General features: G+C 43.4%; 40 protein-coding genes and 3 pseudogenes (2 of these 43 cut by a window edge). 14 read left to right on the plus strand and 29 right to left on the minus strand.

The annotated features are described in order from the left end of the window. Window positions 1-395 carry the start of a phosphoglucosamine mutase gene (gene glmM, locus AO382_RS04040; protein ID WP_064618403.1) on the minus strand. 961 nt of this gene lie to the left of the window's left edge, so the window shows 395 of its 1,356 coding nt (coding positions 1-395); its start codon is at window positions 393-395; its stop codon lies beyond the left edge, outside the window. A gap of 259 nt (window positions 396-654) precedes the next feature. Between glmM and AO382_RS04045 the strand changes: the two genes are divergently transcribed. After that, window positions 655-1,545, plus strand: coding sequence for an alpha/beta fold hydrolase (locus tag AO382_RS04045; protein ID WP_064618405.1), 891 nt, complete (start codon window positions 655-657; stop codon window positions 1,543-1,545). Window positions 1,546-1,548: 3 nt separating this feature from the next. After that, on the plus strand, window positions 1,549-2,316 hold the full coding sequence (locus AO382_RS04050; RefSeq protein WP_064618407.1) for a CPBP family intramembrane glutamic endopeptidase: 768 nt from the start codon (window positions 1,549-1,551) through the stop codon (window positions 2,314-2,316). A gap of 39 nt (window positions 2,317-2,355) precedes the next feature. Here AO382_RS04050 and dusA read toward each other — a convergent pair whose 3' ends face one another. The 5 genes and pseudogenes from dusA to AO382_RS04075 form a co-directional block, all read right to left on the minus strand. Further along, window positions 2,356-3,318, minus strand: coding sequence for a tRNA dihydrouridine(20/20a) synthase DusA (dusA, locus tag AO382_RS04055; RefSeq protein WP_064618409.1), 963 nt, complete (start codon window positions 3,316-3,318; stop codon window positions 2,356-2,358). After that, window positions 3,315-4,127, minus strand: a complete 813-nt coding sequence (locus tag AO382_RS04060; protein WP_064618411.1) for a TatD family hydrolase — start codon at window positions 4,125-4,127, stop codon at window positions 3,315-3,317. Before AO382_RS04060 ends, dusA begins: the two co-directional genes overlap by 4 nt. Window positions 4,128-4,196: 69 nt before the next feature. Beyond that, complete coding sequence (locus AO382_RS04065; protein ID WP_064618481.1) at window positions 4,197-5,846, minus strand: mechanosensitive ion channel family protein; 1,650 nt, start codon at window positions 5,844-5,846, stop codon at window positions 4,197-4,199. A gap of 327 nt (window positions 5,847-6,173) precedes the next feature. After that, a pseudogene (locus tag AO382_RS04070) lies at window positions 6,174-8,353 on the minus strand (transferrin-binding protein-like solute binding protein). Window positions 8,354-8,615: 262 nt separating this feature from the next. Beyond that, complete coding sequence (locus AO382_RS04075; RefSeq protein WP_064618413.1) at window positions 8,616-10,127, minus strand: surface lipoprotein assembly modifier; 1,512 nt, start codon at window positions 10,125-10,127, stop codon at window positions 8,616-8,618. Between the two features lie 530 nt (window positions 10,128-10,657). On the opposite strand from AO382_RS04075, the gene AO382_RS04080 reads away from it, so the two are divergent. Further along, on the plus strand, window positions 10,658-10,975 hold the full coding sequence (locus AO382_RS04080; protein WP_064618416.1) for a PepSY domain-containing protein: 318 nt from the start codon (window positions 10,658-10,660) through the stop codon (window positions 10,973-10,975). Between the two features lie 148 nt (window positions 10,976-11,123). Here AO382_RS04080 and AO382_RS04085 read toward each other — a convergent pair whose 3' ends face one another. Beyond that, the gene (locus AO382_RS04085) at window positions 11,124-14,339 is read right to left on the minus strand and encodes a lactoferrin/transferrin family TonB-dependent receptor (RefSeq protein ID WP_064618483.1); all 3,216 of its coding nucleotides are present in this window, start codon (window positions 14,337-14,339) and stop codon (window positions 11,124-11,126) included. 586 nt (window positions 14,340-14,925) lie between these two features. On the opposite strand from AO382_RS04085, the gene ahcY reads away from it, so the two are divergent. From ahcY to AO382_RS04100, 3 genes are all read left to right on the plus strand, one after another. Beyond that, window positions 14,926-16,317, plus strand: coding sequence for an adenosylhomocysteinase (ahcY, locus tag AO382_RS04090; protein WP_064618418.1), 1,392 nt, complete (start codon window positions 14,926-14,928; stop codon window positions 16,315-16,317). Between the two features lie 218 nt (window positions 16,318-16,535). Beyond that, window positions 16,536-18,212 (plus strand): bifunctional peptide-methionine (S)-S-oxide reductase MsrA/peptide-methionine (R)-S-oxide reductase MsrB, encoded by a 1,677-nt coding sequence (gene msrAB, locus AO382_RS04095; RefSeq protein ID WP_064618485.1) that lies wholly within the window; start codon window positions 16,536-16,538, stop codon window positions 18,210-18,212. A gap of 315 nt (window positions 18,213-18,527) precedes the next feature. Continuing rightward, entirely contained in the window at window positions 18,528-19,268 is a 741-nt protein-coding gene (locus AO382_RS04100) for a 16S rRNA (uracil(1498)-N(3))-methyltransferase (RefSeq protein WP_064618419.1), read from the plus strand. On the opposite strand, the gene folP is transcribed toward AO382_RS04100, so the two are convergent. Next, complete coding sequence (gene folP / locus AO382_RS04105) at window positions 19,269-20,159, minus strand: dihydropteroate synthase (protein ID WP_064618421.1); 891 nt, start codon at window positions 20,157-20,159, stop codon at window positions 19,269-19,271. It lies immediately after the preceding gene. Window positions 20,160-20,262: 103 nt separating this feature from the next. Between folP and hflX the strand changes: the two genes are divergently transcribed. Then, window positions 20,263-21,672, plus strand: coding sequence for a ribosome rescue GTPase HflX (hflX, locus tag AO382_RS04110; RefSeq protein ID WP_064618423.1), 1,410 nt, complete (start codon window positions 20,263-20,265; stop codon window positions 21,670-21,672). A 59-nt stretch (window positions 21,673-21,731) separates the two neighbouring features. Here hflX and htpX read toward each other — a convergent pair whose 3' ends face one another. The 4 genes from htpX to AO382_RS04130 form a co-directional block, all read right to left on the minus strand. Then, window positions 21,732-22,637, minus strand: coding sequence for a protease HtpX (gene htpX, locus AO382_RS04115; RefSeq protein WP_064618424.1), 906 nt, complete (start codon window positions 22,635-22,637; stop codon window positions 21,732-21,734). A gap of 181 nt (window positions 22,638-22,818) precedes the next feature. Continuing rightward, window positions 22,819-23,727 (minus strand): lytic transglycosylase domain-containing protein, encoded by a 909-nt coding sequence (locus AO382_RS04120; RefSeq protein ID WP_064618426.1) that lies wholly within the window; start codon window positions 23,725-23,727, stop codon window positions 22,819-22,821. 228 nt (window positions 23,728-23,955) lie between these two features. Continuing rightward, window positions 23,956-24,648: an LrgB family protein gene (locus tag AO382_RS04125; protein WP_064618487.1), complete on the minus strand. Its 693-nt coding sequence runs from the start codon at window positions 24,646-24,648 to the stop codon at window positions 23,956-23,958. Continuing rightward, window positions 24,648-25,061: a hypothetical protein gene (locus AO382_RS04130; protein ID WP_064618428.1), complete on the minus strand. Its 414-nt coding sequence runs from the start codon at window positions 25,059-25,061 to the stop codon at window positions 24,648-24,650. The genes AO382_RS04125 and AO382_RS04130 overlap by 1 nt, the downstream gene beginning before the upstream one ends. A gap of 411 nt (window positions 25,062-25,472) precedes the next feature. Here AO382_RS04130 and rpoD point away from each other — a divergent pair, with 411 nt between their 5' ends. Beyond that, window positions 25,473-27,362 carry an RNA polymerase sigma factor RpoD gene (rpoD, locus tag AO382_RS04140; RefSeq protein ID WP_064618432.1) on the plus strand — a complete coding sequence of 630 codons (1,890 nt, stop codon included), beginning with the start codon at window positions 25,473-25,475 and terminating at the stop codon, window positions 27,360-27,362. Window positions 27,363-27,553: 191 nt separating this feature from the next. Here the strand turns inward: rpoD and AO382_RS04145 are convergent, their stop codons facing one another. From AO382_RS04145 to AO382_RS04185, 9 genes are all read right to left on the minus strand, one after another. Next, window positions 27,554-29,866 (minus strand): site-specific recombinase, encoded by a 2,313-nt coding sequence (locus AO382_RS04145; protein WP_400260277.1) that lies wholly within the window; start codon window positions 29,864-29,866, stop codon window positions 27,554-27,556. A 371-nt stretch (window positions 29,867-30,237) separates the two neighbouring features. Then, a complete protein-coding gene (locus AO382_RS04150) occupies window positions 30,238-32,007 on the minus strand; it encodes an acyl-CoA dehydrogenase C-terminal domain-containing protein (protein ID WP_064618436.1) in 1,770 nt (589 codons plus the stop codon). Window positions 32,008-32,157: 150 nt separating this feature from the next. Further along, window positions 32,158-33,987 carry an acyl-CoA dehydrogenase C-terminal domain-containing protein gene (locus AO382_RS04155; RefSeq protein WP_201030215.1) on the minus strand — a complete coding sequence of 610 codons (1,830 nt, stop codon included), beginning with the start codon at window positions 33,985-33,987 and terminating at the stop codon, window positions 32,158-32,160. Window positions 33,988-34,305: 318 nt separating this feature from the next. Beyond that, entirely contained in the window at window positions 34,306-35,832 is a 1,527-nt protein-coding gene (locus tag AO382_RS04160) for an acetyl-CoA hydrolase/transferase family protein (RefSeq protein WP_064618440.1), read from the minus strand. Window positions 35,833-36,067: 235 nt separating this feature from the next. Then, window positions 36,068-37,163 (minus strand): peptide chain release factor 2 gene (gene prfB, locus AO382_RS04165; RefSeq protein ID WP_115346494.1). Its coding sequence is split into 2 segments (ribosomal slippage): window positions 36,068-37,090 and window positions 37,092-37,163, totalling 1,095 coding nucleotides; the frame shifts between segments, so codons are not numbered across the junction. 150 nt (window positions 37,164-37,313) lie between these two features. After that, entirely contained in the window at window positions 37,314-37,988 is a 675-nt protein-coding gene (locus AO382_RS04170) for an HAD family hydrolase (protein WP_064618443.1), read from the minus strand. A 147-nt stretch (window positions 37,989-38,135) separates the two neighbouring features. Continuing rightward, complete coding sequence (locus AO382_RS04175) at window positions 38,136-38,840, minus strand: YidB family protein (protein ID WP_064618445.1); 705 nt, start codon at window positions 38,838-38,840, stop codon at window positions 38,136-38,138. Window positions 38,841-39,017: 177 nt separating this feature from the next. Continuing rightward, entirely contained in the window at window positions 39,018-39,509 is a 492-nt protein-coding gene (locus AO382_RS04180; protein WP_227513621.1) for a hypothetical protein, read from the minus strand. Between the two features lie 24 nt (window positions 39,510-39,533). After that, complete coding sequence (locus tag AO382_RS04185) at window positions 39,534-39,800, minus strand: succinate dehydrogenase assembly factor 2 (protein ID WP_064618447.1); 267 nt, start codon at window positions 39,798-39,800, stop codon at window positions 39,534-39,536. Between the two features lie 222 nt (window positions 39,801-40,022). Between AO382_RS04185 and gltB the strand changes: the two genes are divergently transcribed. Next, window positions 40,023-44,486 carry a glutamate synthase large subunit gene (gene gltB, locus AO382_RS04190; protein WP_064618448.1) on the plus strand — a complete coding sequence of 1,488 codons (4,464 nt, stop codon included), beginning with the start codon at window positions 40,023-40,025 and terminating at the stop codon, window positions 44,484-44,486. Window positions 44,487-44,545: 59 nt separating this feature from the next. Next, window positions 44,546-45,967, plus strand: coding sequence for an FAD-dependent oxidoreductase (locus AO382_RS04195; protein WP_064618450.1), 1,422 nt, complete (start codon window positions 44,546-44,548; stop codon window positions 45,965-45,967). 52 nt (window positions 45,968-46,019) lie between these two features. On the opposite strand, the gene AO382_RS04200 is transcribed toward AO382_RS04195, so the two are convergent. From AO382_RS04200 to AO382_RS04215, 4 genes are all read right to left on the minus strand, one after another. Next, a complete protein-coding gene (locus tag AO382_RS04200; protein WP_064618451.1) occupies window positions 46,020-46,817 on the minus strand; it encodes an enoyl-CoA hydratase-related protein in 798 nt (265 codons plus the stop codon). A 236-nt stretch (window positions 46,818-47,053) separates the two neighbouring features. Continuing rightward, window positions 47,054-48,145, minus strand: coding sequence for a type I glyceraldehyde-3-phosphate dehydrogenase (locus AO382_RS04205; protein ID WP_064618453.1), 1,092 nt, complete (start codon window positions 48,143-48,145; stop codon window positions 47,054-47,056). Continuing rightward, window positions 48,132-50,006: a helix-turn-helix domain-containing protein gene (locus tag AO382_RS04210; protein ID WP_258865269.1), complete on the minus strand. Its 1,875-nt coding sequence runs from the start codon at window positions 50,004-50,006 to the stop codon at window positions 48,132-48,134. Before AO382_RS04210 ends, AO382_RS04205 begins: the two co-directional genes overlap by 14 nt. Window positions 50,007-50,117: 111 nt before the next feature. Then, window positions 50,118-51,875, minus strand: a complete 1,758-nt coding sequence (locus AO382_RS04215) for a glutamine--tRNA ligase/YqeY domain fusion protein (protein WP_064618457.1) — start codon at window positions 51,873-51,875, stop codon at window positions 50,118-50,120. A gap of 202 nt (window positions 51,876-52,077) precedes the next feature. On the opposite strand from AO382_RS04215, the gene AO382_RS04220 reads away from it, so the two are divergent. Continuing rightward, window positions 52,078-52,587, plus strand: coding sequence for a peptidylprolyl isomerase (locus tag AO382_RS04220; protein WP_064618459.1), 510 nt, complete (start codon window positions 52,078-52,080; stop codon window positions 52,585-52,587). 1 nt (window position 52,588) lies between these two features. After that, window positions 52,589-53,386: a UDP-2,3-diacylglucosamine diphosphatase gene (locus AO382_RS04225; RefSeq protein WP_064618461.1), complete on the plus strand. Its 798-nt coding sequence runs from the start codon at window positions 52,589-52,591 to the stop codon at window positions 53,384-53,386. An 82-nt stretch (window positions 53,387-53,468) separates the two neighbouring features. Here the strand turns inward: AO382_RS04225 and AO382_RS04230 are convergent, their stop codons facing one another. Continuing rightward, window positions 53,469-54,047, minus strand: a complete 579-nt coding sequence (locus AO382_RS04230) for a YceI family protein (protein ID WP_064618463.1) — start codon at window positions 54,045-54,047, stop codon at window positions 53,469-53,471. A 229-nt stretch (window positions 54,048-54,276) separates the two neighbouring features. Next, window positions 54,277-55,080 carry a transporter substrate-binding domain-containing protein gene (locus AO382_RS04235; RefSeq protein WP_064618465.1) on the minus strand — a complete coding sequence of 268 codons (804 nt, stop codon included), beginning with the start codon at window positions 55,078-55,080 and terminating at the stop codon, window positions 54,277-54,279. Window positions 55,081-55,246: 166 nt separating this feature from the next. Here AO382_RS04235 and AO382_RS04240 point away from each other — a divergent pair. Then, window positions 55,247-55,926 (plus strand): annotated as a pseudogene (locus AO382_RS04240) (IS1595 family transposase). Window positions 55,927-55,996: 70 nt separating this feature from the next. Here AO382_RS04240 and orn read toward each other — a convergent pair. Then, window positions 55,997-56,584, minus strand: coding sequence for an oligoribonuclease (gene orn / locus AO382_RS04245; protein WP_064618467.1), 588 nt, complete (start codon window positions 56,582-56,584; stop codon window positions 55,997-55,999). Window positions 56,585-56,736: 152 nt separating this feature from the next. Here orn and AO382_RS04250 point away from each other — a divergent pair, with 152 nt between their 5' ends. After that, entirely contained in the window at window positions 56,737-57,414 is a 678-nt protein-coding gene (locus AO382_RS04250) for a DUF2062 domain-containing protein (protein WP_064618469.1), read from the plus strand. A gap of 154 nt (window positions 57,415-57,568) precedes the next feature. On the opposite strand, the pseudogene tnpA reads toward AO382_RS04250, so the two are convergent. Then, a pseudogene (tnpA, locus tag AO382_RS11435) lies at window positions 57,569-57,671 on the minus strand (IS200/IS605 family transposase); its annotated part runs 140 nt beyond the window's last position; the annotation flags it as partial.

The raw sequence follows: 57,671 nt of genomic DNA on the forward strand, positions 1-57,671 counted from the left end.
TCGACATTGATGGCATTTTGCATATCGTCAGAGATTTTTTTGCCTTCATGGCTGAAGAATTTCACACCATTATCTTGGTACGGATTATGCGACGCTGAGATCACCACGCCCATGTCGGCATGGAAACTTTTGACCAAATGCGCAATCGCAGGCGTGGGCAACGGTCCAAGCATATAAACATCAACGCCCGCCGCATTAAAGCCCGCCTGCAGCGCCGCTTCGATGACATAGCCTGACAGACGCGTATCCTTTCCGATCAATACGCTTGGGCGCTTATTTGGTGATTTTTCAACTAAAACTCGCCCCGCACCAAAACCCAAGCGCAGCAAAAAATCTGGGGTAATTGGAAAAACTCCAAACTCTCCTCGAATACCATCTGTACCAAAATAGCTCATCATCAATCCTTATCACAATGTATTATATGCTTACCTAACGCAGTCTTAGCGCCGCTTGTCTTTATGATGAATTATACAGCCATCATCCATAAAATTATAGCACATTCAAAAAGAAAATGAATTATGACAACTGGGTGAATTTATCGTCTATTTGACAAATAAGATCACAAAACAAGCGCTAGCAAATTGACCCAAAGTCATGTATGCTTTATACATTGAATACTGAGTCATTTTTTGATAACTGTTTTAGGATAATGATATGACAATCGCCAATATTAATCAGCTAGATCAATTGCCCAAATCTATAAAAACTGGCAAACCTGTACTACATTTTGTGCATGCCAACGGTGTCCCTACGCCGACTTATCAGCCGATGCTTGATAAACTTGCCGAACACTTTACCATCGTGTCAATCGATAAATTAGGCACACATCCTAGCTATCCAGTCGATAATCACTGGCAAAGTCTGACGCGCCAAGTGGGCGATAGCATCGATGATGCCTGCCGCGAGCATGGCGTGCCAACATTGGTGGCAGTTGGGCACTCGGTGGGTGCGATGACGACCATGCAGACGTTACTTGCCAATCCCAAGCCGATCAGTCAAGCGATTTTATTAGATCCATCTTTGATCACCACGCGTAATGCGCTGTCTTATCATCTTGCCAAATTGATTGATCGGCAAATTGGGCGCATCCCCAAATTTCGCTATCGGCTGATTGACAGATTATCGCCTGCCCATAAATCCAAACGCCGTAAAGATACCTATGACAGCCGAGAAGATGCGTATCAATCTTTACGACAAAAAGCACTGTTTGCCCCTTTTGATGAGCGCAGTTTTAATAATTACATTCAATACGGCTTTGAGCCGACCGCTGATGGTAAATATACGCTAAGCATTCCAAAGTCTGTGGAAGTGTCGATTTTTCGCACCATTCCTTCATTGTATTGGTTAAAATCGATCTCAGCGACCAAGCCGATGACTTTGATTGCAGGTCAAGACAGCCATTTCACCAAAATCGGCTCATACCAAGATGCTTATAAAAAGTTTGACATTCCTGTGTGCTATGTGGCAGGCTCGCACATGTTTCCACTTGAGCACCCTGAGCAGACCGCCGAAGATATCCTAAACACCATCATCGAACAGCTGTAAATCATGCCCAGCTCTCAGCCGCTGCTAAGATACACGCCAATCACAGCCATATTTTTGATCGTTGCTGTGGTTGGCAGTATTTTTGTTTTTCAAAATGGGTGGTATTTTTTACTCAAAATGATTGCCGATTCGTCGGTGGCGTCTTTTACCGCTGACAATACCTTGACCATCATGTCACTGGTGCTGACGGCGGTGTCGTTGGCATGGCTGATTTTGATTTGGCAATACTTGCGCATCAGGCAATTGACCAATGACCAAACTCAAGCTGTCAAACTTTGGTGGCATTATTTTGGCTTTGAGCCGATGCGTCTCAGGTCATTTTTGGGGGCACTTGCAGTACTCATGGCAAGCATCGCATTATCAAGCTGGGTGGTCGCACAGCTGAGCGATTGGCTCAAGCCTGCTCCATCAATGGACGCAGCGCAGCTGGTGGATCAAAGCACGCCGATGTGGCTATTTGCGCTGCTTGTGCTCATCTGCGCACCTGTCTATGAAGAGCTCATTTGCCGCGGTCTATTTTGGCGCTTGGGCGAAGATATTTTTAGCCCCTTATTCACGCATCCGCAATCCATTCAAATCGCCATCAGTCTATTATCCAGTGGTATTTTTTCGATATTACATTTTCAATATAACTATATCGATCTGATCATGATGGTGGCAATTTCGCTGGCTTTATGCTACGCGCGCATCCGCACTCAGTCAGTTTTTGCCCCCATGTTACTGCACAGCGTCAATAACAGCTTGGTGCTGCTATTGATGATTTTTACTTAGCGGATTTTTGATAGTTTAAATTATGGATTGATACTATTATTAATCATTTTGGGACAAAACTCGCTCACCTGCCTGATAAATCTCATCAAGCGTGAGCGAAGATTTACCGCTTAAGTCCTGACGCCAGCGCCGCGCGCCGCTCAATCCTTGAAACAACCCCAAATAATGACGCGTCAACGTCGCAAGATTTGCACCTTCATCAGCGCGCTGCTTGAGATATGCCATAAGATTTTCGAAAACCTGACGGCGACTTGGCGGCTGACTGCCCCACAGGTGATGACATTCTGCCATCAGATACGGATTATGATAAAACGCGCGCCCCACCATCACGCCATCAACCTGCGTCAAATGCTCGCGAATGGCAGCCAAATGATCAATACCGCCATTAATCTCAATGATCAGCTCAGGAAAATCTTGCTTGAGCCGATATACGTCTTCGTATCTCAGGGGTGGGATTTCGCGGTTTTGTTTGGGAGAAAGCCCTTGTAGCCAAGCGATGCGCGCATGAGCAATAAAATGAGTGCAGCCTGCTTCAGCCACGGTCTCTACAAAATCGCACATAAACTCATAACTGTCAAAATGATCGATACCGATACGATGTTTGACAGTGACAGGCTTATCCGTGTGATTTTTCATGGCGCGCACCATGTCAGCCACCGTCTTCGGTTCTGCCATCAGGCAGGCGCCAATTTTATTATGCTGAACCCTATCCGAAGGGCAGCCGACATTGATATTATATTCATCATAAGCGCCGATTTGCTCAGCGACAGCCACCGCTTTTGCCATCTCGTCAGGATTTGAGCCGCCCAGCTGCAAGACCACAGGGTTTTCACTGCCATGGCATCTAAGCACATGAGCGGCATCACCTTTTAAGATCGCGCTTGTACTGATCATTTCGGTGTACAGATGTATATAAGGATTAAAAAGCCTGGCAAATGCCCGAAAATCCATGGTGGTATAATCAATCATTGGGGCAAGGCTGATGCGTTTATTGGTCATCATAAGCTAAATGATTGGATAATGGTTTTGTATTGATTGACCAAATTCACAAAATTAGCGCTTGTAATTCGACCAATCTCTTCGGCAGGTTTTTGATAAACTTTGGATAAGGCTTCAGCCACATAAGGCACAAAAGTCGGCTCATTATCTCGTCCGCGCTTCGGTACAGGTGCCAAATATGGGCTATCCGTCTCAATCAGCACCCTATCTAAAGGCAGCTTAGCGGCGACATCTCTGAGCGCTTGTGATTTATTAAAACTGACAATCCCAGACAGCGAAATATACAGCCCCATGTCCAAGGCGCGCTTAGCAAAGGCATAATCTTCGGTAAAGCAGTGGATAATCCCATGCTCGCAGCGCTCAGCTGTCAGTACATCAAGTGTATCATCATAGGCACTGCGCGTGTGCACGATGATGGGTTTTTTGGCGATTTTACCAGCGTGGATATGCGCAGCAAAACTGTGTTTTTGGGCAGATTGTTTATCGCTATCCCAATAGTAATCAAGCCCCGTCTCACCAAATGCCCAAACTTTTTCATCATCAAGCGACAGCAGCGCATCAGCAGTGATGCCAGCCAGCATACCTTCATCTTGACAAGGATGAATCCCCACACTCATGCCAATATCAGGCATCATCTGAGCCGATGAGCGATCCACCCAAGCGTGAATATCATCATATTCAGACAACTGGCACATGATTGCCATGGTACGCCTCACGCCTGCTTGGTACATGGCTTTGAGCAGATTTTCAGGTCTGTTATCATAATGGTCAAGCTTTAGATAAGTCAAATGTGCATGACTGTCTGTATACATGATTTGCCCTTGATAAGTATTGGTTAATCACTTTGGTAACCTAAGTGATGTAAATTGGGGCGTATTTTATCATGTCTCGGGATTTTTTTCATGCTTTGGGGTTTTTTGGTCATGATTTTGATGTACCGTAATGGATTGTGATGGTAAAGCATGTTCAATATGATAACTTTCTAAAAATTTTAATATCTCCAAAATCAGTACCGATTGTTTGGCATAAAAATCTTGAGCACCATCAGCATCAATATAAGCACGCATCTCAATCACATAACACTCTTGACGCAACTGCTTAATCCAAACTTGATTCCATTCATGGTTGGTCAGCCGATGCGTTGCCAAAAATTCTTGTAAATTGGTTATCATTCGCTCAATTTCTGCTAAATCAGCGGTACGCTTGATGAATAAATCATGCAAAAAATAAAACATATCCCTTGCAGTAAAGTTTTCAATCTGTAGCGATGAAAATTCACCATTTGGCACAGTCACAACTGTTCGGTTTAGGGTGCGGATACGAGTTGAGCGAATACCAATATCAATCACCGTACCTTCATAAGTACCAAATTTACAATAATCCCCCACATACACAGGGCGGTCGGCAACCACCACAACCGAACCGATGAGATTTTCAAGCGTTTTTTGAGCACCAAAAGCCAGTGCCAGACCGCCGACACCTAGGGCTGCAATCCCTGTGGTCAAATCAAATCCAAGATTGCCAAAAATTAAAATCACTGCCAAAATAATCATCAAGGCTTTGGCAATTTTTCTGAGTAGGTTTAAAATAGAAACCTGTTCAGGTCGACCTCGTTTTAATGAATTTGCCTCAGCACGGCGAAATACGCTGTCAAGCAGACGAAGCATCAGCCAAGCAGTCGCACCCCAAGCGACAATATCCTTAATCCGACCAAATGAACTTCGCAATGTCAAAGGCACGCCAACACTAATCATAATTATCGGTAAGATTAACGATAAAACCACCAAAGACAACGGCATAATCACACTGGGCATAATGCGAAAAGGTTTTTTGGTGAGTGTGGTGTACAGCCACTTACTCACCCAATACAGCACCCACACCACCAAATTGATCGCCAAATATAGCCCAATCACCAAGATGCCAAGAGACACCAATTCAAGCCAATGCTTGGTTTGGCTATGCGTGCCTGGCTGCGATAATTTGAGCCGCTCTGACAGGGTTTGGGCGTGGATGGTCTTTTCGGGTAATGCCGCCAAAGTCTGCGATGACACTTGCCAAAACACCATGCCATCCTCGCTTACACGCCGATTGAGCAAAATATCGATATTGTCGTTCATCAGCCGAAGCTCGCCGACTTTATCAATATCGCTTGGCAGGTTATCAGACAGATCGCCCTCGCTGACGCCACTAATTTGCAGGTCTTGATACAGCTTACCGCCTGCATCCAGTGCGATCACCAAATGCTCAACAACTTCATAGTTGGGCGTTTTGGTGCTTGCCAAATATCGTCCGTCCAAATAGTTGGCGGCAAGCTCGTAGTCTTCTGACGCGATCGCTCGCAAAAGCCCCTGCACCGCCCCTCGTGGCGTTTCACGCCCGAAGCTGTCCACGGGAATCTCGGCGGATTTTTCTTGAGTGTTTGATAATAGCTTGGCAGTCGTGGCATGGCTTGGCGTTGGTATTATTACCATTAACAGAACCATCACCATGCCTGACAGCACCATACCGATTTTTTTAGCCATCTTTTGCACAATCACTCACCATAGCTTCATTGACAGACTTAGATTTTTACTAATCATAAAGCATTATAATTTAAATAGTCATGAAAAACCATGACCAAAAATAAACCTAATTTTCATTAAATATCATTTAATCATTTATTATTTTAATTTTAATAATTAATATTACAATACTACCAAATGGCAAGCAATAACTAAGCAATAATAATGGCAGATAATGAAAACTCATCATCTGCCATCGTTGCTATCAATCATTGGCATGGCTTGGGCGTATCATCTTAATCATTCATATTTGATTAAGTATCCACCCCATCAGCCAAACCAAACATTGTGTTTAAATTACTGCTTAACTTCTTGTTTTCTTGCACCAAAAACCACAGATGCACTACTGTCTTTGTCTTGACTTCCAACATCATTGCTCTTATAGGTAAATGAGCCACCAAGTTCATTAGCCTGTGGACCATAAAATCCACCTGTAACTACAGCATCTTTAACAATTACCCGACCGCTTTCACTGTTCTTACTGTCAAGCTTTAACCCACCTGTTTTAATATCTGGTGTATTGGCTTTACCACTAAAACCATTGCCATTAATCGTAGCGGTAATATCAAAAGCGGATTTGCCATCACTGCTTGTATTTGGAATAAGCTTACCAGTCAGGCTTTTTTTAGCAAAGTCTACATCAAACTCGGCACGGTTGGCATTATCAGCAAATTGTTGGGCTTCATAGCCTTTGCTGGTATTGCTAGAGCCCGTAACATAGCCTGCCCATGTACCACGATATTTAGCATTTCCTTCAACTGGCATGGCTTTATCACCTTTGGTAGCGGTGCGTTCGCCTTGTAAAAAGACGCTATTACTATCACCAATACTCAGTGAGCCAAATTTGAGATGCTCAAGATTGCTACAACAAAATTGTACCTGAACCTTATCATTCACCATCAAAGTCTCGCCTGCTTGATTGGTGGTGGTGGCTGGCTTTTCTTTATCAATGGTTTTTACAAAATCATTACCTTGAGTAAGGTCTATCACAGTAGAACCCAAGACCAATTTATTAATATTGCCAAAGTTATCCAGTTCTTTTTTACTATTGGCGGTAAAGGCGGGGTTGGTCGTACCAGATTTATTAAATGTTCCAAGTGCGTAGGCATCTAAGATGGCTTCGGTTGGTTTGGCTTCGCCCTCTTGTTTAGCACCAAAGACACCAAAGAGTTTGTTGTCATTGGTTAAGAATTTACCTGCCAGCTCCTCGCCTTTTGGTCCATAAAAACCACCTTCTAGCCTATCATTGGCACACTGGTAAAGGGGTGTTTGCTTGTGTCATCTTTATTGCTTGCGGTGGCACTGCCACGGAAACGGTTGCCGTGGATATCAGCCTTAATATCGTAGCGTTTGGTTTTCGTAACCTTGCTCTTATGGCTGTCTTGTAGGTTACTAAACAGCTCACCTGTTAGGCTCTTTTTACTAAAATCTACCGTAAATTCACTGCTATGACCATATTCACCGCTATGACCATCAGGGGCAGAGTCTTCTTTAGTTAATAAGCGGTTGTATTCATCTTTTGAAGATGCTCCATACCACCAGCCTGCTTGATAAGTTTCTTTCACTTCGCTAAATCGGTTTCTTTGTTTGGCAACATCGGTCATAAAGTCCCAATGTCCTTTATATTTAACCGCATCTTGTGTGGGCAGCTCTTTGGCGGTCGTTGTGCCATTATAAAACACACCGCCCACAGGACCTGAATTCCAAAGTTTTGGTTCATCTGTTTTTTTGACGGTTAGATAATTGGCATCATTCACCAAGTAGTAACCATAATCAACATATTTTAAATCTCGTGTGGTTGCTTTGGTTGTTTCGTCATTTGAATGGAAAGTTTTTGCTTTCATCGATGATAATACTTGCTGAAATTCAGGGCTTTTACGCACATCTTCTTTGATTTGTTTGGCAAGTTCTTCATTGGAGATTTCTTTATTATCTCTCTTAATTCTGTCACCGATGGCATTTTTATCCGCTCCATCCATTTTTGCCATATAGCCATCAAGCAATTTATTTTCTACATCTAACGAAAATGGCAATGGCGATTTTTTACCTTCTGCAACTTGTTTTTTACCGTCTAAGGTAATGATATTATTTTCATTCAATGGCGTGTTTTGTGGGTCGTATAGATTAATTTTACTCAAAGCCATGCCATAACCCATGGCAGGTTCTTGAATGCCTAAAACTTCAGCTTTTTCATTTTTATCAGTTGGCACATCTTGATATTTTGGTTCTGGTGTGCTGGCACTGCCTGCACCAGAGCTTGCACCGCCTGTATTGCCTGCATTGGCTGTATTATCAGTGCTGCTTGCACCGCCAGTACCGCTACCAGCATTACCTGCACCGCCAGCATTACCTGCATTGCCTGCATTTGGGATGGGCGTAGGGGCAGGTGGATTTGAACCACCACTGCTGCTACCACAAGCGGTTAATAAGACGGCAGAGATTGCCACACACAGTGTGGTTAAAGGAATGTGCTTCATAAAATAATCCTCTGATGGGTTGATGGTATTATCTAAAAAAGTCTGTTAATGCCTATTTTGGCATGCTGACAATGTGCATTTGGCGTATTTGTTTGGGCATTTATGATAAATGCGTTTGTGATGGACAAAATACGGCAAATTTACATTGATAAATAATAGCATAAACAATAACAATTATCATTAAATTTGTAATTTTTTTTCTTGATATTGTCTATGATGGCACATTTTTTTACAAAAACAAAAGCAGGGCGTGCTTATCCCATCAAAAAATGCGACTAAACTCAACAAACATTTGATTTTTATGGTAATTTGCCTTAATGTCATTGCTTTTATTGATGTTTGTGCTGATGGTCAGCCGTGGCGTGATGCCCCATTTGTGAATGTCTCTGTGCCAAAATGATAAAGACGCTTGCATTTGTTTATCATGGCGAATTTGTCCGCCGCTGGTTAAGTTTGCCCCTTGGTAATGGCGTTTATTGATGCTGATTTGGGCACGGCTTGAAAGACCGCCCGCCCATTCTTGCCCCCACGCTGTGCGTATGCCACGGCGTTGATAGCTGTCAGATGGGTCTTGTGGCACTTTTTCATCATAAAAGTCTGCCCCCAAAAGATAATAGCGTGTGGCACTTGGGTAATAAATCAATGATGTGCTGTATAAAGTGTTGTTACTGTCAGCCCTAGGTGTCCGATGGTTGGTTAGGCGTGATATGTCTATGGCGTTTAGGCTTTGAAATTTTGGATTGATTCTATAATCAGCTGACATGCGTATGCCTATGGTGTCGGTATAACGCTCATGCCCATAAAATCTTTTTTCACCATAGACCTCAATGCCAAGGTCTTTTTTGGCATCAGCAAAGCCCAAATTTGCCCCCAGTCTGCCCCAATGGTCGTTGTATTTTTTGTGATTTTGATGGTGTTTGCCATAGATTTGGGCGTTCGCTCCCACATATGCCCCTTTGGGCAAAGACCACTTTTTATCCGCCCCTAATTGATAGCTTAGGGTGATGGCATCAATGGGTTTGTCAAAAGTCCATTGACCTTGCGTGGTGTTTTTGGGCACCTGATTGATGTTGTCTTCTTTGGCCAGATTCATGCCTGCTTGCCATGTCCATGAATCTCGTTGTTTTAACGCTTGTCTGTACTGCCCAACAACCTGTCGCACATCATCTGGTAAGTTGTCAGCATGTAATTTATTAAACTGGTCAAGGGCGGCTTCGTTTTGTTTGTCCATAAATAACGCCCTTGCCAGATGAAAACGCACCACATTATATTCAGGCACGATGGCGATGATGCGACGCAGCTCATCAATGGCTGCTTTGGCGTTGCCTTTGTCCAAGGCAGCCAGTGCATTGGCATACCCAAGTAAAATGCCATTTTGATGGTCTTTGGGCAGTTTTTGATAAATGGGCAATAATGCGTGAACGCCTGCCATATGATTGGTCATGACAGCAGAATTTAGGGCGTGATTGAGCAAATCGGGGTTATCAAGCAGTAACGCTTCATCGGCGATGAGCGTGTCTTCGGCAGGATTTGGTGTTTGTGCCAGTGTTGGTTCTGTTGTTGGTGTTAATGTACCATGGGGCAATAGTTCAGGCTGAGCATGGTTAATGATGGGTTCAAGGGCGGTTATTTCTTGATTGATTGGCTCTTGATTGTCGGTGCGACCATCATCGGCATGGCTGATATGAGCGATTAGAAAAGTCAAGCCAACCATAAAAATTTTTATGGGTGTTTTGGTGGGGGTGAATGTGGTATAAACAGGCGTGATTGTCATGACAGCTCCTATCAAAAAAGCGAGCATATTTTACCATTTTTTATGGTATTTAAAAATACAAATATGAATGATTATTAATTAATTTACAAAATTAGTCGCTTAATTGGCGTCTGATTAACACAACCTGATGATAAATAAGATACCATTGATGGTTTTTTATTCATTATTTGATACAGTATAACGCTTTATTCATATTATCATTAGCCATAAGGTTACAAATTAGCCATCAGTTTACAATTGATAATAATGACCGACAATTATTTTACAAATCATCTATGAAATACTACAGACATCTGGAGAAATATCCGTAAAATACGAAATCTGTTTACCGCTATGATAAAGATGACTTATGATGCTCAAATCAAACAAGCATTGAGATTAACAAAGTCATCATCATAGAACAAACAGAGCATTGTGCCTATTTGCCATTGGGCAAAAGGCATTTAACCCACTTGTGATTGATGGTTATCACGACACAGTTATTTATAACGATAAACATGAATTACAATGATAATAATTAGGAAACTACTATGAAAAATTTAACTAATAAACTATTGGCTGGCGTGTTAAGTGCTGCTGTTTTGTTGCCTGCCGTTGGCTTCTCTACCACCGCAGTTGCTAATGACCGTATTAAAGCACAAGCTTATGGCGATGTCAATTTTAACCAAAATCGTCAAAAAGCCATTCAAATGCTTGCTGCTCGTGGCTATCAAGTTTCTGATATAGATGTTGATGACTTTTTAGGCAAGCCTGTTTTTGAAATTGAAGCCTATAAAAACGGTCTTGAGTATGACATCGTACTTGAATACCCATCACTTAAAATCATCAAAGAGCAGCGTGATTACTAATAAATTAATGACTAATCATGAATGATGACCGCTAAGAGCATCACTTAGCGATGATAAAATAAAGCCCTCATGGTAAATGGGGGCTTTATTCATTGGTTGATTGGGGTGTATGCCACAATCAACCAAAACCACTGATTAAAAGTGCAGGTTAAAACTTCATTTCAAGTGCCAATTGATAATTGCGTCCAGGAGCGGCATAGCGACCATAATGCTTATCTTGGCTAAGTCCTGTATGCTGATTGACCGCCCCTTCTGCTGTTTGGCGTAAAGCCTCCCAAGTGGTGTAATAGGTATCAAATACATTATACACGCCAGCACGCAAGGTAAAGTTATCTTTTATGTTCACATAACCTGACAAATCAAGTGTTCGCCACGGCGTGGATTTTGCTTTGGTGGCTTGTTTTGTTTGAATGTTGCCATTACCTAAGTTCTTATCTGCCACAATCTCGCTTGGATTTTTGGCATCAGAATGGGTAAACATGGCGTTTGCTCCCCATTTTTGGCTTGGGGCATCATAGCCAAGCCCCACCACATAACGAGATGGCTGAATGGCATCAAACAGCATGTTTGTTCCTGCCAAAGTTGGGTTTAAGGTTTTGCCTTTAACATCAACTTTGTTATAAGCCAGTGTTGAGTATAGTCCATAGGGAATGCGACTATTGACAGCGTTTAGGTCAAGTCTGCCAAGAATGTTAATGCCTGTCAAATCAGCATCTTGTCCATTATGAAAGCCCAAATCACCTTTACCACGCTGTTTGCCTGCATCAGCACCTTTGGTCAAGGTTCTAATCTCTTCACTTTTACCAACAATCAAATCGGTATAGCGATTTTTAAAATAACTAATCTCAAGGCTGCCTAAGTGGTTATATAAAGTCGCTCCGATTTCTTGGTTAAAGGATTTTTCAGGTTTTAGCTTAGTTTGATGGACAGTCTGTTCACAGGTGTACCAAAGACCCTTACAGCCATGTTGCGTGCCTTTACCGATGGTTACGCCAAAGCGTTCGCCATACATTTCAGAAAAACTTGGCATGCGAAAGCCTTGCGAGCTTCTATAAGCGATGTCCAGCCAGTTGGTGGGCTTGACCACCACGCCAAAATTCCAAGACAGCTGGTTGCTGGCACTGTTGTCCACCAAAGGCACATCAGATTTGTGTTTGATTCTGTCATAGCGAGCACCCAACCCCAAATCAATATATTTATTGATGGTCATGTTGTCTTTTAAAGCAATGAAATAATTATCACCGCTGATGTGGCGAGTGGTTGAGCAATCAGCATAGCTGTTGGTCTCGCTATATTTGCATTTATCATCTTTGACCACAGTCGCTTGATTTGGCTGATAGATATTATCCGTGCCTTTATTGGCGTTTTGTCGGCTGTTTTTATTGGTCCAATCCGCCCATTGTTTGCGTAGCTCTACATAAGCATCAAAGCCCAGTCTGTCTATCTTGTCGTATGTTTCTTTATCCAAACTTTGTTTGATTTTCTCAAAGGGTTTTAGGGTGCTGTTGGGGTTTTTCTTATCATATTGGTCAATGATGGCTTGATAATTAATCTTATCGGTATTGGTTTGGTTGTATTGCTCTATGCCTTGCTTGATGGCAAAGTTTTGATAAGTGCTGTTTTTGGCGTTACAAGCCTGTGGATGGTCATGACCTTGATGATCAAGGCAAATGACTTGATTGCCTGAACCTAAAATGGGCTTAAACTTATCTGGCAAAGGGTTACTTGGTGGGGTGTAATCAAGTTTTTGATAAGATTGATGGGTTGCCAAACGATAATCTTCACGGCTAAGGCTTGAATTGAATTTATCATAGCCAACTTGCAGATTGATGTGATGATGCGTACTGCCCAACGCCAGTTTTTTGTTAAAGACGGCTTTGATTAAATTGTGCTGTTCTTTGTAAGCGTTGTTATCCACCTCTTTTACCGAAAAAGGTTTATTGACATCAGGCGTACAATTTTTGTCAATGTGCGGATAGGTTGAACAGTGCGTGTTGGTCAGCTGGCTGCGTAGCGTAATGTCTTGCTTGTCATAAGACACACGCACATCATCAAACCATTGATTTTCACCTTTGCTGTCATAAACATATTCAAGCCCTAGGCGGTCTTTTTGGTGTTTTTCGTCATAAAATACGCCATGAGCATAGTTGATGCCATAACCTGAATTTGCCCCAATGGCATCACGAATGCGTTCACCAAGGTTATTGCCTTGATAATAGCCATTTCTTTGGGCAAGGTTGGTGATGCTTGATTTTTCAATGTCATGAACCGTCAGATAAGCAGGCACGGTTTTATCTTGCATGGCATAGTTTTGTTTGGTGATTTCATACACACCACCGACATAGTGCTTATCGTTTAGCTGATAACCTGGGCGAAGTAGCAAGGATTTGCTGTCTTGGGTGAGCGGGTTTGGGATAAGGCGGTTAGGGCCTGTATAATCTTTGACATTTACCTTATCACGCACATTGGTTGGCTTGGCTTGAAGTTTGGTTTGACCGCCAGAGGCACACGCTTCATAATTACCATTGGCACATTCATTTGCTATTAAAAATGTTCGGTTATTTGGGTCAGTGGTTGCCACCGCTCTATCAAAACTTTGGCTGCCCTGATAGGCATCATCATGTGCCTTGTATTCTTGACCACGGCGGTCGGTGTAGATGACAAGACCGCTAAAAGAACCCGCCTTGCCTGCTGCTGCCACAGAATTAACCCATGCGTTATTTTTACTGGCATAGGCGGTTTTGGTCTGCACGCCCCAATCTTTACCATCTTTGATGATGTCATCGGCGGTTTTGGTAACAAATGCCACAGAGCCAGATAATGCCCCAGAGCCATGTTCACTTGAATTTGCACCTTTACTAATCTCAATGGAGCGGACATTTTCGTATTCTATTTCGTTGATTGCCCCACCTGCGGCATAATTTTTGCCTGCCACAGGACCTTGTAGGGCATAGTGCTGGGCTTGATTGATGCCATCAACCAATACCGCCACACGATTTTTATCCATACCACGAATAGAATAGCCCGAGCTTGCCCCACGACCTTGCTCAACCACAGCAATGCCAGGGTCATAGCGTGTTAAGTCTCGAATATTTAGTACTTGTTCTTTATTGATGGTCTCAGCAGTTTTGACCACCTTGCCAAGCCCTGTAACTTCGTTGGCTTTACGAGCGTTTTTCTTCGCTGTTACGACAGTTTCATCCAAGACAACAACAAGGTTTGTCTTATCTGTTGCCTCCGCCTTATCGGTCGTTGCGTTTGCCAGTGCCACCTGCGTGATGTTAAGCAGACCCAAAGACAAGGCACTAAGTTTTAATACTTGTTTGGATTTTTTGGATTTGTTGTTTTGTTTTGATTGATTCATCAATGACCACCTGTTGGCTTTTGCACTTTGACACACCGATACACCCCAATCAATCACAAGGCAGGCATCAAGTTTAAGATGCCAAAAATGTGTATGAAGTGTATCGTCTTTGAAAACTTATTTTTTACCAAAATAACCATTTGCTTGCTAAAACCACCCAACCAGAGTGATTGAATTTTTGATTTTGGTTATTTTGGTGTACAGTTTGTAAAAATAAGTAAAATTATAATACAAATGCAAGTGATAATACAAACCATTTGTTTCAATTTATTTACCGCAGTGAGATAAAAACCCAAATCCAACCATTTTTTACTCTATTTTTAACAATAAAGTAAAAGTATTATTAAAAAATTCTCATTCACCAAGGATAGCCATCAAACTTACCCAACGATCCATGTAACTTTCTACCCAAATTTATCATAATAACTGTTATAATAAGCCATCAAGACGCATTTACTCTTTATGTTTGAAATGTCTTTTCTTGATTGTTAGCGATGGTTTGGTCATTCAACCTTTTAACATCAATTATCTCAAACCCATCAAAATTATTGTTAAAAATACTTTAAAATAGCTTAGGAATAAAGATATGCCTACATCATTTAATCCAAGTATCACCCAAAACTTCACCGATTATAAAGTTGCTGATATCAGCTTGGCTGATTTTGGTCGCAAAGAGATTCGCCTTGCCGAAACAGAAATGCCTGCATTAATGGGCATTCGCAAACGCTATGCCGATGAGCAGCCACTGGCAGGAGCAAAAATCGTCGGCTGTATCCACATGACGGTACAGACAGCAGTTTTGATTGAAACTTTGGTGGCGTTAGGTGCAGAAGTTCGCTGGACATCGTGCAACATTTTTAGCACCCAAGACCACGCTGCTGCTGCCATTGCCGCCGCTGGCATTCCTGTGTTTGCTTGGAAAGGCGAAACCGAAGCAGAATATGAATGGTGCTTAGAGCAGCAAATCCACAAAGACGGCAAGCTATGGGATGCCAACCTAATCCTAGATGACGGTGGCGATTTGACCGCCCTGATTCATGACAAATACCCACAGATGTTAGACAGCATTCATGGCATTAGCGAAGAAACCACGACAGGCGTTCATCGTCTGATTGATATGCTGGGCAAAGGCACACTCAAAGTCCCTGCCATCAATGTCAATGATGCAGTCACCAAATCCAAAAACGACAACAAATACGGCTGCCGCCACAGTCTCAATGACGCCATCAAGCGTGGCACTGATATGCTCTTGTCAGGTCGCCGTGCCTTGGTTATCGGCTATGGAGATGTGGGCAAAGGCTCTGCCCAAAGCTTACGCCAAGAAGGCATGATTGTGCGTGTGTCTGAGATTGACCCCATTTGTGCGATGCAAGCGTGTATGGACGGCTATGAACTGGTTTCACCGTTTGTGGGTGGCGACCAAAGCCAAGGCGTGAACACGACGCTCCTACATGACACCGATTTGATTGTGACCACCACAGGCAACTATCATGTGTGTAATAGCGAAATATTAAAAGCCCTAAAAGCCACCGCCGTGGTGTGTAACATCGGGCATTTTGACACCGAGATTGACACCGATTTTATGCGTAAGCACTGGAAATGGGAAGAAGTCAAACCCCAAGTTCACCAAGTCTATCGCTCTGATAATGACGGCGATTATCTGATTGTGTTATCCGAAGGTCGCCTTGTCAACTTAGGCAACGCCACAGGACACCCATCACGCATCATGGACGGCTCATTTGCCAACCAAGTACTGGCACAAATCCATCTGTATCAAGAAAAATTTGCCGACTTGCCAGCCGACAAAAAAGCAGACAGTCTGTATGTCAAAGTCCTACCTAAAAAGCTTGATGAGGAAGTCGCTGCCGCCATGGTGGCAGGGTTTAATGGGGTCATCACCAAGCTCACCCAAACCCAAGCGGACTACATCGGTGTGCCGATAGATGGCCCGTTTAAAGCGGAAGATTATAAGTATTAATCAGGATATGTTTACTCATGATTACCTTGACAGATTCAGACCAAATCACCCACATCTCACCAAAAGCCCCAACAATCTATGATATGATTGGCATAGTCGCATCATTTAAGTAATGACAGCCAAATCACAAGATGATAAAATCAGCTTTGATGGCTGATTTTAAGGTTCATCACATCAAAAGCGTCTTATCAATATCAACGATCCAACAAGGAGCTTTTATGACAAAGCCACGCTTACGATCGCATATCTGTGCCATCAGTTTTGGTATCTTTGCCAGTCTTAGTATGCTATCTGCTTGCGGTAAACCCAACGACATCCAAACCCAATCCATAACGCACCAAAATATGTTACCTAGCAACACCTTGGCACAATTATCCGCCCTACCTCAGCTTACCAAAGGCTTGGGCGATACAGGCAAAAGCGTCATTGACCCAAATAAGCCAACTTTGGTGAAGTTTTGGGCAAGCTGGTGTCCTTTGTGTTTAGCCACCTTACAAGAAACGCATGACTGGCGTGATGACCCTAATTTGGCAGGCTTTAACATCATTACCGTTGCCAGCCCCACTCACTTAAATGAAAAAAATACCCAAGATTTTACCGACTGGTATCAAGTACTACAAGCCGATTATCCAAATCTGCCTGTATTGATTGACAGTAGCGGCCAGCTCATTAAAGAACTTGGTGTACAGGTCTATCCCAGCTGGGCAATCTTGGACAAAAATGGGCAACTTGTGTATCTTAATAAAGGCAATCTTAGCTTTGAGCAAGTGTCTTATTTGGCAAAAAATCCACAAGAGCTAGACCAGCTTAAAGCCCACGGTGGTCAGACCGCCATGCCCACCAAAAATAAAGAGGGTGTATATTATAACGATCAAGGCAAGCCTTTAAATACCAAAACTATCCATCTGGCGGGCGGCTGTTTTTGGGGGGTGGAAGCTTACTTTGAGCGTATTGATGGCGTGGTAGATGCTGTCAGTGGTTATGCCAATGGCAATGAAACAATCACCAATCCAAGCTATGAACAAGTCATTGCAGGCTCAGGACACGCCGAGACAGTCAAAGTAGTTTATGATGCTGATAAGGTGGATTTGGACACTCTATTACATTATTATTTTAGGATTGTTGACCCAACCAGCGTCAATAAACAAGGTCATGACCGTGGCATACAGTATCGCACAGGCGTTTATTATACCGATCCAAGCGACAAAGCGATTATTGAGAATGCCTTAAATGAATTACAACAAAAATATAAAGCACCCATCGTCGTAGAAAATCTGCCCCTAAAGCACTTTTCCCTTGCTGAAGCGTATCACCAAGATTATCTCACCAAAAACCCAAATGGCTACTGTCATGTGGATCTAAGTCTTGCCAATGATAAAATCACGAGTAAAGCTCCCACCCTACCAAAGGCAAGCACTATCCAAGAGGCTCTTGACCCAAGACGCTATCAAGCTTTTACTAAAGATAATTTAAAACAAAGCTTAACCAAAGCTCAATATGATATCACCCAGAACGCAGGCACAGAGCGGGCATTTAGCCATGCTTATGACCATCTGTTTGATGATGGGCTGTATGTAGACATTGTCAGCGGTGAGCCACTATTCTTATCTACCGATAAATACAACTCAGGCTGTGGCTGGCCAAGTTTTACCAAGCCGATTGATCCACAAGTCATCAGCAAACATACCGACACCAGCTATAATATGATACGCACCGAGGTACGCTCACGCATTGCCAATTCACATCTAGGGCATGTGTTCCCTGATGGTCCAAAGGCACGGGGCGGACTGCGTTACTGCATCAATGGCGATGCGTTAAAATTCATCCCCAAAGCGGACATGGAAAAACAAGGCTATGGGGTATTGTTACCACTGATTAAGCCTGCCCAACCTTAATTATTAATTATTAATTAATATAAAAAATGGCACAGTTTAGATTTGTGCCATTTTTTTACTTAAAATGGCACCAAATCATTCAAAAAGCTTCAATAATTTTATTCAAATTGATTAAATCTTGTTATAATAGCAAGCTTTAGCCATCTTTAAGAATACCGCATAGCACAGTTTTTTATCATTCTGATCGCTAGGCGTATTCACTGATTGCTTGGCAAAAAGCATGCCTGCCTTATATTAATCATATCACTCACACCAAGCCCAATACGACATTGGTCGCTGATTTGGGTTTAATTTAAGTCATTTAACTGGTCAAATATGCCAAGATTTTTTGTTGATACACCGCTCACCACTAACCTGATTGGACAAATCATCACCCTACCTGACCATGTCACACATCATTGGTGCAAGGTGCTGCGTGCTTCGGTTGGTGATTGTGCCTTTTTGTTTGATGGGATGGGTGGTGAGTACACAGTAACGCTTACGCATATTGATAAAAAATCTGCCAGCGTCAAGATTGACGCCTATCACCCTATCAACCGTACGCCACCGTTTCGTGCCAGTATCGGCTTGGTGATGAGCCGTGGTGATCGCATGGATTATGCCATACAAAAAGCCACCGAAATGGGCGTTCATTGTATTCATTTATTGACCAGTGACCGTTGCCAAGCCCATCTCAAATACGACAGAGATTTTAAGAAAATCACACATTGGCAAAGTGTTGCCGTCGCTGCTTGTGAGCAGTGCGGTATGAATATCGTTCCAAATATTATCGCACCCATCTTGCTTGATGAATGGGTGGTCAACTGTCAAGATGAACTAAAACTGGTGCTTGCACTTAGCGAAAATAACCCTGCTTTTGACAAAATTTTACCAAAAAATATCAGCCTGTTGATCGGTGCCGAAGGCGGCTTAAGCCCAAGAGAGATTGATTTGGCGATTCATCATGGTTTTGTACCATGGCGGATTGGCGAGCGTGTGCTTCGTACAGAAACTGCACCCGTGGTCGCCTTGAGTGCATTGACACTGTTGGCTGACCTCAACCAATCACCACTTTAATTAGCCGTATAATGCCTGCCACAGTTGCACGGCTTGTGCCATCGGCTTAACATCATGCACACGCACAATATGCACGCCTTGCTGTAGTGCGATAAAATGTGCAAGTGTCCCCAAATTATCTCGCTCAATCGGTTGATGATTTTTAAGATATTCAAGTCCGCTATTGGTTAAAACCTCACCCAAAAATCGCTTGCGGGATACACCAAATAACATAGGCATCTTAAAATGCTGAATGATTTGCTGTAAATTTTGCATAATTTGAATGTGATGTTCATAATTTTTTGAAAATCCCATACCAATATCAATGATAATTTTTTCTTGCCCAATGCCTGCAGCCATTGCCTTATCAATCCTTATTTGAAGCTCAGTGATGACATCAGCAAGCACATCGTTATAACTTGTCAACTCATTCATCGTCTGAGTCATGGTATCAGGCGTGCCACGGCTATGCATGATGACCACAGGACACCCAAGATTAGCCACCATATCACAAGCACCCTCTCGGCTTAGACCACGCACATCATTGACAATGTCAGCACCTGCACCCATTGCCTGAAGCATTACCACAGGATCACTGGTATCCACAGACAACCACAAATCTTCACCAAAATTTTCACGAATAGCGGTGATGATAGGTATCACACGCTCAAGCTCTTCATCGGTACTAACCTTTGGGGCATAGGGGCGTGTGGACTCTCCACCAATATCAATGATATCAACGCCATGGGCGATCATCTGCTCGGCGTGAACCAAAGCAGCATCCAAATGGTTAAAACACCCCCCATCTGAAAATGAATCTGGCGTCATATTAAGTACGCCCATCACCTTTGGCACATCAAAAGTCATGACTTTATTACGGTGGCGAATGGATTTGGTCATAGAATAAGGCATAAAATACACTCAAGATTTCAAATACCTTATCATACCACAACTTGATTTTTTGGGTAGGTAATCCCCATTAAAGCATTTTACATATTAATTTTAAGGATTTGTATTGCAATATTTTGACAGACACGAAGGCGGAGAAAACGCCATTTTGGTTCACTTGGACATTCACCAAATCACCGATCCTGATGACCTAGAAGAATTTCGCTTGTTAGTACATTCAGCAGGTGCAAACGAAATAGAAATCATCACAGGCAGTCGCAGTAAGCCACATGCCAAATACTTTGTTGGTACAGGCAAAGCCGAAGAAATCGCTGAAGCAGTCAAGCGTTTTCGTGATACCAATGACGATAATACAGATGATGTTATTGTGATTTTTAATCACACACTCACTCCAAGTCAGGAGCGAAACTTAGAATCATTGATCAAATGCCGTGTGCTTGACCGCACGGGGCTTATCTTAGATATTTTTGCGCAGCGTGCACGCACTTATGAAGGTAAATTACAAGTTGAGCTTGCACAGCTTAATCACCTTGCCACGCGTCTTGTGCGCGGCTGGACGCATCTTGAACGCCAAAAAGGCGGTATCGGACTGCGTGGTCCTGGTGAAACTCAGTTAGAAACGGATCGCCGATTGCTCCAAATTCGGGTGACACAGCTCAAAGCCAAACTTGATAAAGTCAAACAAACCCGCAAACAAGGTCGTGCAAAACGCCAAAAATCAGACATACCAACCGTGTCATTGGTCGGCTATACCAACGCAGGGAAATCAACGCTATTTAACCGCTTAACTGACGATAATATCTATGCTGCCGATCAGCTTTTTGCTACGCTTGATCCGACGCTGCGCCGTGTCAAATGGCCAGGTGTCGGTAATGTGGTATTGGCAGACACAGTGGGATTTGTACGCCATTTGCCGCACGAACTGGTAGAAAGCTTTCATGCGACACTAGAAGAGACGCTTGAGGCGGATTTATTGCTACATGTGATCGATGCCGCCAGTGAGGATATGCATGCCCAAATCGAGGCGGTGAATGATGTGCTTGAACAAATACAGGCGGATGCGCCGATTTTATTGGTATTTAATAAGATTGATAAAAACGGCGAGCCTGCCAAAGTACATTATCAAGACCAAGGCGTGCCGCATCGGGTTTATGTGTCTGCCAAAGACAATCTAGGCATAAACCAGCTGATGTTAGCAGTCCAAGAACTTTTATCAGGGCATTTAAATCATTACACACTGACTTTGCCCCACCATGCAGGCGCCCTAAAAAACACCCTGCACGAGCTTGGCGTGATTGAGTCAGAAAGCTTTGATGAGCTGGGTCATCAAGTACTGGGTGTGCGCCTGTCACCCGCTAAGCTGACTCAGCTACTTGGGCAATACGCACTCAATCCCAACCAAGTCCTGCCCTCGGATCAAGCCAAAAGCTTAGAGCCTGTGCTTGAACCATTTGAAGAAGTGCTTAAGCAACATGATGATAAGTCAGACGATCAGCTGAATCCCTTTTGTTTATAATCAAAAAAAAGACTGCCTAATAAAGCAGTCTTTTTTGATGATAAAATAGCTAGTAAAGACTAACCATTGAATTTTTGTAGCGAAGCGATACGATCATCTAAAGTGGGATGAGAGCGAAATAAGCTGGCAATGCTAAAGCCTTGAGATTGACCACTTGCGATGGCAAATGCTTTCATTGATTCAGGCATCTGATCTGGAAGCGCTTCGGCAGGACGCAGGGCATTGAGTGCGCTGATCATCTTATCACGACCAGCCAGGCGTGCGCCCATCTCATCAGCACGGTATTCACGCAGGCGCGAGAACCACATGACGATCGCTGATGCCAAAATACCCAACAAAATATCCATCACGATACTGGTCACAAAATAGGCGATGCCTGGCGAATCACTTTCATTCTTAAAGATCGCACGATCCACAAAATTACCAATAATACGCGCAAAGAACATCACAAAGGCATTGACCACGCCTTGAATCAGCGCCAAAGTCACCATATCACCGTTGGCGACATGACCGATTTCGTGCGCAAGCACCGCTTCGACTTCATCAGGTGTCATCGTATGGATAAGACCTGACGATACAGCAACCAAAGCTTTATTTTTATTCCAGCCGGTAGCAAATGCGTTAGGCTGAGCATTATCAAAAATACCCACTTCAGGCATGCCAATGCCAACTTCACGCGCTTGGCGAGCGACGGTGTCGACCAGCCACTGCTCTGTGCCATTTCTTGGGGTATCAATCACGATGGTGCCGGTTGATTTTTTTGCCATCCACTTGGACAAAAACAACGAAATGACTGAGCCAATCATACCGTATAACAAACACATCACCGCCAAGCTGACATAGTTTAGCCCGCCTGAACCATGGACATTACCCAAGCCAAAGACCTGCGAGAGCACCATGAAAACGATGCTAAAGACGATCAATACGGCTAAGTTGGTTAATAAGAATAAACCAATTCGCATCATCTGTGAATTTCCTTTTATAAATCAAAAATATAACTGACAAAAGTCTTACTATTATAATGATAAATACGCAAAATAAAAGGCAAAAACTTCGACTCATCAAAGTTTTTGCCTGTATAGACACAAAAAGCTAACAACTTTTTGGGTTTAAGCAATTTTAATCTATCCTAAACGGAAGATCTGATTACTCATTGTTTGAAAAATAAATACGCGCAGAGGCTTCACGGCTAATCACAGGATTGCTTGGCGTCGCTTGTGTGACTGGCTGAACATAAGAAGTCGTCGTATTCATCTGTGCTGCTGGCGTGCTGTTCATCGCAAGCATAGTGCGATTGGTATCATAGCCTTGATACAGCGCTGCATCCATACGATAGATGTTGTTATAGCGATCATTAACCTTGACCACATAGTTTCTGGTCTCACGAAACGGAGGAATGCCGCCATGCTTTCTGACATTACCAGGACCTGCATTATAAGCTGCGATCACGTGGTTTGGATTGCTAAATTGGCTCTGCAGATACGCCAAATACTTGGTGCCGCCTTCGATATTTTGGGCAGGATCCCACGCATTATACACACCCATATCACGAGCTGTGCCTGGCATCAGCTGCATCAGACCCATGGCGCCCACGCGTGAGCGCGCATTGGGATTAAAGCTTGATTCGGTATGAATGACCGCCTTAATCAATGCAGGATCTACGCCATGTCTTGCCGCAGATTCTCGGATCAGATGATCGTAGGCGCTACGCTCAGAATAACCACCTGAGTAGCTTGAATAATTACTTGCTGCAAAATTGGCAGAAAAGTTGGTCGCAGACTCACCATTGGTATACAAACGGCTAACCACTTGAGGCTCACTGCTTAATCTGGTGAATTTTTGGGAATTGCTGGTACTGGTTTGCAAATTGGTCAATAGGCTAGACTCTACAGCGTTTTGACTGTTTGCTAAAGTATAGGCTGTTGCCACAGTCGCGTTGGCAGAACCTTGAGGCGCAATATAAACCGAGACAGGGTTTTGGGCAAATGCACTACCGCTAAGCATGCCAAATGTCACTAAAGTCAGGGCATTTACATGGATTTTTGAAGTTTGCATATCGTCTGTTCGTCTTTTCTTCGGTAAAAAATTTGGCACATTATATCACAAAATTAATAAATAACATGATGAAACGCTGATAACTACAAAATGCTACACTTTAGAAATACATAAACCCAACCATTTTTCTAAACTTTCAACAGTTTTGCTTGTTATTTGAAGCATATCAAGATGTTTTATTCATGAGATTGTGTTATAAATAAAACACCCATTCACAGAGATTTGATATTAAGACAGCCACCAAAGCACCGCCACAGGCAGCCACATGGCAGTCACCAAGCCATTGATCGCCAAGCCAAACGCTGCATAGCGCCCTGCTGTCGGACTGATCGTCCATGCTTCTACTGTACCGATGGCGTGCGCCACCAATCCCAATGCCAAGCCTTGAGCGCGTTCATCGTGAATGTTTTTGAATAAAATTCGGCACATGCCTGCACCCAAAATACCAGAAACGATGATGATCAAATTTGCCATCACCAAAGGCGCCCCAATGATTTGTGCAACCGACAACCCCACAGGCGTCGTGACAGAACGCGTCGCAAATGCCAAGATGGTATCCATATTTAGCGCAAACAGATAACTTAAAGACATCGGCAATATCGCCCCAACGATACTTGCCAATATCACCACCACGCCCAGTTTTTTGACTGGCAAACCTTTAAAATCCATTCCCGCTAATGGCACCGCTAACAGTACTGTACTATAACCAAGCAAGCGATCAAAAATAGGTCTGGCATGTGCGTAATAAGTATGATAATCAAGCCCAATGACGAATAATAAAATCAGCGTCAATATGATAGCAACGATGATCATAGGCACGCCTTTGATAAACTTATTTAAATAGCGAAGGACATATTTGGCGCCGACATGCGCAATCAAAGTGATGATAAAGGCGATCAAAATGGTGGTTGTATCAAGCATCATAACGCACCTCTGTCATTTTTGGCGTCCCGACCGGCAAGCCATAGTGCAGATAATTTGGCAAATGCCCAAAGCGGAATGAGAGTGCTGATAATGATAACCGCAGAGACCGGCAACAAATCCTCGCCCAGCCCAAATAGCAAAATCCCTGCACCTGCTGAAACCGGCAAAAAAGCAAAACCGCTATCAACCAGCAAGGTGCTTGCTGAACTTGATAACCATGTCGGCAGCCCTACCGTCATACGCACACCCACCAACACAATAAATAAGCTTACCAAACCGACAATATTTGCCGCCGTTGGTATCCCAAGCCAAGTACATACTACCAATGCCAATTCACGAAAACCCACCACGATGGCGGCCGTTGCTATCATGGCAAGCCAAAATCTTTTATTGCCTAACTTAAGCGTCATATTTATTCCTTTAATATAAGCATCAAATGCCAGTGGGTATTTTGCGATATTACATTGAAACACCGACTTGGTTCAAGGTCAAGCAACTGACCGATATGTTCACTATTTTTATCAATGATACTAAAAATGATACTAAATTTGTTAAATCTGCGATAATGATCGGTTTTGTTTGGCATTATTTTTTATATCACTCTTTTAAAATCAGCTTCAAACCCCAATATAGGCATAAGCTTTTAGACTTTCAAAGAAAAGTTAACGAATAAAAATAAGGTTTTATCATTAGAATATTTTTATAAATTCATAAATTTATATTTTTAATAAAATCCTTACCGAGACTTTCACCAAGTTGAAAGATACCCAAAAAGCCAGTATAATGAAATGTTTTGATGCCCACCAAGAGACAAAATACACATGCGTGAACATAATCATATCAACGAAGATCACGACGCTTCTTCATCTTCATCACAGTTAGGCGCACTGATTCGCCTAGGCAAGGAGCAAGGCTATCTCACCTATGCTGAAGTGAATGACCAACTGCCAGAGTCTGTCACCGAAAGCGATCAAATTGAAGACATCATTCAGATGTTGACCGATGTGGGCATTCAAGTATTTGAGGTAGCACCAGACGACGACGATATTTTATTATCAGACACTGGTAGCGATGATGACATTGCAACCGATGAAGCAGCAGCAGTACTAGCCTCTGTTGAAACTGAGCCTGGACGCACTACCGACCCTGTGCGTATGTATATGCGTGAGATGGGGACGGTGGATCTGCTGACCCGTGAAGGCGAAATTGGCATTGCCAAACGCATCGAGGAAGGCACTCGTGAAGTTCAATATATCATGGCGTATTGGCCAGGCACAGTAAAATTTGTGCTTGATGAGTATCAGCAAGTGCTTGCTGGCGAGAAAAAAATCTCCGACATTGTCTCTGGGTTTTTAAATGGCGATGATGGCGATTTTATTTTAAATGAAGAAGAAACTGAGTTGGATCTTGGCTCACCCAAAACCACCGATAAAGATGACGCTGAAGAAGATGATACTGAGTCTGATAGTGCTGAACTTGATGATACCGATGATTCAAGCCTAGACCCTGAAGAGGTGCGTATCCGTTTTGAGGAGATGCAGCGTTTGTATGATGTAGCCCAAGAAGCCTTGGCTAAGCATGGGCGTGGTAGTGAAGAGGTTAAAGCCGCTTATGATGAGCTGGCCAATCATTTCATGCTCATTAAGCTCAATAATCGCTTGTCGGATCAAGTCATGAGTTTGATGCGTGAAGTTTATGAAGATGTGCGAACTAATGAACGCCGCATCATGAAACTTGTGATTCGCCGCGGCAAAATGCCTATGGAGGAGTTTAAAAAGACCTTCCCGAGCAACGAAACTAATGTCGAATGGCTGTCTCATCGCATCGAAGGTGGTCCTGCTTTTGCCGACACTTTGGCCAAGATTGAGCCTGAAGTAGTTGCCTTGCAGCAAAAATTGTTGGCGCACGAACAAGCCCTTCAAATGGACATCCGTGATATGAAAGCGGTCGCCCGCCAGATGGCAATCGGCGAGACCAAGGCTCGTCGCGCCAAAAAAGACATGGTGGAAGCTAACTTACGCTTGGTGATTTCTATTGCCAAAAAATACACCAACCGTGGCTTACAATTCCTTGATTTGATTCAAGAAGGTAACATTGGTCTGATGAAAGCGGTGGACAAATTTGAATATCGCCGTGGTTATAAATTCTCAACCTACGCAACGTGGTGGATTCGCCAAGCCATCACGCGCTCTATTGCTGACCAAGCACGCACAATCCGCATTCCTGTGCATATGATTGAAACGATTAACAAAATCAACCGTGTATCTCGCCAGCTACTCCAAGAAATGGGGCGTGAGCCGACGCCAGAGGAGTTGGGTGAGCGTTTGGATATGGATGAAGCTAAAGTGCGTAAAGTCCTAAAAATTGCCAAAGAACCCATCTCTATGGAAACACCAATCGGTGATGATGAAGATAGCCACTTGGGTGATTTTATTGAGGATAATACCATCTCAAGCCCAATTGAAAACGCAACGGCAGAAGGCTTGCGTGAAGCGACTCGTGAGGTGCTTGATAATTTGACCGAACGAGAAGCTAAGGTCTTAAAAATGCGATTTGGTATTGATATGCCGAGCGACCATACGCTTGAAGAAGTTGGCAAGCAATTTGATGTTACCCGTGAGCGTATCCGCCAAATCGAAGCCAAAGCCCTGAGAAAACTTCGCCACCCTTCTCGCTCTGAGCATTTACGCTCATTTTTGGAAAATGATTAATTTAACAATGATTAATTTAAATTGCAAACCAAACCTGCTGGTATCATCAGCAGGTTTTTTATTTATCCGCCCCTTTGGGTCAGCGAGTAAGACTCACCACCCTCCAAAACAAAAACTTTGCCAGAAGCAAAGTTTTTTAAGATCAAGATAAAATCCAAAGGCAGTGATAGTTGAAATCAAGGCTTTGATGATCAGCCTGGTAAATTGGGCGGCGTTGAAGGCTTTGGCAAAGAATTAATGCCATCATCGTCATCATGATCATCAGATGATTTATTCACCAGATTACCTGATTCGTCAAGTTCATCATTATGATAAGCCTCGATCGCTTCTCGGATGTCATCAGCTGCTTGGGCTTTTAACTCTTCTTTGGGTTTATTGCGCCCTAAGCGGCGGACAATCGAATCAGCAAAAATGCGATTGGCTTTTTCGTCTGCGGTTTCCTCAAAAATGATCTCACCCAAGCTATTAATCTTGGCGTATTTGACCGTTTGTTTACGCGGCCAAAAAAAGTCTAGGGGGCGCGTGATAAAATGATTTGTAACCATCTCATAAAGCTGCTTCCATTCTGTGAATTTCACCTCTTTTGAGCGTAATGCCACCATCAACGCAAGCGAAAAGCTGACCAAAAGGTTCATCATACCAATCAGCAACATGCCCACAAAAGACAATATTGCCACCTGCCAAGTCAAATGCTCAGGCGATAGATAATATAGCCCATGCACAAAGTTGGCAGAAGCAAAAGCAATATGACGGATATCCAAAGGTAACCCAAGCATATAGCCAACCGTTGCTGTACTACCCAAAAAACAGCCAAAAATAAAGTTACCCATGATCGCACCAAGGTTGGCTTCTACAAAACTACTCATCTTATCTAGCCACCGCTTTGGCATCACACGCATCAAGATCCAATGCTTGCGTATGCGTTCACCGATTTTATTATACGCCGCCAAATTATCATAATAGCCTGCAATCAATCCTGAGACAAATAAAAACACGCCAGCGATAGCCGCATGTGGTAATGCCAAAGAGCGGATTGGGTCTAGGTCATGCAATAAATGGGCAGCTTGAGCTCCATCAATCATCGGTGTATCATAAAAATACCCCCATGCCAGTGCAATCAATAAAGCCACTGGCATTGCCACTGAAATATTACCCAAAATGGCGATAAACTGTGTGCGTAAAATATCAACGACCAGTTCTGACAGCTTGGCCAGTTGCTGAGTTTTTTTGCCTGATGAGCCAGAAATGGTTGATGCGATCGCTGCCGCCGTCATTGCTGGCTGCTTGGTTGCAACTGTACCCCTAGCAATATGGATAAAAACAAAGCCCAAGCCATAAATCATGCTATTCACAAAAGCGCGTCCAATGGGCGCCAATGCCAAATGATAAGACAAAGTCTTTAGGGTCGCCATAAAACCGATAAATAAGCCGCCTATGGCTGCTTTTTTATACATTTTACGGTAGCCGGTTCTATCAGTACTGATATAGTGCTCGCCAACGCGTCCTGCGTTTTCGGTAACTTTACGCGATAATAGACGCGTATTTGATTCAATCAGTGAGCTAAAACTATAACGCGTCTTGGCAGTTTGCACCACCTCAACCGTCAGATCAACGATCGCTTGATCACGCTTATGCTCTGCATCACTCACCAATTCAACCAAAGTCCGCATACGCTGCAAACTTTGCTCAAGGCGTGCCAACATATTGGTCAGACGAATTGAAATACCTGTTTTATATACTCGCTTTCTGAGTGTATCGACAATATCTTCACATTGCTCCACCATTACCATCAACGGGGCAGGATCAATGTCCTGATCAGGCATCACATCCGTCATCAAATCCAGTTCATGAGCTTGGCGATATTGATTGACAAATAGCACCGCTTCTTGATTTTGTGCTACAAATGCCGCTGAATAATTGAGCAGTTCAGGATAAAAATTCATCAGCTCAGGATGCAGACCAATGCCACTGATGCGATAAGATAGGACAACGATGGCGTTTAAGATACTGTTTTTGGCTTGAGCTACCAAACTTAAGTCTTTTTCGGCTGGGCGAATCAACGGCACCAAAGCATCCCATCGTTCATCTGAGATGGATTCTACCCACTTCCAATCATTGTTCCTATCAAACAGATAATTAGCAAGCTCAACCACCGAATCCTCTTCGGGCAGTAATGGCAAAAAACGGTGGCTAATCAAGCGCGAAACACTACTTGAAAAACTTTGATCGGATGCAATGCCTGTATCTGTATATAAGGTAATTTGACGATATTTATTAATTAGTCTTAAGATAAAAGCTGCTAAGCCTGACCCGTATTCAGGGTTATCACATAATAAATCAATCAGCTCATCGAATTTGGCGTCTACAATTTCATTATCTTCATCTTCGTCAGTCACGCGCAAGGCGTCGATCAAGCGCTTTAAGGCTTCAGGCTCTGGCAGCTCTTGTAGCACGACGATGCGCTGTAATATTTGTTCAAGATTTGATGTGTCGTTTTCTAACACAATTAAACTCCACTGGCAAAAATAACGCTCACAAAGTAATGGGATGCTGACCGTTTTAGCGGCGGCTCATTTATTTTTAGTTTTTCAAGGGTTGATGATAGATATGGGTGAGAAATGAGTCTGCAAAATAAAAATAATTGTTAATGTATCACATTTAAATCCATTTACCAAATTTCATCTTTTAAATTTTTGATATAAATTGTATCAAAATCTTGTGATTTTCAAATAGTTGCTATTCTTCATAGCCATAATGTCATCGCCTAAATATCAATAAAAAGCTGATATGAATCAAATCACTGACATATGATTAAAAATACAGTTTAAAAAAGGACAGGTAATCATGCCCATCCTTTGATATTTTCATTGATAATTTACGCAAAGAACTCATTATCAAATGCCATAATCGCACTTGATCCTGCTTGCGCCATGTCAGCATGAGCGTATAGCTTAGGCAGAACACGGGCAGCGAAGTAGTCTGCAAGCTTTTGACGCTCAGCATAAAACTCACCATCCTTACCTGCACTTGCTTTGACAATCAGCACATACATATAAGCATAGCACAGATAGCCCGCTGCGTGTAGATAGTCCACGGCACTGGCGTTGATGGCATGTGGGTCATTGCCAGCTTTATCAAGCAGATCAGTGGTCAGCTCACGAACGCGCTCAGCGGCTTTAAGCGTAGCTACGCCAATTTGATGATCGCAATCGCTGGCAGCAGCTTGAATTTCTTCAAGGAATGCAAACATCGCCGCACCGCCATCTTTGACAACTTTACGACCCAATAAGTCAAGTGCCTGAATGCCGTTCGTACCTTCGTAAATTTGGCTGATACGCACATCACGAACGATTTGCTCCATGCCCCACTCTTTGATATAGCCATGACCGCCAAAAACTTGCTGACAATCCACTGTCGCCTCAAAGGCTTTGTCAGTCAAAAACGCCTTGGTAATCGGCGTTAATAGCGCCACTTTGGCATTGGCATTTTGGCGCGCTGTGTCGTCATCGCTGAATTTGGCAATGTCCAAGTTATTTGCCACATACATCGCAAAGGTACGTGTTGCCACACTGTTTGCTTTGGCATTCAAAAGCATACGGCGAACATCGCCAAAATTAATAATCGGATCAGCTGCTTTATCGGCAAATTTGACACCATCATCAGCGCGACCTTGCAGACGCTCTTGGGCGTAGGCTGCCGCATTTTGATAAGCCAAGACACTGGCGCCAAGACCCTGAAGACCCATGGTCACGCGCTCATAGTTCATCATCACAAACATTGCCGCCAAGCCTTTATTTTCAGGACCAACCAAGTAACCTGTGGCGTTGTCAAAATTCATCACACAAGTCGCAGATGCCTTGATACCCATTTTATGCTCAATTGAGCCTGCCTGTACACCGTTACGCTCACCCAATGAGCCATCACTGTTCACCAAGAACTTTGGCACCGCAAACAAAGAAATGCCCTTTGAGCCAGCTGGCGCGTCTGGTGTCTTAGCCAGCACAAGATGAATGATATTTTCGGTCAGATCATGCTCACCGCCCGTGATGAAAATTTTGGTACCAGTAATGGCGTAGCTACCATCTTCCTTAGGTACAGCGCGCGTTTTGATGATGCCCAAATCAGTACCTGAATGGCTTTCTGTTAAGCACATCGTGCCTGCCCATTGACCTGAGTACATCTTTTCAAGATATTGAGCTTTTTGCTCATCACTTGCGGTAGCTAAAAGGCTTAGCGTTGCTCCGACTGTCAAAATCGGATATAGGGTAAATGATTGGTTGGTCGCAAATAGCATTTCCTCGATCAGCATGGTCACCATTTTTGGCATACCTTGACCGCCGTACTCTGGATCACCGCCCAAGCCAATCCAGCCTGCATCCGCATAAGCACGGAAGGCTTCTTGGAAACCTGATGGCGTAGCGACTTTGCCCTCACCTAGGTATTTGGCACCTTCTTCATCACCCGACTGATTTAATGGTAACAACACTTCCGTAGCAAATTTCGCCATTTCATCAAGAATCATATCAACCGTTTGCTCATCGACATGAGATAACTGATCTGTATTTGACCAAAATTCAGGGGCTTTGAAAACTTCTTTTAGGGTAAAACGCATCTCATCAAGCGGAGCGGTATATTGAAGCGCCATAGACTTTCCTTATTGTTAAAAATTATATAAATAAAATCAATTCATTGAGACTACCAAAGAACATCCAAAAAATCTTTAAGCTCAGAGTTTCTTTGCACAGTCTAATTAAATCCAAATATCACGCTGTCATTTACTATAACTTAGACAGGATTAAAAGGCAAATTGTTCAGCATCCATCGCCATCAAGCTGTCAAAGCCAGTATTAATGCGAGCCACATGAACCAAATGACGCGGCATCAGTTTGGCAAAATAAAACTCGGCAGTTTTGACCTTGGCATCATAAAAGCCGTATTCGCCTTGCAATGATTTATCAGTGCTAAGATCAGCATCAAACTCAGCCAATTTGGCTTTTGCCAATATAGCGGTTCTCGCCCATAGATACCCCAATGTGACATAGCCGCTAAAATACAAATAATCAACCGCAGCAGCACCAACAGCTTCAGGGTTTAGCGTGCTTTGCATGGCGATACGAGAAGTCAGATCGCTCCACTGCTTATTAAGCTTAGCAAGTGTCGTAATCATCTGACCAACTTCATCATTATCTGCATTTTTTTGGCAAAATTTATGAATGATCTTGGTAAAGTTCGCTAACATGCGACCTTGTGAGCCAAGTACTTTTCTGCCAAGCAAGTCCAATGCTTGAATTTCGGTCGTGCCTTCGTACAAGCATGAAATGCGTGTATCACGCAGGTTTTGTTCCATGCCCCATTCACTGATATAGCCATGACCGCCATAGACTTGTACGCCCATATTCGCCGACTCAAGACCAGTTTCGGTCAAGAATGCTTTGGCGATTGGGGTTAATAGTGACAACATTTCATCAGCAAACTTAATCTCACTTGGACTTTCACCTTTGGCGACAGTATCTGCAAAGTAAGACAAATAGTACACCAAAGCACGGCCACCCTCACTAAAGGCTTTTTGGGTCAGCAGCATATTGCGTACCGCAGGATGATGAATGATGCTATCAGCTGGCTTATTCGGCTCTTTGACACCCGATAAGGCACGCATGGCGGTGCGCTCTTTGGCATAAGTTAGCGACCCTTGAAAAGCAAGCTCGGACGCTGCCAAACCTTGGATGGCAGTGCCTAGTCGTGCCACATTCATAAAGGTAAACATGGCATTTAGACCACGATTTTTTGGTCCGATCAGATACCCTTTGGCATGATCAAAGTTCATCACACAAGTTGCCGATGCTTTGATCCCCATCTTATGCTCAATCGACCCACAGCTGACCGTATTACGCTCACCCACCGAACCATCATCATTGACGATGAATTTTGGCACGATAAATAGCGAGATGCCTTTGGTGCCTGCTGGTGCATCAGGCAAGCGAGCCAGTACGATATGAATGATATTTTCGGTCAAATCATGCTCACCTGCCGAGATAAAGATTTTTTGACCAGTAATGGCATAGCTGCCGTCTTCATTGGGTACAGCACGCGTCTTGATGATACCAAGATCAGAGCCTGCATGCGATTCGGTCAAACACATGGTGCCTGACCATGCACCTGTATTCATCTTTTCAAGATAAGTGGCTTTTTGGGCTTCTGTGCCATGATGCTCGATGGTTTGAATGGCGCCATGCGACAGCCCTGGATACATCGCAAATGACCAGTTGGCAGTCCCCATCATCTCACTGACCGCACTTGATAATGATACTGGTAAGCCCAAGCCACCAAACTCAGGCTCGGCATTGATCGCAGGAAAACCAAGCTCGCAGTATTGTGCATACGCCTCCTTAAAGCCAGTCGGTGTCGTAACAACACCATGATCAAATTGACAGCCTTCGATATCGCCCGTACGATTCAAAGGGGCAATCACGGACTGTGCAAAATCAGCTGCCGCCTCAAGATAGCTATTGATTGTATCTGTATCAAGCTCTGCATAAGCAGACAATTTACTGTAGTGTGATTGACTGTCCAAAAGCTCATGCATCACAAACTGGATATCACGGATGGGGGCAACATACTGCATTATTCATTCCTTTATAATAAAACCGCTCAAATAGACTGTATTCAACTTAACCAATTCCAGCTGATAAGCTTAAAAAGCATGGCTTGGTAACAGCATCATGATATGAGCAATTAAAACCGATATACAAAATTCTCCTAATAAAATAGCCAATGCCATCTTGGAATGCAAACCCCCCTTTTGACTCACCAGTCATCAAAGCAAGCTTGCAAAATCCTTGGCATCAAATTTTGGTTTTTATTTTGGTATGGCAGTATACTTATTTATCCAAATAAAAAACCGTCCAATCGGTTTGTATTGAACGGTTTTTGTAATATCTATCAATTACTTAATACGCATGTCGCCTGTCTCAACAAAGCGTTGATGCCATGACAAGGCTTCTAGCAACAGATGTGGCGTGTGTACACCACCTGTTTTTTGGCTTGCCACAAATGCACGGTCATAATAATCACGAAGCATGTCACGATAATCAGGGTGCGAACAGTTGTCAATAATCACCTTAGCACGCTGTTTTGGCGACTTACCACGCAAATCCGCCATGCCTTGTTCGGTTACGATAAACATCACATCGTGTTCGGTGTGGTCATGATGGCTGACCATCGGTACAATCGCTGAGATTGCCCCACCTTTGGCGGTAGATGGGCTGACATAAATGCTAAAAAAGCCATTACGAGTAAAGTCGCCAGAGCCACCAATGCCATTCATCATGCGAGTACCCATGATGTGAGTTGAGTTGATATTACCATAAATATCCGCCTCAATCATAGAATTCATGCCAATCACCCCCAAACGGCGGATAATCTCTGGATTGTTGCTAATCTCCATGGGGCGAAGGACAATTTTGTCTTTTAAAAACTCAATATTTTCGTTAAAGCGTGCCAGTGCATCTGGACTAAATGACAAGGCAGTCGCAGAAGCAGTTTTCATTTTCTTAGCCAAAATCAAATCAAGCATGCCATCTTGAAGTACTTCGGTATAGCCTTCTAGGTCATCAAATGGCGCATCCAAAAGACCTGCCATGACTGCGTTGGCAACGTTACCAACACCAGACTGTAGCGGCAGTAGGCTCTTAGGCAGGCGACCCGCCTTAACCTCATGGTCAAGAAAATCAATCACCTGAGCTGCAATACGCTTAGACACATCATCAGGCTCGGCAAATTTAGAATTACGGTCGCCAGCACTCGTTAGCACAATGGCAAGCACTTTATCAGGGTCAATGGCAAGCCCTGCTGTACCAATACGGTCAAATGCCCCAACGATGGGAATGGGCTTACGGTGTGGCGGCAAACCCACCTCATCATAGATGTCATGCATGCCCTCTAAGCCTGCACTTAGAGCACCATTAATCTCAATGATGATTTTATCGGCATTTTTAATCGCCTCTACGCCATGACCGATGCCCATCGCAAAAATCAGCTCACCATTTTCAGTAATGGCAGCCGCCTCAACGATGGCAATGTCAAATTTGCCATAAAAGCCTTGACGCATGTGTTGTTCAACATGCGATAAGTGCATGTCTTGATAGGCAATCTCGCCTGCATTAATGCCATTACGAAGTATTGGGTCAGACTGAAATGGTGAACGAAAATGCAACGCTTTTGCCTCGGCAAGCACGCCATCACATTCAGGCGCAGTTGAAGCACCTGTCACCATACCAACGCTAAACTTTTCACCTTTGCCATGAGCATCCTTGGCTTTATTAGCGATGGCAGTTGGTAGGGCTTTTGGGTAGCCTGCCCCTGTAAAGCCTGTGATGGCAAGCATCATACCATTTTGGATGAATTGAGCGGCTTTGTCGGCACTCATCACTTTTTCACGCAAACCTGCGTGGCGAATACGGTCAATAGACATACTGTCTCCTTATAGATGTATACAATTGTTTATAGCAAAAGCTATCAAGATTTTAGCACTAACCACAAATAAAATAAATAGCTTGGGTAATATTTGTCATGATTATTCAAGATTTAAGCTCGTTTTGATGACAAATTTTAACCACCTTATTACCTTTGAAAATAAGTCAAAATATCAATCTAAAAGCCAAAAAATATCGCCCATCAGGACGATATTTTTATACTTCAGACTTGAGTTATAGACCTGCCTTTAGGCTGGCTTCGATGAATTTGTCTAAATCGCCATCAAGTACCGCACTGGTATTCGATGTCTCAACCCCTGTTCGCAAATCCTTAATGCGTGAATCATCAAGCACATAAGAGCGGATTTGACTGCCCCAACCGATGTCGGATTTGCTCTCTTCAAGTGCTTGCTGTTTTTCCATGCGTTTTTGCATTTCAAGTTCATAGAGTTTGGCTCTGAGCATTTTCATGGCAGTGTCTTTGTTGGCATGTTGAGAGCGTTCATTTTGACAAGCAACAACCACACCTGTTGGCTGATGGGTAATGCGTACCGCCGAATCGGTCGTATTGACATGCTGACCGCCTGCCCCACTTGAACGATAAGTATCAATACGCAAATCGGCAGGGTTGATGTCAATGTCAATATTATCATCAATCTCAGGCGAGACAAACACCGCTGCAAACGAAGTATGGCGACCGTTATTACTGTCAAAAGGCGACTTACGCACCAAGCGATGCACGCCAATCTCAGTGCGAAGCCAACCAAAAGCATAATCACCTTTGACCATAATGGTTGCTGATTTGATGCCTGCCACGCCCCCCTCGGAAACCTCCAACACCTCCGCCTTAAAACCGTGCGACTCACACCAACGCAAATACATCCGAAGTAGCATCTCTGACCAGTCCTGTGCTTCTGTACCGCCTGAGCCTGATTGTATGTCCAAATAGCAATTATTGGCATCCATCTCACCGCTAAACATACGCCTAAACTCCAACTCTTCTACGCTGTTTAGGGCATCGTCCAGCTCCGTTTGCACATCACCAAGCAGGCTCTCATCATCTTCTTCTACGGCAAGCTCTAACATGGTGGCAGCATCATCGAGTTTGGCGGATAAGCCATCTATCACGCCCACGATACCATCTAGCACTGATTTTTCCTTGCTGATTTTGGTGGCAAGGTCAGGATTGTTCCAAATGTCGGGGTTTTCTAGTTCTAAATTAACCTCTTCTAGGCGTTCTTTTTTGCTCTCAACGTCAAAGATACCCCCGAAGCTCTTGCCCACGAGCGTGCAAATCTTTGATTTGTTCTTGATACTGTGCAATTTCCATGATTTCTCCCGTGAAAACAATTCGGTAGGATTGCCGAAATTTTAAACAAAAAATTATACCAAATCTTATCTAATTTTACCATGCCAAAAGCCCATCTGGTGTTTTGATTTATGGCTTAATGGCGTGTTTGTGTTTTAATGTCAATATCAATCACATTGCCCAATCTACCACTTGCCACCCTTGTTCTTTGGCATACGCTCTTAGGGTATCATCAGGCGTGACGCAGATTGCTTCATCGGCATGGCTTAACAGTGGAATATCATTTTTTGAGTCAGAATAGGCGATGAGCTTATCAAATTTGATGCCTTGCGATTCAAAGCGATTAATAAGATTTTTTAGATGATAAATTTTACCATCTTTAAAGTTAGGCTTATCTGCCACTTTACCTGTATAAACATCATCCACCACCTCTAGGCGAGTTGCCAAAGTATGCTCATCATCCACCTCAAATAACTTAGCAATGGGTACAACCACAAAATCATTGGTCGCACTAATCACCACGACTGTATCGCCTTGGGTACGGTGATAGGCAATTTGTTCAATCGCCTTTGGACGCATATTTGGGCGTATCCATGTCTTTAGATACTCATCTCGATAAGCCTCTAGGTCGGTCATACTTTGAGTGCTTAAAAATGCCGCCACAAATTCATTATATGCCACAGCATCAAGCGTGCCTGCAATATAATCTTGATAAAATTTATCATTGGCATCGGCATAAGCTTTCGGGTCTACCAAGCCTTTTTTAACAATATATTGCCCCCAACTGTGGTCGCTGTCCACATTAATCAGTGTCATATCCAAATCAAATAACGCTAAATTTGCCATAATTTCTCATCACTAATAAAATCAATACCTAAGATACAGCTATTTTGAATGAAAATGCTTGTCTCGTCAAACACTTCTATTGGCAAAATCTAAAAAACAAGCCATAAAAAACAGGTCTTCAAACCTGTTTTTTATGACTGTATTAAACTACTGAGCAGCTTTCAGATTTGCTAATAACTCAGCAATCTCATTATTAGCCTCTTTTTCTTTTGATAAATCACCTTGAGGTGTCAAATCATCCATCACTTTCGGCAAAAGCTCTGCGATACCTTGGTAAACTTCCAATCGGCTAGCACCTGTTTTTTGGCAAATGTTTTCAATGTCTTGATGATCAAATAATCTTGCAATATCATCGGCATCAATGCCATCATTATTGGTATCGATATTCACCCAAGACTGGGCTTTATTTTGTAAGCCGTTGTTAGAAAATTTGCTAAGTACGCCTGACAGACCGCCATTTTTTTGGATAAATGTCAATACAATTGGCAACAAAGCAAGCAAAAGTGTACTTTTATTCATGCCAGCCGATTTGACATTACCACGACCCAAAACCGCACCAAGCACATTACCCAAATCGCCAGCACTGGTATTTTGTTGATTGTTGCCCAATAAACTGCCCAACACAGCATCAAGCGGTGAGCCTTGTGTTTGCTTGCCCATTTGTGTACCAATGACACTACCCAATAGACCGCCTAAGCCTGCACTGGTGGCATTGGATTGCCCACCTGTTAAACCACTTAATAAACCACCCAAGCCACCTTGCTGGGGATTTGGTGGTACTTGCTGAGCTTGAGGTGGCGACTGTACGGTATTTTTTAAGACTTCTGTAACAATGCTTTGTAATAAGCTCATATCATTTCCCCTATCCTAAATCATCTATTGTATGATAAATCGTTGATAAAAACATCATACAAGTTAACATTTTTCATCACTTTAATCACAAAACTTTCATAACAAATCTCAATGATGATGGCGTCATCTTAACAAAATCCAGTACATCACGGAACAGTGTTTTTGTAAACATTTGTGCTATTTTTGGTAAAGTCTTGCCAATGCAGATAATTTAGAAAAATTGTGTGGATCTGTTTGGTCATTAAAGATGACCACCGTCATGGGCTGCTTTTTTGGGCTGATGGCATAAAAATCCATCACCACCGCTGAACTTATCCCCAAATTCACCAAGCGGATATGGTGCAAATAGGCTTGATGGATCACATGTGTATCTTTTGGGTCATCTTGAGTGGTTGCCGCTTGCTTTGAACGGACAGGAAAAGACAACAGCCAAACGCCATCAATCTGACGGCTGCTCATCTGACGGATACCTAATCTTTGATGATAAGCATAAAAACCAATCAATACGCCTACACATACACCCAAACTCACCCATTGCCACCATGACAAGCCGACAGCCAAACAGATGAGTAGAACCAAAACTATGGTACTCATCCACAGATACCACCCTGTGCGTGTTGGCACAAAGGCAGCATCCAGCACCAAAGGATATTGAGAATAAACGCCCAAAATCTGACTGACTATTTAATCATGCTAAATAGTATCTGTATGACGAAGCGATTTCATCTTGTCAATCAAGGCGGCGACACCGGGCTCTGATGGCATGTCTTGACCCAAAAAAAACACCAATAAATCTGGGTCTTCATAGCTTAATAATGCTTCAAACGCCTGCTGCTCATCCGCGTCCGCACTCAAATAATGCGATTTGACATAAGGATCGATATAAAAATCCAATTCTTTAAGACCGCGGCGAGCTTGATAGATGATACGGCGCTGTGCGTCAGTCGGCTGAATGCTCATGATGGTTCCTTATTTTGGTTTTGAGTGTGCTCAGTATATCAAAGTTGTGTTATTTTTTACGATAAATTTTTAATCGGCGATTATTTATGATAATTTCTGATATACCCATTAATTTATCAAATGAAATATAGATTTTTAATTTATCAGTGTTTATAATAAGACCAAATTGCAAATCTAATAATTACCCTTCAATTCATTCTCACAGCGACAAAAGGATAAGCCATGACAATGATCAGTTCCACCACCTATTTGGCAAGCCCTGATGATTTTTCAGACAATTGCGGTTTTGGTTTGATTGCCCATGTAGAAGGCACGCCAAGCCATGATTTGGTCAAAACTGCGATTCACTCGCTAAGCTGTATGACGCATCGCGGCGGTGTGGCTGCCGATGGTCGCACAGGGGACGGCTGCGGTTTATTGATCGCAAAGCCTGACGCATTTTTTCGCGCGGTCGCTGCCGAAAACGGCTTTGATCTGTCAGAAAATTTTGCGGTCGGTACGGTCTTTGTCAATTTGGATCAAGCCAAAGCCAAGCATAGTATGCAAGTCTTAAACGAAGCAATCACAGGCGAAGGCTTGGAAGTGGCAGGCTGGCGAGATGTGCCTATCAATCTTGACATTGTCGGGGATATCGCACGCGAAAGTCTGCCGGATTTTAAGCAAGTCTTTGTCAATGCGCCAAAAGATATGCCTGCTGATGAATTTAATCGGCTATTATTTGTCGCGCGCAAAAAAGCAGAGCTTCAGCTGACCGAAGATGAGCTATTTTATGTGACAGCATTAAACTGTCAGACTGTGATTTATAAAGGTTTGGTGATGCCCAAGGACTTGCCAAACTTTTTTTTGGATCTGCAAGATGATCGCTTAAGCTCACACATTGTGGTATTTCACCAAAGATTTAGCACCAACACCCTGCCACGCTGGAATTTGGCTCAGCCATTTCGTTATCTGGCGCATAATGGCGAGCTAAACACCATCACTGGCAACCGTAATTGGTCAGTGGCGCGCACACCCAAATTAAAATCTGACAAACTGCCCGAGCTACAAGCGCTGGCGCCGCTGGTGAATAGCACAGGCTCTGATTCATCAAGCTTAGATAATATGCTTGAAGTGCTGATGAATGGTGGCATGAGCCTATTTCATGCCATGAGCATTTTGGTACCGCCTGCATGGCAAAATGTCGATAGCATGGATATGGATCTGCGCGCTTTTTATGAATTTTATTCGCCGCACATGGAAGCATGGGATGGTCCGGCAGGCTTGGTAATCCAAGATGGTCGCTATGCAGTGTGTATGCTGGATCGAAATGGTCTGCGCCCTTCAAGATGGGTCACCACCAAAAATGGCTACATCACGGTGGCATCTGAGGTAGGCACATGGGATTATACCCCTGATGATGTCTTGGCAAAAGGTCGCATCGGTCCAGGTCAGATGCTGGTCATCGATACCTATAGCGGTCAGATCATGGATACCAAAACCATCGCCACCATTTTGAAAAAAGCCCATCCTTATCGCAAGTGGCTGCGCGAAAATGCCATGCGCATCCGCGACAATCAAGCCATCGAGCTATCACTGGCATCCGCCACCAAAGACACAGAGCATCTGGCAGCACTACAAAAGATGTTCCATATCACCAGCGAGGAGCGCACCGAGATCATCCGCCCTGCCGCCAAAAACGCTCAAGAAGCGGTCGGCTCTATGGGAGATGATACGCCGATGGCGGTGCTCTCACGCCAAATTCGCCATGTGGCTGACTTTTTTAGACAACAATTTGCACAGGTGACCAATCCACCGATTGATCCTTTGCGTGAATCGATTGTGATGAGTCTTCAAACTTGCCTAGGCGCCCAAACGGATGTCTTCAACCCTACCTCAAAAGACGCACACCGAATCATCTTATCATCGCCGATCCTATCAGCCAGTAAGATGCAGCAAATCGAAGCCACTCAAGACCCTGCTTTTTTGAGCCAAAGAATCGACCTTAACTATGACGACAGCCTAAGCCTAAAACAAGCCATCAATAACATCTGCCAAGAAGTCGTGGCTGCCATCAAGCAAGGCTACACTTTGATCATCTTATCCGACAAAAACATCAAAAAAGACAAAGTGCCTGCTAATGCCGTTTTGGTGACTGGCGCTGTGCATCATCACTTGATCCAACAAGGCTTGCGCGCCGATGCCAATTTGATCATCGAAACAGGTCTGGTGCGTGATCCGCATCACGCCGCTGTCTTGATCGGTTTTGGGGCGACGTGTATTTATCCGTATTTGACTTATGAAGTGATTGATCACATGGTGGAAATAGGTGAAATCAACACCGATGCCTTGAGTGCGCGCGCCAATTTCCGCAAAAGCTTAGATAAAGGCTTATTAAAAATCCTATCCAAAATGGGCATCTCAACCATCGTCTCTTATCGCGGCGCACAGCTGTTTGAGGCGGTGGGACTGTCGCCTGAGATTGTGGATTTGTGCTTTGTGGGCGTGGCAAGTCGTATCAAAGGCGCTACCTTTGAGGATTTGGCAAATGATCAAGCCATCCTAGCCAAAAATGCCTTTACACGCCGCACGCCATTGGATAAGGGTGGTTTGATTAAATTTGTCTTTGATAAAGAATATCACGCCTTTAATCCAGATGTCGTGCGAGCGCTGCACAGCGCGGTTCGCTCGGGGGATTATCAGGAATATCAAAAATATGCCGACATTGTCAATCATCGCCCTGTGGCGACCATTCGTGATTTGCTCGCTTTAAAAACTGGCGGCGAGATTGATCTTGATGAAGTCGAAGGCATCAAGTCCATCCTGCCGCGTTTTGACTCGGCGGGGATGTCTTTGGGTGCTTTGTCACCTGAGGCGCATGAATCCATCGCGATGGCAATGAACACCATCGGCGGTCGCTCAAACTCAGGAGAAGGCGGCGAAGATCCAGCGCGCTACGGCACGCTCAAAAATTCAAAAATCAAGCAAATTGCTTCGGGTCGATTTGGGGTGACGCCTGCATATCTGCGCTCTGCTGAAGTGCTGCAAATCAAAATCGCTCAAGGTGCAAAACCTGGTGAAGGTGGTCAGCTGCCTGGCGGCAAGGTCAATGATCTGATCGCACGCCTGCGCTATTCGGTGCCTGGGGTGACTTTGATTTCACCGCCGCCGCATCATGATATTTATTCCATCGAAGATTTGGCGCAGCTGATTTTTGATCTAAAACAAGTCAATCCCGGCGCTTTGGTTTCGGTCAAGTTGGTCTCACGCCCTGGCGTTGGCACCATTGCTACTGGCGTGGCTAAGGCTTATGCAGACTTAATCACCATCTCAGGCTATGATGGCGGTACAGCAGCATCGCCTTTATCATCAATTCATTATGCAGGCTCGCCTTGGGAGCTGGGCTTGGCAGAAGCGCATCAGTCCCTGCGCGTCAATGGTCTGCGTGATAAAGTACGCATTCAGACAGACGGTGGTCTCAAAACAGGTCTTGATGTCGTCAAAGCTGCCATTTTGGGTGCCGAAAGCTTTGGCTTTGGTACCGCCCCGATGCTGGCTGTAGGCTGTAAGTATCTGCGAATTTGCCATCTGAATAACTGCCCAACCGGTGTCGCCACACAGCGCATTGATTTGCGTGATGAGCATTACATCGGTGAGGTGGATATGCTGATTAATTTCTTTAAATTTGTGGCGATGGAGACGCGTCACTGGATGGCGAAACTGGGCGTGCGCACGCTGGAGGAGCTGGTTGGTCGCACTGATTTATTGGACATCTTAGAAGGTCAAACCCCCAAACAGCAGCATCTGGATCTGACGCCGCTTTTGTACAGCCACCCACGAGCAGCAGGCGCACCGCATACGTGTCAAGTGCCAAGCAATGTGCCGTTTGATCAAGGCATCTTAGCTGAGCGTATGGTCAGCGATATGGCGATCAGCATCAAAAAAGGCTATGGCGGTGAATACAGCTACCGCATCAGCAACTGCGATCGCTCTATCGGCGCACGTATCTCTGGTGAGATTGCTGCTATTTGGGGCAATCTGGGCATGAGCGATAAGCCCATCAAGTTACATCTGACTGGTACGGCTGGTCAGTCATTAGGCGTATGGAATGCAGGCGGTCTGAACATTGAGCTAGAAGGTGACGCCAACGACTATGTCGGCAAAGGCATGGCAGGCGGTGAGATTGTCATTTATCCACCCAAAAACATCCACATCAACACCGCCGATTCTGCCATCATTGGCAATACTTGTCTGTATGGCGCAACTGGCGGCGCTCTGTATGCTGCCGGGACAGCAGGCGAGAGATTTGCGGTGCGCAATTCAGGCAGCCATGCCGTCGTCGAAGGGGCAGGCGACCACTGCTGTGAGTACATGACAGGCGGCGTGGTGACTGTCCTTGGTAAAACAGGCTTAAACTTTGGGGCAGGCATGACTGGCGGCTTTGCGTATGTGCTGGATATGCAAGGTGATTTCTTTGATCGCTGCAACCACGAGCTCATCGATTTACATCGCATCTCAAGCGAGCAGACCGAAGAGCATCGCATTTATTTGCGCAAAATCATTGAAACCCATGTTGAAAAAACTGACAGCGCATGGGGCAAGACCATCTTAAGTGATTTTGAGCATTATGTGCGCAAATTTTATTTGGTTAAGCCAAAAGCCGCCAATATCGCCACGCTGCTCAAAAGCACTTTGGCTGATCCACAATAAGAAAGAAAATGACAGGCATTGTCGGCAGATACCCATCAATGCCCAATAAGGAGATTACCATGACAGCTCGTTTACACAATGATTTTCAGTTTTTGGAGGTGGCGCGCAGCGATCCTGCCAAAAAATCACTCGAAACTCGCAAAACCAAATTTATTGAGATTTATAAGCCTTTTGATCACAATTCCGCCGCTCAGCAGGCACATCGCTGTCTGGAGTGCGGTAATCCATACTGTGAATGGAAATGCCCTGTGCATAATTATATCCCCAATTGGCTTAAGCTTGCTAGTGAAGGGCTGATCGAGCAAGCGGCTGAGCTGTGCCATACAACCAATACCCTGCCTGAAGTCTGCGGACGCGTCTGCCCCCAAGATCGGCTCTGCGAAGGGGCATGTACGCTCAATGACGGCTTTGGGGCGGTGACGATCGGCAATGTCGAAAAATACATCAATGACACCGCCTTTGAGCGCGGCTGGCGACCTGACATGAGCAATGTGGTCTGGACAGGCAAGCGTGTCGCGGTAATTGGTGCTGGACCTGCAGGTCTTGGCTGTGCTGATATTTTGGTGAGAAATGGCGTGCGTCCTGTGGTATTTGATAAGCGTCCTGAGATTGGCGGGCTACTCACCTTTGGCATTCCTGAATTTAAGATGGAAAAACAGGTCATGAAGCGCCGCCGAGAGATTTTTAGCGATATGGGTATTGAATTTCGCCTAAATACCGAGATTGGTAAAGACATCACGATTGATGAGGTTTTGGCTGAATATGATGCGGTGTTCATGGGCATGGGGACTTATACCTATATGCGCGGCGGCTTTGCTGGCGAAGACTTAGATGGCGTGTATGATGCGCTGGATTTTTTGATTGGCAATGTTAACGAATGCCACGGCTGGGAAAGTGACAATGAGCCTTATGTCAACCTAAAAGATAAACGCGTCGTCGTGCTTGGCGGCGGTGATACCGCCATGGACTGTAATCGCACCAGTATCCGTCAGCAAGCCGCTTCGGTGACTTGCGCCTACCGCCGTGACGAAGACAGCATGCCAGGCTCAAAGCGCGAAGTGACCAACGCCCGAGAAGAAGGCGTGCAATTTCTGTTCAATCGTCAGCCAGTTGAAATCATCGGCGAAAACGGCAAAGTTACAGGTGTCAAAGTCGTCACCACCGCTTTGGGTGAGCCTGATGCCAATGGACGCAAATCCGCCATCGTGGTCGAAGGCTCTGAAGAGATTTTGGCTGCTGATGCTGTCGTGCTTGCGTTTGGTTTTCGCCCAAGCCCTGCTGATTGGTTTGGCGATCAAGGCATAGATATGCATGCTGACGGACGCGTGATCGCTCCAGAACAACAACCTTTTAAATTCCAAACCAGTCATCCAAAAATCTTTGCTGGCGGTGATATGGTACGGGGATCAGACTTAGTCGTCACCGCCATTTGGGAGGGTCGTGAGGCTGCCAAGGGGATTTTGGATTTTTTGGAAGTTTGATAATTTAAAAAAATCGCCGCTTATGTCATCACTAAGCGGCGATTTTTATTTATTAATTGAAATTTGGCTTTCGTTTTTCTTTAAAGGCAAGAACTGCTTCTTTGCATTCTGGCGACTGCACATGCCGCATAAAAATTTCAGCCTCATCATCGATGCATTGAATGATGCGCCCCAAATCATGCTTTAAAAGTTGCTTGGTTTGGCGTACAGTTTTATGAGGCATATTGGCGATTTTTTGGGCTTGGGAATACGCGTAGTCATAGACATCAGCCTCATCAGGCAAGGCATTGATCAATCCTAATTTTTCGGCTTTTTGGCGATCAAATCTTTGGGCGGTGTATAACAGCTCACAGGTCTCCACATAGCCGATACGCTCCACCATCAGCTGAGTGGCTGCTCCTTCGGGCGTCACGCCAAGCCCCAAAAAGGGCATCTGAAATACCGCCGTATCATCAGCATAAGCCATATCCACATGAAGTAGCAGCGTCACCCCAATCCCAATCGCTGCACCTTTAATCGCCAAAATAATCGGCTTGCCAAACCCCGCTACCGTCTTTAGAAGGCGAAACGGCGGCAGATCCCCTGCCTTAATTTTCTCAAGATCGTACTCAAAAAACTTAATAAAATCGCCCATGTCATTGCCAGCGCTGAAGTCATCTCCTGCACCGCGCAGCACCACAGCCTTGATTTGGTCATCTTCCTCTGCAGCGATCAGCGCATCACAAATGGCATGATATAACTCAGAGTATAGCGCATTTTTAGCTTTAGGGCGGTTGATGGCAAGCACCAAAACGCCATGCTCTAGGCTTGACTGAAGCTCAGGATGCGAGACTTCTCTATAAATCGTCATAAGGATATTCCTTGTAATTATGAAATGGTTTTGATTGTTGCACTCTGACAGTTTGGCTAACATTATAACAATGATAAAGCCGATCTGAGCATATCTTTGATTGGATTAGTATATTGCATTTTTTGAAAGTTGAATAGGCTATTATTATTTTAGGGACTGTATTAGATTAAAATGCAATCTAATACAGTCCCTAAAACTTATTACCATTTCAATGTCAAAGATGATGCAAGCCAAACTTATCTTAAACCTGCCAGCTTTTGGCACATATCCAAAAGCCGATTGGCATAGCCCCATTCATTATCATACCAAGCATAAATCTTGGCAAGCTCACCTGCCATCATCAGCTGCTGACCATCAATGACCAAAGAGTGGCTATCACCGATAAAATCACTAGACACCAAAGGCTCATCACAATAATCCATGATGCCAAAAAGATGCTCTTGGCTTGCTGTCATCAGCGCATCTTTAATCTCATCTAGCCGAACCGCTTGCGCAAATTTGACAGTCAGATCAATCGCTGCGACATTGATGGTGGGAACTCGGATGGAGTGTCCGTTGATTTTACCGCGCATCAGAGGCAGGACGCGTTCGGTGGCATTGATACTACTGGATGTGGTGGGAATGATATTATGACCGCTGGCTCTGGCGCGGCGAAAGTCGCGATGCGCTTGATCAAGCACGCTTTGGTCTGCTGTTACGGCATGAATCTCGGTCATCATAGCACTTTGGATGCCAAATTTGTCATCAAGTACAGATAATAGAGGTACTAAAGCTTGTGTCGTACAAGACACCCCTGAGATAATTGGTAAATCAGCATGAAGCTTGTGATCATTTACCCCAATGACAATACTGGCATCAACACGATCAAATGGTGCCGCACCAATAATCACTTGCTTTGCTCCCGCTGTGCGATGGCGATTGGCATCGGCATAGGAACGAAATTGACCTGTGCACTCCAGCACAACATCAACATTCAGATCTGCCCAAGGCAAATGCTTTGGCTCATCACAGCTTAGCAAAAGAATGTGGCGTGACGACCCACCTTTTATGATCGTCAAATATGAGTTATCTTGATTGGTTGTTAATGAAACCTGTGCTGCATTATGATCGCCTTGATCAAAACGCCCATGCGTGCTGTCAAATTTTAATAAATGCAAAAGTATTTGGTTATCGGCAACATCATTAATGGCGACAATTTCAATATGACCAAAAGTACTTAACTGTTGCAGATAAGCTCGAAGTACATTACGCCCAATGCGACCAAAACCATTGATCGCCAAGCGTAATTTTGGTACATTTGCTTGATGGTGTGAGTTATTTGGTATCATAATCAGCATCCATCTTTGAGGTATCAATATACGCCAAAGCCAAGCGTATTTCATTATAGCTGTACTTCTCACGAAGTTCATCGTAAATGGGCTTAATTTTAAACCCATCGGCAAATTCGCCTTGAGCATCCAAATGACGCATCGCATCTTTAATATTAGCGATTGTCTCATCAGTTGGACGATAAGCTTCGATGGCATCAGTGCCCATAATTTTACCAATATCTGCCACATGATTGATGATGGTTGAAACAGCCAAACTACGCTTAGCGGCAATCTTGTCTAAATCCATCTTTTGCTGAATGAGTTCATAAGTTTCATTGACGGTGCTGGTCAGTCCATTGGCTTGGATTTGTCCTGCTTTAGTTTGATTTTGTGCTTTTGTTTTTTGACCAAGCACGCCTTGCTTTTTGAGTGCTCGATATTTTTGGTTGGCGGCGATGACCTCAGGATTGGTTGTACCACCACACGCATGAATAAAGGCATCATAAATTTTGGCAAGCATCGATTCATCAAACAATTCAAACGCTTTGGCATGCTCAAAAGACAGCTCAATAAATCGCTGATCAATGCGTTGCACCCATTCATCCAGCAATAAACTTTTGATATTAAAACCCAGCAGTTTTAGCCCATCTAATGACCGTAAGCGAGAAAGTGCGACATAGCCTTGCCCCATCTCAAAGGTCTTAGATAAATCAATTTCGGCAGCGTCTAAAGTCATGCCTTGGGACTTATGCACTGTGATTGCCCAAGCCAAACATAAAGGCACTTGGGTATAACTTGCCAATACAGTGCCGTCCTTATCCTCCACCATCCACTCTTCAGGCTCTGCGGCAACTTCTCCACCAGTATTGAGCCGAACCAAAGGATAGGCGGTTTCAGAGATGTCAGCATCAGTAGCTTTATAGGCTTTACCTGATACGCCAATAAAGCCAACCACTTCGCCCATCGTGCCATTATACACACCCAAAAGGGGTAAATTTTTGACAAACATGACCTTAGCACCAATCGCAACCGTCAGTTCATCAGGGGCACGCACACTCTTTGACAGTGATTCTTGCAAGGGTTTTTCACCCATTTTAGCAGCACGATAAGTTATGGTCTTGGCAGTCAATTCATTGAGCTGCGTTTGATTGATGACATCCACATCAGCATTATGCGTATAAAGTCTGGTGCGGTTCAAGTCAATAGTATGATTTTGGGTGGATGTCAGGATATTAATCGCCTGCTGTGTCACCGATTGGCGACGGATTTGATTTAAAATATCGTTCAAAGATAAGCCAAAACGCTGTTTTTCATCCGTGCCTGTTTGGCGGTGCTGCTCGGTGAGATAACAAATTTGAAATTTACACTCACGCCAAGCCTGCGACATAAAGGCGTATTTTTCTTTTGATGTTTCACCCTTATCGCCAATTGGTGGCAGCTGAAAAAAATCACCCGAAAAAATTACCTGAACACCCCCAAAAGGCATCTCATTTTTTCGAAAATGCTTTAAAACTTGATTGATTGTATCAACTTGCTTGCTGTGAAGCATTGAGATTTCGTCGATGATGAGTACCTTGGTGTTTTTGATGCGTTCAAGATATTCATCACGGGCGGCAAGCCTTTGAAGATTGACTTTCTCAAACTCATTTTGGATGCCAATGCCCGACCACGCATGAACTGTCATACCATTCATGTGCGTTGATGCGATACCAGTGCTGGCTGTGACTGCGACAGGGATTTGTCGCACTCGCAAATATTCAATGTACTGATTGAGTACATAGGTTTTTCCTGCACCTGCTTGACCTGTCAAAAAAACATTTTGCCCTGTCTTTAAAATCGCAAGGGCGGTCTCTTGTTTCATAGCGTCAACTTGATTTATTGTATTTGATTAAGTTTTTGGAGCATTTGTCTTATGCCCCCATGATATCAGCTCACCCATGACCAAAAGCACACTAACAGATGTTTGGTCATGGGTCTGATAAGTGTACAATCATTCAGGCTTAAAGCTGTCTTTTAAGCTTACGATTTGATTAAATACGGGTAAAGATTGAGTATGCTCAACACTGTCGGCGATAAAATAGCTTTCACGCTCAAACTGAAACCGCTCGCCAGCCGCTGCTTTTGCTAAATCAGGCTCAACCACCGCTTGATATACAGTCAATGAATTTGGGTTAAGATGTCTGTCAATCCAAAACGCATCAGCATCAGCATTATCCCCTAAAACATTCTGTGCCAAAGACGCATCAATTTCATCTTCTTCTAACAATAAATGGTCGTATAAACGCACTAAAGCTGCAACGCCATGAGTGGCAGAAACCCAATGGATAACGCCTTTGACTTTACGACCTTCAGGATTATTACCCAATGTATGTTCATCAATCGTTGCAATCAATTCAATTACATTGCCTGCATCATCCGTCTTATACTCATTGACTTTTAGGATATAGCTGTTACGCAGGCGAATCTCTGGATTATTTGGTGATAGACGCTTATAGCCTGCTGGTGGCTCAATCTCATAATCGGTGGCGTCAATATAGATGGTTTTGGTAAAAGGAATTTGACGCTCCCCCATATCTAACTGCGGATGCTTCGGCTGAGTTAGCCAAAGTACTTCGCCATCAAATTCTGCCACCGTTTTTTCATTTTTAAGCTCATTAAATTTAGCAACAGCATCATCAAAATTTGTGATGGTCACCTTTAAAGGACGCAAAACTGCCATGCCTCGAGCGGTCGTCTCCTCAAGCGACTTACGCACGCTAAATTCAAGCATACGATGATCCACCAGCCCCTCAGATTTGGTGATGCCTATGCGTTCACAAAAATCTCTCAAGCCTTCGGGTGTATAGCCTCGGCGACGCATACCTGCCACAGTTGGCATACGAGGATCATCCCAACCTGACACCACGCCCATATCTACCAAGCGTTTGAGCTTACGCTTTGAGGTTAGGGTGTGGTCAATATTTAGGCGGCTAAATTCATACTGGCGTGGCGGCACATCAAAGCCAACTTTTTGCACCACCCAATCATAAAATGGGCGATGATCTTCAAATTCAAGCGTACATAAAGAGTGTGTAATGCCTTCATAAGCATCAGATAATGGATGTGCAAAATCATACATCGGATAAATACACCATTTATCACCCGTTTGATGGTGGTGAGCATGCATAACACGATAAATCACAGGATCACGCATATTAAGATTAGGGTGTGTCATATCAATTTTAGCACGCAATACCGCTTCACCATCAGCAAACTTACCTTGTCGCATATCCTCAAATCGAGCCAAATTCTTCTCAATACTGGCATCACGCTGTGGTGATGGCACACCGACCTCAGTAAACGAGCCACGATTGGCACGGATTTCATCAATACTTTGTAAATCCACATACGCATCGCCTTGTTTGATTAATTGGACTGCCCAGCCATACAATTCATCAAAATAGCTCGATGCATAGCGTACATCGCCTGCCCATTCAAACCCAAGCCATCTGACATCTTCTTTAATGCCATCAACAAAATCTTGTTTTTCGGCGGTAGGGTTGGTATCATCAAATCTTAAATTGCACGCACCACCAAATTCATTTGCCACGCCAAAATTTAGGCAAATCGATTTCACATGTCCAATGTGTAAATATCCGTTTGGCTCAGGGGGGAAGCGTGTCAAAATGCTGTCATGCTTACCCGATGCCAAGTCATCACGGATAATTGTGCGAATAAAATCATTTTTTTCGGTTGGTTGTGTACTCATAATTCATTGTCCATGGTGATCAGTTTTAAATGTCATAATTGGATTATTTTAGCATAATTTTGGGTCTTTCAGCATGATTTTATTCATCTAAAGCACCCAAAAAATCAGTACAGCCTTTAAATTTGCACAAGCACACCCCATAAATTTTATGCTATAATAAGCAAAATTTAATCCCATTCATTGATATTTATAAGGATACTTTATGGATATGCCTGTTGTCGAATTTGATACGACTTTTGGTCAAATTAAAATTGAACTTAATGCCGAAAAAGCACCCGTCACGGTTGCCAATTTTTTGGATTATGTGGAGTCGGGTCATTATGACGGTCTAATTTTTCATCGTGTGATTGATGGCTTTATGATTCAAGGTGGTGGTATGGATGCACAAATGAACGAAAAACGCACTGGCACGCCAATCAAAAATGAAGCAGATAATGGATTAAAAAATACTGTCGGTAGCATTGCCATGGCACGAACTTCCGACCCACATTCTGCTACCGCACAATTTTTTATCAATGTCAAAGATAATGACTTTTTAAACCATTCAAGCCCAACACCACAAGGTTGGGGCTATACTGTTTTTGGTCAAGTGATTGATGGTATGGATGTGGTGAATCAAATCAAAGGCGTGCCAACTGGTCGCTTTGGGTATCATGCCGATGTACCCAATAAGCCTATCGTTATCAACAGTGCCAAAGTGATTAATCAATGATATGCTAAACGCTGATTATTTTTTTACCACAAAACCGTCTGACATTCAGGCGGTTTTTGTTAGTGATTTGCACTTATCGCCAATGATACCAAGACTAACCAAGGCATTTGTTCATCTGCTCGAAGACCTAAAAAATTTACCCAATCTCAACGCATTGTATCTTTTGGGGGACTGGCTGGATGCATGGCTTGGTGATGACACCTACACACGGTTATCAGACGACCAAAAAGCCATACATTGGCTACACCCTGTCATTACAGCACTCAACGCCTTGGCAAATAATCATATACAAATCCTTGTGATGCGTGGCAATCGTGATTTTATGATTCGCCAAACACTGTGTGATACTTTTAAAGGTGCACTCATTCAAGAACCCTATCCCATCAACACGACCAAACACCGCATTCGCTTGGAGCATGGCGATGCGTTATGCACAGATGATACAAGCTATCAGCGTTATCGTGCCATCATCAATCACCCGATGACAAGAATGGTTTTAAATCAATTGCCCTTATCACTGCGTAAAAAGCTGGCGAATCATATCCAAAATCACTCACGCCACCAAAAATCTCATAAACCACCAAAGATCATGAATGTGAGCTCATCAGCGGTTGATGCAGCCATGACAGATTGCGATATTTTATTGCATGGGCATACACATCGCCCAAATGTACATCATCATGGTCGCAAAATACGCATTGTTTTGGGTGATTGGCGTGATGATGGTCGTCACATTCATGCCGAAATTGGATTGATGATTGGTGAAGATCTACAGCTTGCACGATTTAAGCATGGTTAAACTTTTAACAGTGTGAATAAAAAAGAGCATAAAATAAATATACGCTCTTTTTTATTGATGCTAAGCAAAATAAGTAGTAATATTAGCGAGCTTTTTTACCAGCTTCTACCTGAATGTCAATACGAACATCTTTAGGCATGCCCATATCTACCAAATAATTCATGCCCCATTTGGTGCGGTCAATCTTTGTCGTAAAATCGCCACCACAGACCTCAGTATTTAACATTGGGCTTTGATAACAGTTAAATTTAGTCGCTGTTAAAGTAACAGGATGCGTTTTACCAAGCAAAGTTAAATGACCTGACACTGATTGTAACTGACGATTTTTGCCCGTCCCTTTGAAATGAAATTTATTTGACACAAAACGCATGGTTGGATGCTGCTCAATATTGAACAAATCAGCCCCTTTTAGGTGTTGTGTGAATAGTGATGAAGACGCATTTAGGCTGCTAACTGGGATGCTGATATCAATCGAGCCTTTGCCTGCTGCACGGTCAAACTGCATCAAACCTGATAACTCATAAAAGCCTGCCACATTGGTTGAGGTGCCAAAATGGTCAATGCTAAAACGCGCATTGGTGTGATAAGGATCAAGCTCATAAGTCGCTGCGTTAGCAAAACCCGCCACCGCCAATAATGCGATTAAAGATAATCTTTTCATAACATACTCCATATGGTTATTAATCAATTAAATGGGCTAAATTTAATATGATTTATTAAATAATATCTAAATAAACAATATTTAAATAAGCTTAAAGCAAATTGCAAATTTCACTTACCATCTTAACCAAAATCATATCGAATAACAAGTATTACTTTGGTGAAAAAATTGTTGCCAAATCTGCAAATATTTACCAAAAAATAATATTTCAGAATGGGCTATTGGTTAGTCATTGCCTTGGCAACCATCTATTAATTACATGGTCTAAATTCCCTGAAAGCTTTTCTAAATATAAGAATTGATCAACATAAGCTTTAAAACGAAAATCATCATTTGGGATCAACCAGCCATTTTGTGCTGGTTTTAAAGGCTTATCAGGATTAACCCCACAAAGCACACCTTTATATTCATGCGTTTTAACAATTGCCTCAGCTGCTTCTGTAACAAAAACATCAGCGTGTCCTGCAGCTACCTCATCAAAAATAGTTAAATTTTCTGGGTGCATTGTCAACTTAGCATTTGTTAGTACAGTACGAGCAAAATTTTCATTACTACCTCCAGGATTTGCAACTATACGAACATGGGACTGATTGATTGCATCAATAGTCTGATATTTAGCAACATCCTCGCAGCGAACCAACGGGGTCTTACCATTTGTAAAATAAGGTTGTGTAAATAGTGCTTTTTGCTGCCTGGGAAGTGTTATTGATATACCTCCCACACCGATATCACATTTACCAGAAGTAAAATCTGTCATTAAATTTGACCAGGTTGTCTTAATAATTAACACCTTAGCATCCATACTTTTTGCTAGTAAATCTATTAAATCATTATCAATCCCTTCAAATTTTCCTCCATTGTCAAAACTAAAAGGCTTATAATCCCCAGGTGAACAAACACGCAACTGCTTAGTATTCATCACTCTTTCTAGAGTATCGCTATTTTTTTCAGCACTAGATGTCATAGCCATAACAGATTGACTTGTTAGAAGTCCTATTAATGAAAATATTGATAAAGTCTTACGTCCTAACATTTATGATATCCCTTAAAAAAGTTCATAGAAGTTCTTATTCACTTAGTTGCTAAGGCTAATTAAAAACCAGAGCAATTATATTTTATAAAATTTTATTAGAAATAAAAATAAATAATATTTTCAATAAGGGGCTGTACTAGAATAACTCTCATGTTATACTAGTTTTATGAAGATAACCCATTGCAAACTCAGTAAAAAAGTACAAAAAAGACTGCTTGAATTTTTTGTACTTGAAGTTACTGCTCGTTCGGCAGCTGATTTGCTACAAATACACCCAAATTCAGCAAATTTATTCTACCATAAAATCAGACTTGTGATAGAATATCATCTTGATCTTGAGGCTAAAGAATTGTTTGATGGCGAAATAGAGCTTGATGAAAGCTATTTTGGCAGTATTCACAAAGGCAAGCGTGGTCGTGGCGCTGGTGGTAAAAAGCTGTCTTCGGTCTTTTAAAACGCAACGGTAAAGCCTTTGTGGTTGTGGTTAAAGACACCAAGACTAACATACTAATGCCTATCATCACAAGCAAAATCAAGCCTGACAGCATTGCCTATACTGATAGCTATCGTAGTTACAATGCTCTTGATGTAAGTGATTTTAAGCATTTTAGAATTAACCATTCCAAAGAATTTGCAAAAGACCATAATCACATCAACGGCATTGAGAATTTCTGGTCGCAAGCCAAGCGTGTTTTAAGAAAGTACAATAGCATTGACAAGAAACACTTTCATCTTTTTATCAAAGAATGTGAGTTTCGTTTTAACTATGGTACACCATCTAATCAGCTTAAAGCATTGAGAAGATGGTGTGGGATTTGGGCTAATCTAGTACAGTCCCTTCAATAATTATATAAATTTGGAATATATTTATAATATTTTTACTCAAAAAGCAGACCATAATAAGCCTGCTTTAAAATCAATCCAGCAATTTAAAAAAATGTGCTTGATAGTGGCGTAACTCTCGAATAGAATCACGGATATCATCAAGTGCCAGATGCGTTCCTGTTTTTTGGTAGCCTGCGGCAATGTCAGGACGCCAACGATAGCATAGCTCTTTGATACTTGAAACATCTAAGTTACGATAGTGAAAATATCGCTCAAGCTTTGGCATTTGGCGTGCTAAAAATCTGCGGTCTTGACAAATAGAATTACCGCACATCGGTGAGATACCCGCATCCACCCATTTGGATAAAAATTCAATCGTCTGTGCTTCGGCATCAAAAAGCGTCACAGTGCTTCGGCGGACACGGTCAATCAGCCCTGATTGCCCGTGCTGGTTTTTATTCCAGTCATCCATGCGGTTTAAAACCACATCACTAACCTTGATGGCTAAAACAGGACCTTCGGCAAGAATGTTCAGATCATCATCAGTAACGATGGTGGCAATCTCAATAATCTCATCGTGCTGCGTATCCAGACCTGTCATTTCTAGGTCAATCCAAATGAGTGCTTTTTTGGCTTTTGCAGAAGGTTTTGGGTGTTGAATTTTAATTTTATCAGTCATAAGTGCATCCTAAGTGATTTCAAGCATTCTATCACAGTACGCCTAAGCCTGCTATAAGCTCTTAAAAATTCAACAAAAATAACGGTGTTTGCGTCGTTTTATCAATAAAAGTTTGCTATAATTTAGGTTTTATCTACACGATAGCCACCTCCATGCCCAAGAATAAGATCAAAGCCTGGTTACCCACGCCCGAAAAATTGCGCCAAAATCGTTTAATTGCGATATTTGCGCCTTTTTTGGCGGATCCTCGACTGTGGCAAATCAATCGCAGCTCGCTGGGTCGAGCGGTTTATGTGGGTGTGTTGGCGGCTTTTTTTCCTTTGCCTGGTCAGATGCCACTTGCATTGATTGGCGCACTGCTCATCCGAGCTAATATTCCGATGGCGATTGCACTGACTTGGATTACCAATCCATTGACTGCCATTCCTGTTTTTTGGTTGGCGTATTCGCTAGGAGCGATATTGCTCGGAGAGCCTACCATTGGGCTTAGGGCGATTGGCATGATCTTAACCGATTTTACCCTTTGGGTGACCGCTGATGGCATTAATCCGCTTAAGGCGCATCGGCATATTTTTTCGTGGCAAGCGATGGTGGTTGGGCTACTTTTATCTGCCATCATCACCAGTATCGTGCTTGGTTTGGCATTTCGCGCTTTTTGGAATTATCGAACTGTCAGAGATTGGCAAGCGCGCCACGGTTACAACGCCAATGCCCCCAAATTCAAACATCAAAAAGGTCATAAAAAGCGTGAACAAGACCTCCAAAAACAAAATCTGCAAAATGAGCACGATCACACAAAAATCGATAAAGGCGATAATTTTTCCATCTAAACAAATACTTTATTATATTGACGCATTGTCATTTAACCAAAGCATAACTTCTCAAAGATCACTCCGCCTAAGCTGCTTTCACTCATTTTAACTTATCGTGCTTACATCTCCACCCATAATCTTTGATTTAGGTGGAGATGTAAGCACTGATGCCCTAATCAGGGCGTTCTTGTTTTTCGATATACTGTCTAATGGTATCAACGGTAGCACCACCAGTCGTTAGCAAACAATACGCCCTAGTCCAAAGTACAGGTTTC

Source organism: Moraxella catarrhalis, assembly GCF_001656295.1.
GTDB classification, from domain to species: domain Bacteria; phylum Pseudomonadota; class Gammaproteobacteria; order Pseudomonadales; family Moraxellaceae; genus Moraxella; species Moraxella veridica.

Coding starts and splice junctions, on each gene's coding strand:
- AO382_RS04045 (WP_064618405.1), top strand. CDS start 655: ATGACAATCGCCAATATTAATCAGCTAGATCAATTGCCCAAATCTATA.
- AO382_RS04050 (WP_064618407.1), top strand. CDS start 1,549: ATGCCCAGCTCTCAGCCGCTGCTAAGATACACGCCAATCACAGCCATA.
- dusA (WP_064618409.1), bottom strand. CDS start 3,318: ATGATGACCAATAAACGCATCAGCCTTGCCCCAATGATTGATTATACC.
- AO382_RS04060 (WP_064618411.1), bottom strand. CDS start 4,127: ATGTATACAGACAGTCATGCACATTTGACTTATCTAAAGCTTGACCAT.
- AO382_RS04075 (WP_064618413.1), bottom strand. CDS start 10,127: ATGACAATCACGCCTGTTTATACCACATTCACCCCCACCAAAACACCC.
- AO382_RS04080 (WP_064618416.1), top strand. CDS start 10,658: ATGAAAAATTTAACTAATAAACTATTGGCTGGCGTGTTAAGTGCTGCT.
- AO382_RS04085 (WP_064618483.1), bottom strand. CDS start 14,339: ATGAATCAATCAAAACAAAACAACAAATCCAAAAAATCCAAACAAGTA.
- ahcY (WP_064618418.1), top strand. CDS start 14,926: ATGCCTACATCATTTAATCCAAGTATCACCCAAAACTTCACCGATTAT.
- msrAB (WP_064618485.1), top strand. CDS start 16,536: ATGACAAAGCCACGCTTACGATCGCATATCTGTGCCATCAGTTTTGGT.
- AO382_RS04100 (WP_064618419.1), top strand. CDS start 18,528: ATGCCAAGATTTTTTGTTGATACACCGCTCACCACTAACCTGATTGGA.
- folP (WP_064618421.1), bottom strand. CDS start 20,159: ATGCCTTATTCTATGACCAAATCCATTCGCCACCGTAATAAAGTCATG.
- htpX (WP_064618424.1), bottom strand. CDS start 22,637: ATGATGCGAATTGGTTTATTCTTATTAACCAACTTAGCCGTATTGATC.
- AO382_RS04120 (WP_064618426.1), bottom strand. CDS start 23,727: ATGCAAACTTCAAAAATCCATGTAAATGCCCTGACTTTAGTGACATTT.
- AO382_RS04125 (WP_064618487.1), bottom strand. CDS start 24,648: ATGCTTGATACAACCACCATTTTGATCGCCTTTATCATCACTTTGATT.
- AO382_RS04130 (WP_064618428.1), bottom strand. CDS start 25,061: ATGACGCTTAAGTTAGGCAATAAAAGATTTTGGCTTGCCATGATAGCA.
- rpoD (WP_064618432.1), top strand. CDS start 25,473: ATGCGTGAACATAATCATATCAACGAAGATCACGACGCTTCTTCATCT.
- AO382_RS04150 (WP_064618436.1), bottom strand. CDS start 32,007: ATGGCGCTTCAATATACCGCTCCGCTTGATGAGATGCGTTTTACCCTA.
- AO382_RS04160 (WP_064618440.1), bottom strand. CDS start 35,832: ATGTCTATTGACCGTATTCGCCACGCAGGTTTGCGTGAAAAAGTGATG.
- AO382_RS04170 (WP_064618443.1), bottom strand. CDS start 37,988: ATGGCAAATTTAGCGTTATTTGATTTGGATATGACACTGATTAATGTG.
- AO382_RS04175 (WP_064618445.1), bottom strand. CDS start 38,840: ATGAGCTTATTACAAAGCATTGTTACAGAAGTCTTAAAAAATACCGTA.
- AO382_RS04185 (WP_064618447.1), bottom strand. CDS start 39,800: ATGAGCATTCAGCCGACTGACGCACAGCGCCGTATCATCTATCAAGCT.
- gltB (WP_064618448.1), top strand. CDS start 40,023: ATGACAATGATCAGTTCCACCACCTATTTGGCAAGCCCTGATGATTTT.
- AO382_RS04195 (WP_064618450.1), top strand. CDS start 44,546: ATGACAGCTCGTTTACACAATGATTTTCAGTTTTTGGAGGTGGCGCGC.
- AO382_RS04200 (WP_064618451.1), bottom strand. CDS start 46,817: ATGACGATTTATAGAGAAGTCTCGCATCCTGAGCTTCAGTCAAGCCTA.
- AO382_RS04205 (WP_064618453.1), bottom strand. CDS start 48,145: ATGATACCAAATAACTCACACCATCAAGCAAATGTACCAAAATTACGC.
- AO382_RS04215 (WP_064618457.1), bottom strand. CDS start 51,875: ATGAGTACACAACCAACCGAAAAAAATGATTTTATTCGCACAATTATC.
- AO382_RS04220 (WP_064618459.1), top strand. CDS start 52,078: ATGGATATGCCTGTTGTCGAATTTGATACGACTTTTGGTCAAATTAAA.
- AO382_RS04225 (WP_064618461.1), top strand. CDS start 52,589: ATGCTAAACGCTGATTATTTTTTTACCACAAAACCGTCTGACATTCAG.
- AO382_RS04230 (WP_064618463.1), bottom strand. CDS start 54,047: ATGAAAAGATTATCTTTAATCGCATTATTGGCGGTGGCGGGTTTTGCT.
- AO382_RS04235 (WP_064618465.1), bottom strand. CDS start 55,080: ATGTTAGGACGTAAGACTTTATCAATATTTTCATTAATAGGACTTCTA.
- orn (WP_064618467.1), bottom strand. CDS start 56,584: ATGACTGATAAAATTAAAATTCAACACCCAAAACCTTCTGCAAAAGCC.
- AO382_RS04250 (WP_064618469.1), top strand. CDS start 56,737: ATGCCCAAGAATAAGATCAAAGCCTGGTTACCCACGCCCGAAAAATTG.